This is a genomic window from Trabulsiella odontotermitis (assembly GCF_001188485.1).
In the GTDB taxonomy this organism is placed as follows: domain Bacteria; phylum Pseudomonadota; class Gammaproteobacteria; order Enterobacterales; family Enterobacteriaceae; genus Trabulsiella; species Trabulsiella odontotermitis_A.
The window spans coordinates 1-57,671 of record NZ_JNGH01000095.1 but is presented as its reverse complement, the minus strand read 5'-3'; the positions used below and the strand labels follow the sequence as shown (position 1 = coordinate 57,671).

The window sequence follows — 57,671 nt, the reverse complement described above, 5'->3', positions numbered from 1 at the left end:
TCCAGCGTTTCACTTAGCAGAGTCAGGTCGTCATCAATACGCGATTCATAAGAATGATAAGACATTACTTTTTCTCCCATTTTTTGAGCCTGTCCGCTAACTATAGTCAAAATGGAGCAACCTCGCGCGCCATGCCGATATGCGCAATGCCATCTTCGTCGTACACATCGGTGACCGGTACAAAGCCAAAGTGGCCGTAAAACCCTTGTAAATGGGCCTGGGCGCCGAGATACAACGCCTTCTGCGGCCAGTGCTGGCGGCAGCTTTCCAGCGTTTGTTCCATCAGCTGATAGCCGAGTTTTTCACCGCGCGCCGCGGGGCTGATGATGACGCGGCCAATGACCACCGGCTCCAGCTCATCGTNAGCCGGTCCCCGCCCCAGCCGAGAATATGGCGGTTTTCACCGACCAGATCTTCGCCATCGACATCCTGATACGGGCACGTTTGCTCCACGACAAACACTTCACAGCGCAATTGCAGCAGCGCGTAAAGTTGCGGAACGGAAAGTTGCGAATGATGAAGATCCTGCCACTGAATCATGTTGTGCTCCGTTATACTGTTTACTTTCGTTAATGCGGTAATGGGGAAACGGTTTTGGAATTGATTTTTTTGGGGACATCCGCCGGCGTGCCGACCCGTACCCGTAATATGACGTCGATAATACTGAATTTGCAACAGCCTACGGTGGCAGAAACCTGGCTTTTTGACTGTGGCGAAGGCACTCAGCATCAGTTCCTGAAAACGGATCTTCACCCTGGCAAACTGAATAAAATCTTTATTACTCACCTGCATGGCGACCATCTGTTCGGTTTACCGGGACTGCTGTGCAGCCGCTCGATGCAGGGGAATTCGCTGCCGTTAACGCTGTACGGCCCCAAAGGGCTGAAAGAGTTTGTTGAGGTGGCGCTGCGGCTCAGCGGTTCGTGGACCGATTACCCGCTGACCGTGGAAGAAATTTCCGCAGGGCAGGTATTTAGCGATCAGCACTTTACCGTGACGGCCTGTCCGCTTGAGCATCCGCTGGAGTGCTATGGCTATCGCATTGAGGAGCATGACAAGCCTGGCACGCTGAATGCCGCCGCACTGATGGAAGACGGTGTGCCGCCCGGCCCACTGTTCCAGTTGCTCAAGCAGGGCCAGACGGTGACGCTGGACGATGGCCGCACCATTGACGGTAAACAGTACCTCGGCCCCGCCACGCCGGGGCGGAAACTGGCGATTTTTGGTGATACCGGCCCCTGCCCGGCGGCATTGGATCTGGCGCGTGATGTGGATCTGATGGTGCACGAAGCGACGCTCGAAGCGGCAATGGAAGAAAAAGCTAACAGTCGCGGCCACTCGTCCACCCTTCAGGCCGCCGCGCTGGCGGCAGCGGCAGGGGCAAAACGGCTGGTCATTACCCATATAAGCTCGCGCTACGATGCCGAGGGTTGCCAGCGTTTACTGGCCGAATCCCGCTCGCGCTTCGCTAACACCGTGTTAGCGGAGGACTTTATGACAATTTCGCTTTAAACATTAAAATACGCTGCACTTTTATCCACCGATGCCGATAACTCAGGAGTAGAGCATTTTCCTTTCTTCTGAGGGCACGATGGATAATTTCCAGAAAGATATCGACGACAGGGCGAACCTCACCCTGTCTAACCGCTTTGAGCTGTTGCTGTTTCGTCTTGGTGAAACCGTGCAGGGTGAAAAATCAGAACTGTTTGGCATCAACGTTTTCAAACTACGCGAAATCGTCCCTATGCCCGCCTATACCAAACCCGCCGGTATTAAACATCCCGTGCTGGGCATGGTGAATATCCGCGATCAAATCATTCCGGTTATCGACCTGCCATCGGTGGCGGGCTGCAAGCCTGCTAACGGGCTGAATATTTTGCTGATCACCGAATATGCCCGCAGCGTGCAGGCGTTTGCCGTGGAATCCGTGGAAAACATTATTCGCCTCGACTGGACGCAGATCCACACGGCGGAAAAAGCGGTTAACGGTCAATACATCACCAGTATCGCCTGTCTGGATGACGATAAGGACAGCAACAACCTGGCGATGGTGATCGACGTTGAACAGATCCTGTATGACATCGTCCCTGCCGATCATGACCTCCATGCAACACATCTTGAAGCGCCCAAAATGAAGATCAAACCGGGTGCGACGGCGATTGTTGCCGAAGACTCCAAAGTGGCGCGCGCGATGCTCGAAAAAGGGCTGAAGGCGATGGATATCCCGGCGCAGATGCACGTGACCGGTAAAGAAGCGTGGGAAAAAATCGAGAAGCTGGCAGAAGAAGCGCAGGCGGCTGGCGTGCCGATCTCCGATAAGATCGCGCTGGTGCTCACCGACCTCGAAATGCCGGAAATGGACGGATTTACGTTAACGCGCAAAATCAAAACCGATGAACGGCTGAAGCATATTCCGGTGGTGATCCACTCGTCGCTGTCAGGGAATGCCAACGAAGATCATATCCGCAAAGTGCGTGCCGATGGCTATGTGGCGAAATTTGAGATTAACGAGCTGTCGTCCGTGATTGAAGAAGTGCTGGAGCGCGCCGACCAGAAAACGGGTGGGCCGCTGATCAGTCGTCGGCAAATCGCGTAACCGAATCGCCCATGAAAAAACCCGCCGAAGCGGGTTTTTTGTTTTTACATCATCGGCATTGCTAACTGGACAATGCTAATAAGCGGCTGCGGCCAGACACCGAGGATCAGCACCAGCAGCGCGGAAATCAGCACCACGATACCGCCAGCGCTGTACTGCCAGTTGGTCGGCGCATCGCGATTCAGCTGCTGCGGCGCGCTCAGGTACAGGCTCACCGCCACGCGCAGGTAGTAATAGAGACCGATAGCAGAACCAATCACCACCGCAGCCGTCAGCCACCACAGGTGCGCATTCACACCCACAGCCAGCACGTAGAATTTACCGATAAAGCCGAGCGTCATCGGGATACCCGCCAGCGACAGCATCATCACCGTCATGACCGCCGACAGAATCGGACGGTGCCAGAACAGACCACGGTAGGAGAACAGGGAATCGGCATCCGGGCCACGGTACGGGCTGGACATCAGGCTCACCACGCCGAAAGCGCCGAGGCTGCTGAACAGATAACCGGCCAGGTAAACGCCGACGGTTTCCATCGACATCTCGCCGCTGTGCAGGGCAATCAGCGCCACCAACAGGTAACCGAGGTGAGAGATGGAAGAGTAACCGAGCAGACGCTTGATGTTGGTCTGGCTCAGCGCCATCAGGTTACCGAAGATGATAGACGCGAAGGCGATAATACCCAGCACCACGCGCACTGCTTCGCTGTCGCCAACCGGCATGTACAGGAACAGGCGCATCACCACGCCAAAGATGGCGATCTTGCTGGCGGTCGCCAGGAAGGTGGAGACCGGCGCAGGCGCACCCTGATACACGTCTGGCGTCCACAGATGGAACGGCACCAGCGCCCCGCCAGCAGCAGCGGCTCGTGCAGCATGTTGTCCGCCAGGCTCTTACCGAGCGCGACGAACGACAAGCTGCCGGCGTTCGCATACACCAGCGCCATACCGAACAGCAGGAAAGACGACGCTGCGGCAGAGAGGATGGTGTACTTGATGCTCGCTTCCAGAGACCGTTTCTGACGGAACGCGTAGCCAATCAGGCCGAACAGCGGCAGAGAGATAAGTTCAATACCGAGGAACAGCGACGCCAGATGGTTCGCGTTCGCCAGCAGGATCCCGCCCAACGCGGCAATCAGCACCAGCAGATAGAACTCGTCTTTGTTGTCGGTGTAGCCCTCAAGCCACGGATAGGCAAACGTACAGGTGGCGAGGCTCGCCAGCAGCACCAGCCCGGTGTAGAGCATGGCGTAGCCGTCGACGCGCATCAGCGGCGTGACGTCCATCGCCCCGGCCTGACCCACGTACCAGAGTGATACGAGCGCGACGTTCAGCCCAATGACCGACAGCGTGGCATTGAGAAAATGGTTGCGTCGCCACGCAATGGAGAGCATCACAACCACCACCGTCAAGCCGACGATCAGCAGCGGGAGCAGCGCAATCAGTTGTTGTGGAGTTATTGTCATGGCGATTTACGGCCTTGTAGTAGAAACAGAATTAACAAACCACTGCTGGATATTGCCCATTGCAGAGTGCGACGTATCCAGAATTGGCTGCGGGTAGAAGCCCAACAGCACCAGCAGCACGACCAGCAACAGGATGATAAACAGCTCACGCAGCGACATCCCCGGCAGCTCTTGCACCGCCAGTTCACTCTTCGCTTTACCGAAGTAAGCGCGATGCAGCATCGCCAGCGAGTAAACGGACGCGAAAACCAGGCCGAACGTTGAAATCACGGTAATGACCGGCACCACCTGGTAGCTGCCGAACAGGATCATGAATTCACCCACGAAGTTCCCGGTACCTGGCATACCCAGCGTTGCCACGGCGAAGAACAGCGACATCGCCGGCAGCCATTTAATTTTGCTCCACAGACCGCCCATCATGCGCATGTCGCGGGTGTGCAGACGTTCATACAGCTGACCGCAGATGATGAACAGACCCGCCGCAGACAGACCGTGCGCGATCATCTGAATCACCGCGCCCTGGTACGCCAGCTGGCTGCCGGTGTAGATGGCAATCAGCACGAAGCCCATGTGCGAGACGGAGGTGTAAGCAATCAGACGCTTGATGTCCGTCTGCGCGAAGGCCATCCACGCGCCGTAGAAGATGCCAATCACGCCGAGCCACATGGCAATCGGTGCAAACTCTGCAGAGGCGTTCGGGAACAGCGGCAGCGAGAAGCGCAGCAGACCGTAGGCCGCGGTTTTCAGCAAAATCCCTGCGAGGTCAACGGAACCCGCCGTCGGTGCCTGGGAGTGCGCATCCGGCAACCAGCCGTGCAGCGGCACTACCGGCATTTTCACCGCAAACGCGATGAAAAAGCCCAGCATCAGCAGATATTCCACGCCGTGAGACATCGGCGTTTTCAGCAGATCTTCGTAACTGAAGGTCCAGATGCCGGTCGCGTTGTAGTGGACAAATACCAGCGCCAGGATAGCAATCAGCATCACCAGACCGCTCGCCTGGGTGTAGATGAAGAACTTGGTCGCCGCCGTGATACGCGTTTTACCGTCTGACGCTTTGTGGCCCCACAGCGCGATCAGGAAGTACATCGGCACCAGCATCATTTCCCAGAAGAAGAAGAACAGGAACATGTCGATGGCAAGGAACACGCCGATAACGCCGCCCAGGATCCACATCAGGTTGAGGTGGAAGAAGCCCTGGTATTTCTCGATTTCGCGCCAGGAACAGAGCACCGCCAGCACGCCGAGCAGACCGGTCAGCACCACCATCAGCAGCGACAGACCATCGATAGCCAGGTGGATGTTGATACCGAAGCGCGGGATCCNNACAGAACCCCGCCGATAAACGGGATTAAAATTAACCAAGGTAATAACATAGCTGCGTATGTCCCTTATATTCTAAATTCAGTACTTGAAATCAACGCAATACCATCAACAGCGCCAATACCACCACAGCGCCGATACTCATGGATGCGACATACCAGCGCAGATAACCGTTCTCGCTGAACAGCAGACCTTTGCCTGCAAAGCGGGACAGAATCGCCGGAATGTTCATCAGCGCATTCAGCGGATCGCGCTTCAGCAGCCATGCAATGCCGAGGTACGGCTTCACGAAGACTTTGTCATACAGCCAGTCGAAGCCCCACGCATTGAACCACCAGGCGCCCAGCAGACGGCCCGGACCGCTGTTGGCCACTGCGGTGACCAGCGTGCGTTTACCCAGCCACAGCCAGGCGGCAATCAGAATGCCGGCAATCGCCACCACGCCGGAGGTGATTTCCAGGGTCATGACGCGACCGTGCTCAAGCTCCGTAGTCTGCGGCAGCACGCCCGCCAGCGGCGGCACAATCATTGCGCCAACGAAGGTGGAGAGGATCAGCAGCACAATCAGCGGCAGATGGTGGGTAATCCCCTTCCCTGCGTGGGCGTGGATCTGCTCTTTGCCGTGGAAGACGATGAAGATCATACGGAAGGTATAGAGCGAGGTCATAAACGCCCCGACCAGACCCGCCACCATCAGATTGATGTGACCGTTCGCCATCGCACCGGCAAGGATTTCGTCCTTACTGAAGAAGCCCGCGGTGATCAGCGGCAGCGCAGACAGCGCCGCGCCCCCCACGAGGAAGCAGACATACACCAGCGGAATAGATTTACGCAGGCCACCCATTTTGAAAATGTTCTGTTCGTGATGGCAGGCGAGGATCACCGAGCCTGACGACAGGAACAGCAGCGCTTTGAAGAACGCGTGGGTCATCAGGTGGAAAATCGCCGCGTCCCACGCCTGAACGCCCAGCGCCAGGAACATGTAGCCAATCTGGCTCATGGTGGAGTATGCGAGAACACGTTTGATGTCGGTCTGAACCAGCGCCGCAAACCCTGCCAGCACCAGCGTGACCGCACCGACGATACCGACCAGATGCAGAATTTCCGGGGTCATCAGGAACAGGCCGTGAGTACGGGCAATCAGGTAAACGCCCGCGGTCACCATGGTCGCCGCGTGGATCAGTGCAGAAACCGGGGTAGGACCGGCCATCGCGTCCGCAAGCCACGTCTGCAACGGCAGTTGCGCGGATTTACCAACCGCACCACCGAGCAGCATCAGCGTTGCCCACATCAGCATATTATTGCCGTTAGCAAAGTGCGCCGGTGCCAGTTCGACCATCTCGCGGAAGTTCAGGGTGCCCAGTTCGTTGTAGAGAATGAACAGCGCGAACGCGAGGAAAACGTCACCCACACGGGTCACGACAAACGCTTTAATCGCCGCCGCGCCGTTTTTCGGATCGGTGTAGTAGAAACCGATCAGCAGGTAAGAACACAGGCCCACGCCTTCCCAGCCGAGGTACATCAGCAGCAGGTTGTCGGCGAGCACCAGAACCACCATGCTGGCGATGAACAGGTTGGTATAGGCGAAGAAGCGGGAGTAGCCCTCTTCACCACGCATATACCAGGAGGCGAACATGTGGATGAGGAAGCCCACGCCGGTGACTACGGACAGCATCGTCAGTGACAGGCCGTCCAGCACCAGGTTGAAGCCGATGTTAAAGTCGCCGACCGACATCCAGGTCCACAGCGGGACGCTGAACGCCTGCTGGCCATTGTTGAAGAACTCAACGCCAACAAATGCGGTGACCAGCGCCGCCAGGCCAATCGAGCCGACGCCCACCGTGGCGGAAAGGTTTTCCGACCAGCGGCCGCGGGAGAAGGCCAGCAGCACAAAGCCAATCAATGGCAGAATAATGGTTAAGGCAAGCATGTTCATCCACGCAACTCACTTACTGAATCGATGTTCAGATTCTGGCGGCGACGATGGAGCTGCAGCAGCAGCGCCAGGCCAATACTCGCTTCCGCAGCCGCAAGGCTAATCGCGAGGATATACATCACCTGACCGTCGGTCTGGCCCCAGTAGCTGCCGGCAACCACAAACGCCAGCGCCGCGGCGTTGATCATGATTTCCAGACTAATCAGCATAAACAGCAGATTGCGGCGGATAACCAGACCAGTAAGACCGAGAACGAATAAGATCGCGGCGAGGATCAGTCCATGTGTTAAGGGGATCATGCGTGTTCCTCCGTTTTTCTTTTCGCACGGTCGTCGGTGCGGTTGCTCAGCACTTCACCGGCGCGATCTTCACGCCCGACGTGGAAGGCTACAACCAGACCCGCCAGCAGCAGCATGGACGCCAGTTCAACTGCCAGAACGTACGGCCCGAACAGCGTAATACCCACCTCTTTCGCGCTGATGGCGTTGCCATCAATGCCCTGATCGTTAAGACCAAGAATGGCGTACACGATCACCGCCAGTAGCACCGCTGACAGAATGGCCGGGCCAATCCAGATTTGCGGCTGCAGCCATTTGCGCTCCTGGTCGATTTCCGAACCGCCCAGGTTGAGCATCATCACCACGAAGACGAACAGCACCATGATGGCCCCGGCGTAGACGATGATTTCCAGCGCACCGGCGAAGTAAGCGCCCAGCGAAAAGAACACCCCGGAGATCGCCAGCAGCGAAATGATCAGGTACAGCAACGCATGCACCGGATTGGTGTGGGTAATCACCCTCAGGGTGGCCAGGATGGCGATAAGGCCACAGATATAAAAAGCGAATTCCATTGCCCCTCTCCTTACGGTAACAGGCTCTTGACGTCGATCGGTTTGGCTTCGTTTTCCGCCTCGCCTTTATCTTTGCCGTCGATTGCCATACCCGCCATCCGGTAGAAGTTATATTCCGGGTATTTGCCCGGACCGGAAATCAGCAGATCCTCTTTCTCGTACACCAGATCCTGACGCTTGTACTCGCCCAGCTCGAAGTCCGGGGTCAACTGAATCGCCGTGGTCGGGCACGCTTCTTCACACAGACCGCAGAAAATGCAGCGTGAGAAGTTAATGCGGAAAAACTCCGGATACCAGCGGCCGTCTACCGTCTCTGCTTTTTGCAGAGAAATACAGCCTACCGGGCACGCTACCGCACACAGGTTACAGGCGACGCAGCGCTCAGAACCGTCGGGGTCACGCGTTAAGACAATGCGTCCGCGATAGCGCGGTGCCAGATACACCGGCTCCTCGGGATACATGCGCGTTTCGCGTTTGGCGAACGCATGCAGGCCGATCATCCAGATACTGCGAACCTGGGTGCCGAAGCCTACCAATAATTCTTTTAAGGTCATGGTCTTTTCACCCCTTATTGNAAAAAAACCCCCCCCGCCGTTACCAACAAGTTGATCAGCGTCAGCGGCAGGCACACTTTCCAGCCGAAGGACATTACCTGGTCATAACGCGGACGCGGCAATGAAGCACGGATCAAAATGAACATCATCATGAAGAATGCGGTTTTAATCGCAAACCAGATGAACGGAGGTAAGAACGGACCATTCCAGCCGCCGAAGAACAGCGTGACGATCAGCGCTGACACGGTGACGATACCGATATATTCACCCACGAAGAACAGACCGAACTTCATGCCGGAATATTCAATGTGGTAGCCGTCCGCCAGTTCCTGCTCGGCTTCCGGTTGGTCGAACGGGTGACGGTGACACACCGCCACGCCCGCGATCGCAAACGTCACAAAGCCGAAGAACTGCGGGATGATGTTCCACAGATGCGCCTGGTTGTTGACGATGTCAGTCATATTGAATGACCCCGCCTGCGCCACTACGCCCATCAGCGACAGACCGAGGAACACCTCGTAACTCAGCGTCTGCGCGGAAGCACGCATCGCACCGAGCAGCGAGTATTTGTTGTTACTCGACCAGCCGGCAAACAGCACGGCGTACACCGCCAGGCCTGCCATCATCAGGAAGAACAGGATGCCGATGTTGAGATCGGCCACCACCCAGCTCGGGCTGACCGGTACAATCGCAAAGGCCAGCAGCAGCGAGGTGAACGCAATCATCGGTGCCAGCGTGAAGATCACGCGGTCCGAGAAGCGCGGCGTCCAGTCCTCTTTGAAGAACATCTTGATCATGTCCGCGACCAGCTGGAGTGAACCACCCCAGCCCACACGGTTCGGTCCATAACGGTTCTGGAACAGCCCGAGCAGACGACGCTCGCCGAAGCTCATGAACGCGCCGCAGGTGACCACCACCAGCAGAATGACAACCGCTTTCAGGACGCCTAACAGAATGTCGATAACATCCGGTGTTAACCAACTCATGCTTTGGCCTCCTGCAGATTATCAATTCGCGCCCCGGTCAGTACCGGCGCAATGCCCGGCATGCCCATCGGTAACCCGACCTGCCCTGCCGTCAGCCCTTCGGAAAGGACAACCGGCAGACGGATCGTCTGACCTTCGTAGCTAAACGCCACTGTCGCGCCCGTATTTACGCCAAGCTTCGCGGCATCGGCCGGGTTGAGCTTGATGTACGGCTGCGGCATGCGGCTCTGGAAGACCGGTGAACGCTGCGACATTTCGTCGCTGCCGAACAGATGGTAGTACGGCGCGATACGCCATTTCCCCTCTTCCGCCTGGAAGCCCGCCGGAACGGCAGTGAAATAATCCAGACCGGTGTCGGAAGCTTCAATCAGACGTACGCCCGGATCACCATGACGCAGTTTGCCGCCCACTTCGTCCTGGAATTTGTTCCAGGCCTGCGGGGAGTTCCAGCCCGGCGCCCAGGCAAACGGAATTTGCGAACGCGGGGCAGATGGCTGGTTGTTCCCTTCCATCGAGAAGGCAAACATGGTGTCTTTGTCCTGCGGCTGACGCGGCTCGTGCACGCTGATGTTCGCGCGCATGGCCGTACGACCGCTGTAGCGATGCGGTTCACGCGCCAGTTTCTGACCACGAATGCGGAAGGACGCGTCCGGCGCGGCATCTTTGATCCCGGCGAACTGCGGCAGTTTTTCAATAACCGCGTCGATCACGTGATCCAGCTGCGTCCAGTCAACCTCACGGTTTTCCACGGTACTGTGCAGCGAATGCAGCCAACGCCAGCTTTCCAGCATGATGTTGCTGTTGTCGTAGTACGCCGGGTCATATACCTGGAAGAAGCGCTGTGCGCGGCCTTCGTTGTTGATGACCGTGCCGTCGCTTTCAGCAAAGCTTGCAGCGGACAGCACCAGATGGGCTTTTTCCATGATCGCGGTGCGTTGATGGTCAACCACCATCACCAGCGGCGCTTTAGCCAGCGCAGCATCAACGCGCGCGGCGGAAGCGTGGCGGTGGAGATCGTTTTCCAGCACGATGACCGCATCGGCCGCGCCGCTTTCCAGTTCATCGAGCGCCGCTTCCAGCGAGCCACCATCCATCATGCCAAGGCCAACGCTGTTCACCGCACGGGCAACCATCGTCACGCCAACGTCGGCACCGCGGCTTTTCAGCGCTTTGGCGACGTTCGCCGCGGCCTGCAGCATTTCCGCGCTACCGGCGTTGGTGCCGGAGATAATCAGCGGTTTCTTCGCACCCGCCAGTGCCTGCACGATAACGTCAACTTTGCCTTTCAGATCGTTGCTCAGGCCGTCGACTGCCGGGGCGTTGTTGTCCAGTGCGTGGGCGATGGCGAAACCTAAACGCGCCTGGTCTTCTACCGGTGCGCGGTAGGTCCACGCGGCGATGTCGTCCAGACGGGTGTTATCGACGTTGGTGACGAACAGCGGATGTTTCGCGCGCTGACCGATGTTGAGGATCGCCGCAATCTGCCAGTCAGCCACTTTCTGGGCCGCGGCCATTTCGCGTGCTTTGCCTTTCACCGCCTGACGCACCGCCAGCGCAACGCGTGCACCGGTCTGAGTGATGTCTTCGCCGAGTACTAGCACCGCATCATAAGACTCGATGTCACGCAGCGACGGCGTATGCACGCCCGATTCGCGCAGCACTTTCAGCATCAGTTGCAGACGCGCCTGCTCGCCTTTGGCGATACCGGTATAGAAGTTTTCCGCACCCACCAGTTCGCGCAGCGCGAAGTTACTTTCGATGCTGGCGCGCGGGGAGCCGATACCGATCACTTTCTTCGACTGGCGCAGGATATCTGCCGCGCCCTGCATCGCCTGTTCGGCGTTGAGGGTGATCAGATCGTCGCCACGACGCTGAACCGGCTGACGCGGACGGTCTTTCAGGTTCACATAGCCGTAACCAAAACGACCGCGATCGCAGAGGAAATAGTGGTTAACGGTACCGTTGTAACGGTTTTCGATACGACGCAGTTCACCATAACGCTCGCCCGGGCTGGTGTTACAGCCAATGGAACACTGCTGGCAGATGCTCGGCGCAAACTGCATGTCCCATTTACGGTTGTAACGCTCGGAGTGCGTTTTGTCGGTGAAGACGCCGGTCGGGCAGATTTCGACCAGGTTGCCGGAGAATTCGCTTTCCAGCGTACCGTCTTCCGGGCGACCAAAGTAGACGTTGTCATGAGCGCCATACACGCCCAGATCTTCGCCATCCGCGTAATCTTTGTAGTAACGCACACAGCGGTAGCAGGCGATGCAGCGGTTCATTTCGTGAGAGATGAACGGCCCCAGATCCTGATTGCGGTGGGTACGTTTGGTGAAACGGTAGCGACGGAAGCTGTGACCGGTCATCACGGTCATATCCTGCAGGTGGCAGTTGCCGCCTTCTTCACAGACCGGGCAGTCGTGCGGGTGGTTGGTCATCAGCCACTCGACCACGCTCTCGCGGAACTGTTTCGCTTCGTCGTCATCAATCGAGATAAAGGTGCCGTCAGATGCTGGTGTCATACAGGACATCACCAGGCGGCCACGCGTGTCTTCCGCGTTTTGATATTGCTTCACCGCACACTGGCGGCAAGCCCCAACGCTTCCCAGCGCCGGATGCCAGCAAAAGTACGGAATATCAAGGCCAAGCGAGAGACAAGCCTGCAGCAGGTTGTCCGCCCCGTTCACCTCGTATTCTTTGCCGTCTACATGGATCGTAGCCATTAGCATGCTTCCAAAATTAAAAAATTCTTTGATTACCAGCGCGTCTTCAGCAGGTTCGGCTGGATCCCATCAATCAGATGAGTATTGCTGAACTGCTGCTTGATGCCTGCTTCGAATTCGTCACGGAAATATTTGATCGCACTCTGCAGTGGCTCAACCGCACCTGGCGCATGCGCACAGAAGGTTTTGCCCGGGCCGAGGAAGCGGCACAGCTGCTCAAGCGTTTCGATATCACCCGGCTGGCCTTCGCCACGTTCGATAGCGCGCAGGATCTTCACGCTCCACGGCAGGCCATCACGGCACGGCGTACACCAGCCACAGGACTCGCGTGCGAAGAACTCTTCCAGGTTACGCACCAGCGACACCATGTTGATCTCATGGTCAACGGCCATCGCCAGCGCCGTACCCAGACGGCTGCCCGCTTTACCAATGCTTTCAAATTCCATCGGCAGATCAAGGTGTGCGTCGGTCAGGAAATCGGTGCCCGCACCGCCTGGCTGCCAGGCTTTAAATTTCAGGCCATCACGCATGCCGCCCGCGTAGTCTTCGAGGATTTCACGCGCGGTGGTGCCAAACGGCAGTTCCCAGACGCCCGGGTTCTTCACGCGACCGGAGAAGCCCATCAGCTTGGTACCCGCATCTTTGCTCTTCGAGATGTTCTGATACCATTCGACACCATTTTCCAGAATCGCCGGGACGTTACACAGGGTTTCAACGTTGTTGACGCAGGTCGGTTTGCCCCATACGCCGGAGCTTGCCGGGAACGGCGGCTTCGAACGCGGGTTCGCGCGGCGACCTTCGAGGGAGTTAATCAGCGCGGTCTCTTCACCGCAGATATAACGACCTGCCCCGGTGTGTACGAACAGTTCGAAGTCGAACCCGGTACCAAGAATATTTTTGCCAAGCAGGCCCGCTTCGGTGGCTTCGGCAATCGCACGGCGCAGGTTTACCGCCGCTTCGATGTATTCGCCACGCAGGAAGATGTAGCCACGGTACGCTTTCAGCGCAAACGCGGAAATCAGCATGCCTTCCACCAGCAGGTGCGGCAGCTGTTCCATCAGCAGACGGTCTTTATAGGTGCCCGGCTCCATTTCATCGGCGTTACACAGCAGGTAACGGATGTTCATGGATTCGTCTTTCGGCATCAGGCTCCACTTCAAACCGGTGGAGAAGCCCGCGCCGCCACGCCCTTTCAGGCCAGCGTCTTTTACCGCGTTGACGATCTCGTCCGGTGCCATGCCAGAGAGNTCTGATACTCATCCAGCCATACCGGCTGTTTGTCATCGCGTAGACGCCAGGTCAGCGGATGTGTTTCCGGCGTCAGAATAATGTTTTTCATTATTTGTACCGCTCCAGCAGGTCCGGGATGGCGTCCGGCGTCAGATGACTGTGCGTGTCGTCGTCAATCATCATGGTCGGCCCTTTGTCGCAGTTACCCAGGCAGCAGGTCGGCAGCAGGGTAAAGCGGCCATCAAAGGTGGTCTGGCCCGGCTTGATATCGAGTTTTTTCTCGATAGCGGCCTGAATGCCCTGGTAGCCGGTGATATGACACACCACGCTGTCGCAATAGCGGATCACGTGGCGGCCAACCGGCTGGCGGAAGATCTGGCTGTAGAACGTTGCCACGCCTTCTACGTCGCTGGCCGGTATATCCAGCACCTCAGCAATGGCATAGATTGCGCCGTCCGGCACCCAACCACGCTGTTTCTGAACGATTTTCAGCGCTTCAATGGACGCCGCACGCGGGTCTTCGTAGTGGTGCTTCTCGTGCTCAATCGCCTCACGCTCTGCCGCACTCAGCTCAAAAGCCTCGGTTTGTGGTTGTTGATTCTCGTGCATAATTAGCGGTCCACATCTGACATAACAAAATCGATACTACCCAGATAGACAATCAGGTCAGAAACCAGACTGCCGCGGATCGCCGCCGGAATTTGCTGCAGGTGCGCAAAACTTGGCGTACGGATACGGGTGCGGTAGCTCATGGTGCTGCCGTCGCTGGTCAGGTAGTAACTGTTGATACCCTTGGTTGCCTCAACCATCTGGAAGGATTCGTTGGCCGGCATTACCGGACCCCAGGAAACCTGCAGGAAGTGCGTAATCAGGGTTTCGATATGTTGCAGCGTGCGCTCTTTCGGCGGCGGCGTGGTCAGCGGGTGATCCGCTTTGAACGGGCCTTCCGGCATGTTATCGAGGCACTGCTGAAGAATGCGCAGACTCTGGCGCAGCTCTTCTACTTTCAGCATCACGCGGGTGTAACAGTCGGAAACACCGCCGCCCACCGGGACTTCAAAGTCAAAGTTCTCGTAACCCGAGTACGGACGCCATTTACGCACGTCGAAACCGATACCGGTCGCACGCAGGCCAGCGCCCGTGGTACCCCACTCCAGCGCTTCTTTCGCGTTATACGCGGCGACGCCCTGAGAACGTCCCTTCAGAATGGTGTTGCGCAGCGCGGCTTTCTCGTAGGAATCCAGACGCTTTGGCATCCACTCGAGGAACTCACGCAGCAGGCGATCCCAGCCGCGCGGCAAATCGTGCGCGACGCCGCCGATGCGGAACCACGCCGGGTGCATACGGAAACCGGTGATCGCTTCAACCAGATCGTAGATTTTCTGACGATCGGTAAAGGCGAAGAAGACTGGCGTCATCGCCCCGACGTCCTGAATAAACGTGGAGATATACAGCAGGTGGCTGTTGATGCGGAACAGCTCAGAGAGCATCACGCGGATGACGTTAACGCGATCCGGTACGGTGATCCCCGCCAGTTTTTCTACCGCCAGCACGTAGGGCATTTCGTTCACGCAGCCGCCGAGGTACTCGATACGGTCAGTGTACGGAATGTAGCTGTGCCAGGACTGGCGTTCGCCCATTTTCTCGGCGCCACGGTGGTGATAACCGATGTCCGGGACGCAGTCGACAATCTCTTCGCCATCAAGCTGCAGAATGATACGGAACGCACCGTGCGCGGACGGGTGGTTCGGACCGAGGTTGAGGAACATGAAGTCCTCGTTTTCGGTGCCACGCTTCATGCCCCACTCTTCCGGTTTGAAAGTCAGCGCTTCCATTTCGAGATCCTGTTTGGCTTTGGTCAGCTCAAACGGATCGAATTCGGTGGCGCGCGCCGGGTAGTCTTTACGCAGCGGATGCCCTTCCCAGGTCGGCGGCATCATGATGCGGCGCAGATTCGGGTGACCGTCAAAGGTAATGCCGAACATCTCCCAGGTTTCCCGCTCATACCAGTTGGCGTTCGGGAACAGTTTGGTGAACGTGGGCAGATGGAGATCGTTTTCAGACAGCGCCACCTTGAGCATGATGTCGCGGTTGCGGTCTACTGAAATCAGGTGATAGAAAACGGAGAAATCCGCGGCAGGTAACCCTTCGCGGTTGGTACGCAGACGTTCGTCCATGCCGTGTAAGTCAAACAGCATGACGTAAGGTTTCGGCAGTTTCTTAAGGAAATCGCCCACTTCCAGCAGCTGTTCGCGTTTCACCCAAACAACGGGTACCCCGGTGCGGGTTGGCTGAACAGTAAAGGCATCCGGCCCAAAACGGTTGCGCAGTTCGCCAATAACAGGATCGTCGAGATGATCCCGGGTTTGCCATGTGGCGGCGTCATGCGCGGTTAAATCGGTCATATTGTTCACCATTGCAAAAGGTCCGTGGTGACTGTCGGGTGTGGCTTCGCGTTATTTATTGTGATCTGCGAAGGGGAAATCCACGACCCGCAGGCGCAAGTTAAATCTCGTCGGGAGTGCGCAGGTTCGTTACCGCAATACGTTCGCCGCGTTTACGCTCGCGTTCGGACTGCATGTTAGCGCGATAAACTCCCTGGTCTCCCACTACCCAGGAGAGCGGACGACGCTCTTTGCCGATGGATTCCTGCAGCAGCATCAGCGCTTGCATGTAGGCCTCCGGGCGTGGCGGACAGCCAGGGATGTACACATCAACCGGGATAAACTTGTCAACGCCCTGCACAACAGAATAAATGTCGTACATACCGCCAGAGTTTGCACAGGCGCCCATGGAAATCACCCATTTCGGCTCCAGCATCTGGTCGTAAAGGCGTTGAATAACCGGGGCCATTTTGGTGAAGCAGGTTCCGGCGACCACCATCAGGTCAGCCTGACGCGGGGACGCACGCAGTACCTCGGCACCAAAACGCGCGACGTCATGCACCGCAGTGAATGACGTCACCATTTCAACGTAGCAGCAGGACAGGCCAAAGTTGTAAGGCCAGATTGAGTTCTTGCGGCCCCAGTTGACCATGTCGTGCAGCGCGTGTTCGAGTTTCCCCATATACACGCTCTTATTGACTTCTTGCTCCAGGGGGTCGGTTACGATCTCCTGTTTTTGCAGGGGGTAACGGTCGTTCTCACCGTTAGGATCTATGCGGGTGAGCGTATAATCCATCTTATTGCCTCGCTTTTACTGCGTATGACGGTTAGTGGCGCTTTCTGCTTCCGGATTTACCAGCGTGCGACGTGAACGTGCAGGCGTCCAGTCCAGCGCGCNNCCCCCCCAGCCGCTTTCGCGGATGGAGGTTGACCATGCGTACAGATACAAGGCTTCGACGTCGAAGATGACGAAGAACATGGCAACGAGGTAGAACTTTGCGGAGAGGCGTAAGCGGGCAGAACCTACAGAGTCGATACCCGATTCAAAGGGGGTGTTTTTACTACGCGCGCGTGCGCGACCACCAAGATACCAACCACCGATCAGCATGAAGCAACAAAGGCCAATGGCGATGATGAGAAATATAGCGAATGCCCAGTGATGAGCGATGACTTCAGTGGATGTTGACATACGCATTGCTTAACCAAAGTGGTGACGTCAAAAACGCTGCTCTTGCTGGCAGATGAACGCCACATCGATTCATGGGGAGGAACAAAAAACCCAACTAATGTGCCTGAAGTAGTGCGCAGGCGGCTAAATGCTGGAGTTTTTTACTCCTTTCTATAACCTTTTGTCAACTTTAACAAAAGTATCCTCACATTAATTTACACGAGACCCATTTCATTAACAATTAATGCGATTTTCTGTAAAACAGCACAATCGCGTTAGGAATTTCTTGTTGTTGAATCGTGTCCGTCCCAAGTGTAAACGAGAATTACCGTCCTATTTTGACAGGATTTCTCCGGGATTCCTCCCCCTAATGAGGAGTATTTTCTTGATCTGTGACACGGTTTTGTTAATTGCCTAATAAAAACAGCAACAATCCCACCGTTTTTTTAACATTAGCAGTTCTGACGGAGAGGGTGAAATAAAGAAGCGTAAAGAGTGCAGGCCGGGGGTTAACACGCTGAAATGCTTTGACAAAGCGACATAGCGCAGACGCTACGCCAGAACGATATGCAAAAAGTTGGCCACAGTGCAAAAAATGCAAAACTGTGGCGCATTTCTGGAATTACAATTTGTTACCAGAATTAAGCTAAACGGTTATTCAAAACCCGGTTCCAGCTCACGGGTGTCATCTCCTCCTTCGGGAGTATACGACCCGTACCGATACCACGGATTATGCTGCTGGCTTAGCGACTGGAAGATGATATCCACCAGTTCATTTGTGCTGTGCAGATTGCGGCTCAGTAAATATTCCGTATCCGGTAAGACGGGCAGCCCGTCGGTTTTCCCTAACACGCGCAGTTCCGGACTCATCATCTCTACCGGACGCGCGGTTACCCCCAGGCCGGCTTTCACCGCCGCACGCACCGCCGCAAGCGTAGAGGCGACATAGGCCAGACGCCACGGAATGTGCGCCGCATCCAGTGCCTCAAGGATGACGTCACGGAATGGGCTCGGATCGTCAAGCAAAACCAGCGGCACGGGCTCACCGGTTTGCATGACATATTCAGCAGCGCAATACCACAACGTCGGCGACGTGCGCAGAATATGGCTGTCGAACGGCACCAAGCGGTGCGACGTTAGCGCCAGATCCACATCGTGGTTGTGCAGCATATCCGCCATTTCCGCATGACGCTTTACACGAACATCCAGTGCCAGCTTGGGATATACCGAGCTGATTCGATTGAGTAAAAACGGCAGGATCGTATCGGCTGACTCATCAGATGCGCCAATCGTCAACGTGCCTTGCAAGTTGCTAAACATTAACGATGTGCATGCTTCATCGTTAAAACGAAGGATCTTCCTCGCGTATCCCAAAAGCTGAATGCCATGTTCCGTCAACAGTTTATTGCGCCCGTGTCGGGCGAAAAGCTCCTTCCCGACAAGTTGTTCCAGGCGCTGCTGACTGACGGCGGACTGGGTACGACCCACTGCAGACGCTGCCGCAGCAAAAGTATTCAGATCAGCGACCGCAACAAACGTTCTCAGCAGATCGAGGTCGAGATTCAGTATCGGACGATTTGCAGTTATCATGATTCTTCACTTACAGGTTGCTCGTGCTGACCTGCCCGGTTAATGCTGTGCTCAAAACTTCAGGCAATTCCATTTGAATCGTGTCTCTGGCAGTGAGAACCCACCAGAAAACCGCCTGAAAGAGCGTTATTGCATTGAATACGCTTGCCTGCTCTGACGTGAACAGACCCCTTAGCTATATTTTTGTTTATCATTGATTTTTTGTAGTTATTCAGTTCCCTCTTTTATTGCAGTAACCTTTAGTAAACTCTCAGGTCTCGCAAAAATTCCAGGTAGCTTGCCATAAAAAGAATAGAACTAAACCGTAGCAACAATTAAACAAAATATCAGCAATAACAAATAGTTATCCATGTTAACATTCGGCTTTCGCACGGCGGGAAACCGCCAAACTGAATAATTAACATCCGTATCCTAACCTAAAACCATTATATTTATAAGTGTTAATGAGAAGAAACTCACACAAATTTTCTTATAGTTTTCAAAGTACTTTAATCGTAAATAAGAAAGCCTGTGAACTATTTTGCATTTAATAAAGGATGATTAATTGTTTAATTATTTAATCATTAACATCACTTAACATTGCTTTTACAGAGAATGTTTCATTTAAAAAAGAGAAAACGACAATAATGCCGCTATTTTCTCTTTCCTGTTGCGGCTTCGCTTCCTCATCCTGGCACAGAGTCTGATAGAGGTCATATTTTTTATTTAGCATATGATCCACTAAAATCCGTCTTTCTCAGCATGTCTTACCATCAATACGATAAAAACATGCAACATATCGCCATTTCCGCTTGCCGTAACAGCAAAACAGAGCAGCATAATTGACCATCACTGGCAAAATCTTCGTCTGCTGACCCTTCTAAAACCCCCCTGTGGGGAGTACATTATTCCGTGCTGACTTCCACGGCAGGGAGTCACAATAATAGCTAAAAGGTCAACGATTCATGTCCCCCATCGAAAAATCCAGCAAACTTGATAATGTCTGTTACGACATCCGCGGCCCGGTTCTGAAAGAAGCAAAACGTCTTGAAGAAGAAGGCAATAAAGTTCTCAAACTGAATATCGGCAACCCGGCGCCCTTCGGTTTCGACGCCCCTGATGAGATTCTGGTTGATGTGATTCGTAACCTGCCGACGGCGCAGGGATATTGCGACTCCAAAGGTCTCTATTCTGCCCGTAAAGCCATCATGCAGCACTATCAGGCGCGCGGTATGCGTGACGTGACCGTTGAAGATATCTATATCGGTAACGGCGTCTCCGAGCTTATCGTGCAGGCGATGCAGGCGCTGCTGAACAGCGGCGACGAAATGCTGGTACCGGCACCGGATTACCCCCTGTGGACCGCCGCCGTGTCGCTTTCCAGCGGCAAAGCGGTGCACTATCTGTGTGATGAGTCCTCTGACTGGTTCCCGGATCTCGACGACATTCGTGCCAAAATCACCCCGCGCACCCGTGGGATTGTGATCATCAATCCGAACAACCCGACCGGCGCCGTCTATTCCAAAGAATTGCTGATGGAGATCGTCGAAATCGCCCGTCAGCATAATCTGATTATTTTCGCCGACGAGATTTACGACAAGATTCTTTACGATGATGCCGAGCATCATTCTATTGCCGCAATGGCGCCGGACCTGCTCACTATTACCTTTAACGGTCTGTCGAAAACCTACCGCGTTGCCGGTTTCCGTCAGGGCTGGATGGTACTTAACGGGCCGAAAAAACACGCCAAAGGGTATATCGAAGGGCTGGAGATGCTGGCCTCGATGCGCCTGTGCGCCAACGTTCCGGCACAGCACGCCATTCAGACGGCGCTGGGCGGCTATCAGAGCATCAGCGAGTTCATCATGCCGGGCGGTCGTCTGTACGAGCAGCGTAACCGCGCGTGGGAGCTGATTAACGAGATCCCGGGCGTTTCCTGCATGAAACCGAAAGGCGCGCTGTATATGTTCCCGAAAATTGATGCCAAACGCTTCAATATTCATGACGACCAGAAAATGGTCCTCGATTTCCTGTTACAGGAAAAAGTGCTGCTGGTTCAGGGTACGGCGTTTAACTGGCCGTGGCCGGACCACGTTCGCATCGTCACCCTGCCCCGCCTCGACGAGCTGGAGATGTCTATCACCCGCTTCGGTCGCTTCCTCTCCGGGTATCATCAGCTGTAATCTTCCTGACCGCCGGGGTTTGCATCCGGCGGTCATCTCTGCGCACAATATTCCGAACGCTGTTATTGATTAAGGATCGCTATGAGCCAGAGTCACTTCTTTGCCCATCTTTCACGCCTGAAGTTAATCAATCGTTGGCCGCTGATGCGTAACGTCCGTACAGAGAACGTCTCCGAGCACAGCCTGCAGGTCGCTATGGTGGCGCATGCGCTGGCGGCAATCAAAAACCGTAAGTTTGGCGGTCAGGTGAATGCCGATCGCATCGCGCTGCTGGCGATGTACCACGACGCCTCCGAAGTGCTGACCGGGGATTTACCGACGCCGGTAAAGTACTTCAATTCGCAGATCGCCCAGGAATACAAAGCCATCGAAAAGATCGCCCAGCAGAAGCTGGTGGATATGGTGCCGGAGGAGCTACGCGATATCTTTGAACCGCTGATTGATGACCGTCAGTACAGCGAAGAAGAGAAGTCGATCGTCAAGCAGGCAGACGCGCTCTGCGCCTACCTGAAATGCCTGGAAGAGCTGTCCGCAGGCAACAACGAGTTTCTGCTGGCCAAAGCGCGTCTGGAGAAAACGCTGGAATCGCGCCGCAGCAAGGAGATGGATTATTTCATGCAGGTGTTTGTGCCGAGCTTTCATCTGTCGCTGGACGAAATCAGCCAGGATTCGCCGCTTTAACGGTTGCCGGGCGCCCTGCCCGGCATTCTCCTCAGAACGGGAACAGCACCGGGATCAGCAGAACACAAACCACCATCACCAGCACGGTGAACGGGATCCCCAGTTTCATAAAATCACTGAATGTATAATTCCCCGGCCCCAGCACCAGCGTGTTGACCGGTGACGATACTGGCGTCATAAAGGCCGCCGAAGCCGCCATCGCCACCACCATCGCAAACGGATACGGCGAAACGCCCATGGTTTTGGCCGCCGCCAGCGCGATAGGCGCCATCAGCACTGCCGTGGCGGTGTTAGAAATGAAGAGGCCAATCACCGCGCACATCACGAACAGACAGCCCAGCATCAGATACGGCCCCTGCTGCCCGCCGATGTCCATCAATCCGCGGACGATCAAATCCACGCCGCCGGTCTTTTGCAGCGCATGGGCGAAGGGCATCATGCCGACGATCAGGATAATGCTCGGCCAGTGAATCGCTTTGTAGGCGCTCTCGGCGTCGATGCAGCGAAAGCGGCCCATCAGCAGGCAGGCAACAATCGCCGCGATGGGATTGGGAATTTCGTCGGTGAGCATCAGCGCCACCATCAACACCAGGCAAAAAATCGCGTGCGGCGCCTGGCTGTGTGCCGGGGACGCCTCGCTCTCTTCGATGGGCACATTGAGCACGACGAAATCGCGCCCGTTCTGCGCCAGCAGGCTGATCTGTTTCCAGTTTCCCACCACCAGCACCACGTCGCCATGCTGCAACGGCTCATCCACCACCGCGCCGTCCATTGCCTGTCCGCCGCGCTTCAGGCCGACAATATTCAGGCCGTAGCGGGTACGAAAGGAGATTTCACGAACGGTTTTGCCGAGCAGTTCAGAATCCGGGATCAGCGACACTTCCGCCATCCCCACATCCAGCGACTGATCGGAGAAATACTCACCACGCAGCACCATCGGCTCCAGCAGTTGTTCGCTGCAAAACTGACGCAAATCGACATCCGCGGCAGACATATCAATAAGCAACACATCGCGGGCACGGAACTCGGAAACACCGTTCACGTTCACAATTACCCGCCGGAAGCGCCGCCAGCGCTCCACACCGATGACGTTGGCGCCGTAACGTTCACGCAGGCGCAGATCGTCCAGCCGCTGGCCGATCATCGGTGAGCCGGGGCGGATAGCCAGCCGCCGGGCGCGACCCGTCAGGCGATATTCGCGGATAAGATCGCGAAACGACGGGCGTTTCCAGCCATCGCCGGGGGTGTCCTGCTTTTCACTTTTCAACATAAAGCGCGTCAGCAGCATGTAGACGATCCCCATCAGCAGCACCACCAGGCCAATCGGCGTGACGCTGAAGAAGCTGAATCCGTCGAACCCTTCGCGGATCAGTTCGCTGTGGATGACCAGGTTTGGCGGCGTCGCGACTAACGTCATCATGCCGCTGATAAGCCCGGCAAAGCTTAATGGCATCATCAGCCGGGAGGGGGAGATTTCCATGCGCATCGAGACGCTTAACACGACGGGGATAAAAATAGCCACCACGCCGGTGGAGCTCATAAACGCGCCCAGTCCGGCCACGGTCAGCATCAGGCAGACCAGCATTTTGGTTTCGCTGTTACCGGCCACTTTGACCAGCCAGGCGCCCATATTGGTTGCGACGCCGGTGCGCACAAGACCGTCGCCGATGATAAACAGCGCCGCAATAAGAATAATGTTCGGATCGCTGAAGCCAGAGAAAGCTTCGCTCAGGGTTAGCGTGTCGCTCAGTACAAACGCGACAATCACCAACAGTGCCACCGCATCCATGCGCACTTTACCGGTGGCGAATAACACCACGGCAACCGCCAGCAGGCACAGCACCCAAATCAGTTCACCGTTCACAACGTGTCCTTGTCTGAAGTCGGAATGAAAATAGTGAAGAAAATAGTGCCATAAAAACGCCCCGCCAATCCGGGGCTATATCATAGGTTTATGCTTTTATTGCAACCTTTACCGTGCCGTCAGCGTTTTTGGTGATAACCAGTTGCTCGAGCGAGGTCAGGATCAAATCAGCTTCCTGCAGGCGTGGCGCATCGGCGGGCACGTTCACGGCAATGACGTGGCACCCGGCCGCCAGACCTGACAACACGCCCGCCCCCGCATCTTCCACCACCGCACACGACTGCGGCGACAGGCCGAGCAACTCGGCGCCCAGCAGGTAAGCATCCGGCTCAGGTTTACCGCGTTTCACGCGTTCTGCGGTGACGAACACTTCCGGCGTCGGTAATCCGGCCGCCTCATGACGCGCATGCGCCACCGGGCGTGTACCGGACGTGACAATCGCCCACGGAATTCCTGCTTCATTAAGCTGATTCAACAATGCCATGGCGCCGGGCAGCGCGGTGATCCCGTCGGTATCGGTCGCTTCGATATTTTCAAGGTACGCAAATTCGGACTGAATCTCGGCGTCGCTTTTGCCGGGCAAGAAGTGGCGTAATGAGGTGACGGCCTGTTTACCATGGATAACACTGAGGACCTCGTCATGGGCAAGACCGTGGCGGTCCGCCCAGTGACACCATGACCGCTCAACAATCGGCAGAGAATCTACCAGCGTGCCATCCAGATCAAACAGAAAGCCTTTACAGTGCACACGCGCCTCCATCAGGAATTAATAATCTGGTCGATTTCGTTGCCGCTCAGATGATACTGACGCGGGCAGGCATGCCAGGCGCTCAGCATGCGCTGATATTTTTCCCACATTGAAGTCTGGGAGTTAAAGCCGTGGGTACCGGCGTCGAAGTGGGTATAGCGGCCTTCGATGTTCACCATAAAGCGCACGTAGCTGAGATATCGCGCTTCTGTTGCTGCGTCGAAACCAAGGAACGTCACGCGGCGCTCATCAATAATGCTGGGATCTTTCAGATTGGCCCAGGAGACGTGCAGCGCGTGGTACATCTCCATGATGTCGATAATCGTGCGGCAGGTATCTTCTGTCAGCTGGCCGAATTCGCGATCCAGCTCCCGCATCTGCAACCCATAGCCGCGCTCAATGATAGTCTGCAAACGACGATACTTTTCAGCATTGTCTGGATCGAGCATCGTCATCATCTTGTACTGATTCGACAAGATAAGGCGTTGAGCGTTGGTCATTTCCATTTTTTGACTCCTGTTGGGCGTAGGGCATAAAAAAAGACACAGTTTCTGTGTCTTCTTTATATGCGTTTTTGCGCATCAATTACAAATCATCAAGGAAAGTTTTATCCAGTTGTTTGAAGGCGCGCTTAAGCGTGTCAGCCAGCGCCTGGTAATCTGGCTTTCCTTCCACCGGCGCGAGCGCCTGCCCGGCTTCCTGCAGTTTGCCGCGCACTTCATAAAACCAGTGCAAAATAGTAGGCGGCAACGGCGTGACCGAGCGTTTCCCTAACCACCATAATCCCTGCATCGGCAGGCTCAGCGCAAACAACGCGGTGGCGACTGCCGGACCGAGCTGACCACCGAGGGCGATTTGCCAGCAAAGCGTAAAGACCGCGATGGGCGGCATGAGGCGAACGGCGTACGTCGTAGCCCGAATGGCGCGGTTTTCCACAAAGACAGGCGCGAGGCGTTTTTCCATTGGCCACGTCTTCGCATAGTGTTGTCCCCGACGGAACAAACTGAAAAAGTTAACCGGGCGATTGTCTGGTGTCGACATGGCGTTTACCTCAACTTCACGAACAAATATTAAAAAAATGTGCAAACTCACAACTGTGTATGACAACGTTCAAAAGATTTTGTCATTGTCCCCTGCGATCGGGTATCCTGTGCCAGCCTGAGATGGGCGTAGACCCACGCATCAGGTTTGTCAAATTATCGCACATTCTGCCGCTGGCTGAAAATTGTGCAAAATGACGTAGAATCAATAAGTATTACTTCCTTCATGCCTTAAAACACCCGAGGCATGATGTTAATCATAAATGTCGATGTCATCCTGCGCTACGCTTTGTGACTCTCTGACGTTTTTTTAGCCACGTATCAAAAGGTACTTCCATGTCGAGTAAGTTAGTACTGGTTCTGAACTGCGGTAGTTCTTCACTGAAATTCGCTATCATCGATGCGCTTAACGGTGACGAATACCTCTCTGGTTTGGCCGAATGTTTCCACCTTCCTGAAGCACGCATTAAATGGAAGATGGACGGCAGCAAACAAGAAGCGGCTTTAGGCGCAGGCGCCGCTCACAGTGAAGCGCTGAACTTTATCGTTAACACTATTCTGGCACAAAAACCAGAACTGTCCGCACAGCTGACGGCAATTGGTCACCGTATTGTTCACGGCGGCGAAAAATACACCAGCTCAGTGGTTATCGACGATTCCGTGGTTCAGGGTATCAAAGATGCAGCCTCTTTCGCACCTCTGCATAACCCGGCGCACCTGATCGGTATCGCTGAAGCCTTTAAATCTTTCCCGCAGCTGAGAAGCAAGAACGTTGCCGTGTTTGACACCGCGTTCCATCAGACCATGCCGGAAGAGTCTTACCTGTATGCCCTGCCGTACAGCCTGTACAAAGAGCACGGCATCCGCCGCTACGGCGCACACGGCACCAGCCATTTCTACGTGACTCAGGAAGCGGCGAAAGTGCTGAACAAACCGGTTGATGAACTGAATATCATCACCTGCCACCTCGGCAACGGCGGTTCAGTTACTGCGATTCGCAACGGTAAATGCGTTGACACTTCTATGGGTCTGACCCCGCTGGAAGGACTGGTGATGGGTACCCGTTCCGGTGATATCGATCCGGCTATCGTGTTCCACCTGCACGACACTCTGGGCATGAGCGTGGATCAGATCAACAAGCTGCTGACCAAAGAGTCCGGCCTGCTGGGTCTGACCGAAGTCACCAGCGACTGCCGTTATGTTGAAGACAACTACACCAGCAAAGAAGACGCTAAACGTGCAATGGACGTTTACTGTCACCGTCTGGCGAAATACATCGGCTCCTACACGGCGCTAATGGATGGTCGTCTGGATGCGGTCGTATTCACCGGTGGTATCGGTGAAAACGCGGCGATGGTACGCGAGCTGTCCCTGGGCAAACTGGGCGTGCTTGGCTTCGAGGTTGATCACGAACGTAACCTGGCTGCCCGTTTCGGCAAGTCTGGTTTCATCAACAAAGAAGGCACCCGTCCGGCAGTGGTCATTCCGACCAACGAAGAACTGGTTATCGCGCAAGACGCCAGCCGTCTTACCGCCTGATTCCACACCGCCAGCCAACGCTGGCGGTGCTGTTTTGTAACCCGCCGAAACGTGTCGGCGGTAACGAAAGAGGATAAATCGTGTCCCGTATTATTATGCTCATCCCAACCGGAACCAGCGTCGGCCTGACTAGCGTCAGCCTCGGGGTTATCCGTGCAATGGAACGTAAAGGCGTGCGCCTGAGCGTGTTTAAGCCTATCGCTCAACCACGTGCCGGTGGCGATGCGCCTGACCAGACCACCACCATCGTGAGGGCAAAATCTAATCTGCCAGCCGCTGAACCGCTGAAAATGAGCCACGTTGAGTCTCTGCTCTCCAGCAATCAGAAAGATGTGCTGATGGAAGAGATCATTGCGAACTACCACGCGAACACCAAAGACGCGGAAGTGGTTCTGGTTGAAGGTCTGGTGCCGACCCGCAAACACCAGTTTGCGCAGTCCCTGAACTACGAAATCGCGAAAACGCTGAATGCGGAAATCATCTTCGTCATGTCTCAGGGCACCGACACCCCGGAACAGCTGAAAGAACGTATCGAACTGACTCGCAGCAGCTTTGGCGGTTCAAAGAACACCAACATCACTGGCGTGATTATCAATAAACTGAACGCGCCGGTGGATGAGCAGGGCCGTACCCGCCCTGACCTGTCCGAGATTTTTGACGACTCGTCTAAAGCGAAAGTCGTGAAGATCGATCCGGCACAGTTGCAGGGTTCCAGCCCGCTGCCGATCCTCGGCGTGGTGCCGTGGAGCTTCGATCTGATCGCCACCCGCGCTATCGACATGGCTCGCCACCTGAATGCCACCATCATCAACGAAGGTGACATCGCCACCCGCCGCGTGAAATCCGTGACCTTCTGTGCGCGCAGCATTCCGCACATGCTGGAACATTTCCGTCCGGGCTCGCTGCTGGTGACCTCCGCCGACCGCCCTGATGTACTGNTTCCCGCCTGTCTCGCCGCCATGAACGGCGTTGAGATTGGTGCGCTGCTGCTGACCGGCGGTTACGACATGGACGCGCCGATTGCCAAACTGTGCGAACGCGCATTCGCCACCGGCCTGCCGGTATTTATGGTGAACACCAACACCTGGCAGACCTCGCTGAGCCTGCAGAGCTTCAACCTCGAAGTGCCGGTGGACGACACCGCGCGTATCGAGAAAGTGCAGGAATACGTGGCCGACTATATCAACGCCGAATGGATCGACTCCCTGTCTGCGACTTCCGAGCGCAGCCGTCGCCTGTCTCCGCCAGCGTTCCGCTACCAGTTGACTGAGCTGGCGCGTAAAGCGGGCAAACGCGTTGTGCTGCCGGAAGGCGACGAACCGCGTACCGTAAAAGCGGCGGCGATTTGTGCTGAACGTGGCATCGCGACCTGTGTGCTGCTGGGTAACCCGGAAGCCATTAACCGTGTGGCTGCGGACCAGGGCGTTGAACTGGGTGCGGGCATCGAAATCGTCGATCCGGATGTGGTCCGCGAAAGCTACGTTGCGCGTCTGGTTGAACTGCGTAAGAGCAAGGGTATGACCGAAGCGGTTGCCCGTGAGCAACTGGAAGACAACGTGGTGCTCGGTACGCTGATGCTGGAGCAGGACGAAGTTGACGGTCTGGTTTCCGGTGCGGTTCACACCACCGCGAACACCATCCGTCCGCCGCTGCAGTTGATCAAAACCGCGCCGGGCAGTTCTCTGGTTTCTTCTGTGTTCTTCATGCTGCTGCCGGAACAGGTTTACGTTTACGGCGACTGTGCGATTAACCCGGATCCGACCGCAGAACAGCTGGCCGAAATCGCCATTCAGTCTGCTGACTCGGCGATTGCCTTCGGTATTGAACCACGTGTTGCGATGCTCTCTTACTCCACCGGCACCTCAGGTGCGGGCAGCGACGTAGAGAAAGTGCGTGAAGCAACCCGTCTGGCGCAGGAAAAACGTCCTGACCTGATGATCGACGGTCCGCTGCAGTATGATGCTGCGGTCATGGCTGACGTGGCGAAATCCAAAGCGCCGAACTCACCGGTTGCCGGTCGCGCTACCGTGTTCATCTTCCCGGATCTGAACACCGGTAACACCACCTACAAAGCGGTTCAGCGTTCTGCCGACCTGATCTCCATCGGGCCGATGCTGCAGGGCATGCGCAAACCGGTTAACGACCTGTCCCGTGGCGCGCTGGTAGACGATATCGTCTACACCATCGCACTGACCGCGATTCAGTCGTCTCAGCAGTAATATTTGTCTGATCAAAAAGGCGACCATATGGTCGCCTTTTTATTTACAGCAGCTCTCTCGCCGCCTTCACAATATCATCCGCTGTCAGTCCATATTCATGCTGGAGAAATTCCTGCGTGCCGACCTGGCCGTAGCGCTCCTTCACGCCAACGCGCCGCATCGGTACCGGACAGGTTTCCACCAGCACTTCCGCCACCGCTGAGCCCAGCCCGTTGTGAATGCTGTGGTTTTCGCAGGTGACGATGCGCCCGGTTTTCTCGGCGTAATTCTTCACCAGCATGCGGTCAATGGGTTTGAGGGTGAACATGTCGATGACCGCCGCGCTGATGCCGTCGCGCTCCAGTCGCCGCGCCGCTTCCAGCGCCTCCGCCACCATAATGCCGTTGGCGATGAGCGTGATATCGTCGCCTTCGCGCAGCACGTTGCCTTTGCCAATAGTGAAGCTGGAGCCTTCCTCGTAGATCGTTGGCGCCTGTTTGCGGATGGTACGCACCCAGTAAAAGCCCTCCAGCGCGATCAGCTGATTCAGGATGTCCTTAAACATCACCGCATCCGTCACCTCGATCACCACCGAATGCGCCAGCCCGCGCACGATGCCCATGTCCTCAAACGACATATGCGTGCCGCCGTTATGACAGGCGGTAACGCCGGCATCCGAGGCGATGACTTTGACGTTATTGCGCTGATAATCCAGCGCCATAAACAGCTGGTCAAAGCAGCGACGGCTGGCAAAAGCGGTGAAGGTATGCACAAACGGTTTACGCCCCGTCAGCGACAGCCCGGCGGCCGTGCCAATCACGTTCGCTTCCATGATCCCGCAGTTAATCACATGGTTCGGGAACTGGCGCTGCACGCCGTCCATCGCCATTGAGCTCATCAGATCCGCTTCCAGCGCGATAATACCGCTCTCCGCCTTGATCTGTTCCGCGACAAACCCGGCATACACTTTACGCATTTCGGTTGCGTCTTTCCCCCCGACCGGGGCGACCTTAATCATGCATGGCCTCCAGTTGCTCAATGGTCTCGTTAAGTGCCTTTCGCGATTCCTCGGTGAGGCGCAGATGGTGAGAGTTGCCTAACTGTTCCAGATACGACACACCCTGCCCTTTGATGCTGTCGAGGATCACCAGCCGCGGCCGCGCATCCGCTGCCAGCACCGGTTTTGCAATCGCCTGCAGCGCCGGGATGTCGTCACCCTTCACGGTGTGTACATCAAAGCCAAAAGCGTGGAATTTCCCTTCCAGATCGAACGGATTGATGATCTCATCCAGCTCGCCATCCAGTTGCTGCTTGTTCCAGTCGACAAACACCAGCAGATTATTGAGCCGGTGATGGGCAATAAACTGAAACGCTTCCCAGCATTGCCCTTCATTCAGCTCGCCATCGCCAACGATGCAGAATACGCGGTTAGGCCGCCCGGCCAGCTTGTGCGACAGCGCCATTCCGGCGGCGATGGAGATCCCCTGACCGAGTGACCCGGTGGTTGCGTCAATGCCACGGGTTTTCAGCCTGTCCGGATGGCTTGGCAGCCGCGTACCGTTCTGGTTGAGCGTGCTCAGTTCTTCCACCGGGAAATAGCCTTTGATCGCCAGCGTACTGTACAGCGCCGGGCCAGCATGCCCTTTCGACAGCACAAAGTAGTCGCGTTCTGGCCAGTCCGGGTCNCGCGGATATCCCGGGCCAGTTGAATGAGTTCATCAGACATTACGATTTCGCTCCTGTGTCTTGTCGGGCGCCATTGCCCGCAGATTTACCTTTAACCACGTTGTAAATCACCAGAATGACGAACAGCGCGACCACCAACCCGGTAATCGCCAGTGGCGAGAGATAGCGCGCCAGATTACCGAGCAGAATGCCAATGGCACCGAAATCCGCATCCGAGAAAGTGGTATTGGCAAAGCCCAGTGCGCCAAGCACCGGCAACAGCAGAACCGGCAGGAAGGTAATCAGCAGACCGTTGGCAAACGCGCCCAGCATCGCACCGCGGCGACCGCCGGTGGCGTTACCAAACACACCTGCCGTCGCACCGGTAAAGAAGTGCGGCACAACGCCCGGCAGGATCAGCACCAGCTTCATCTGCCCCAACAGGAAAAGCCCCACCAGACCGCCGAGGAAACTGAACAAAAAGCCGATCAGCACCGCGTTAGGCGCATACGGATACACCACCGGGCAGTCCAGCGCCGGCCGCGCGTTCGGCACCAGTTTTTCGGAGAAACCGGTAAACGCCGGAACGATTTCCGCAAGGATCAACCGTACGCCCTGCAGGATGATAAACACGCCTGCGGCAAAGGTGATCGCCATGATGATGGCGTAAACCAGGTAGTTCTGACCGGCGCTGAGCTGGCTTTCGACATATTCACGCCCCGCGCTCACCGCCATGATCAGATAGATAATCATCATGGTGAGTGAAATGGAGATTGAGCTGTCACGCAGGAAGCTTAAGTTTTTCGGCAGGTTCATCTCTTCGGTCGAGCGGGAACCTTTGCCGCACAGGCTGCCAATCCAGCCAGCAAGCACGTAACCGAGGGTGCCGAAGTGACCAAAGGCGATGTCGTCATTGCCGGTAATACGCTTCATATAGCGCTGCGCCAGCGCCGGGAAAAACGCCATCACCAGGCCGAGGATCAGCGACCCGGTAAACACCAGACCAACACCTTCAAAGCCTGCGACCGTCAGGATCACGCCAATCATACAGGCCATGTAAAAGGTGTGATGTCCGGTGAGGAAGATGTATTTCAGGCGCGTAAAACGGGCGACGATGATATTTGCTACCATCCCGAAGGCCATAATCAGCGCCGTCGACGCACCGTATTTTTCCAGCGCAATAGACACGATCGCTTCATTATTCGGGATGATGCCCTGAATATTAAACGCGTGTTCAAACATGCCGCCTAACGGATTTAACGAGCCCACTAATACGGAGGCGCCGCCCCCCAGAACAATAAACCCCAGAATGGTTTTAATGGTACCTTTGACCACATCAGAAAATGATTTCTTTTGCGCCACCAGACCAATTAAGGCAATTAGCCCCACCAGCACCGAGGGTACTTTTAATATATCAACAACAAAATTCAGCGTTTCAAGGATAAACATATCCGCCTCGCTTATTCACGTTATTGTTGGTTAAAATAATCGCTCAGTTTTGCTTCGAGCTCGTTGATATCAATAATATTGTTGATCACCACCAGCTGATGGTCCGGCACGCTGGCGCTGGCGGCGATATCCTTCGCCATCACAAACAGATCAGCCGCGCCAGGGGTCGCTGAAGAGAGATCAGAGTGTTCCACCTCAGCCTCAATATTTAATTTCTTCAGCACCTTTTTAATATTCATTTCGACCATGAAACTGCTGCCCAGGCCGGAGCCGCATATCGCCATGATTTTCATTGTTATCACCTTTTTTGGGTAGAGTACGAGCGCACGACGCAATAATGCGTCATGAAATCATTGTCGGGTACGGGTCTGTATCAGAAGCGTGAAATAATGGTTTTTATTTCCTCCTGGCTTTTTGCCTGATGTAATTGCAGTAAATCTTCATCACTTGAGAATAACGCGGCAAGCGCAGAGATCATTTCGATATGGCTGTGGCTGTCAGGTGCCGCCAGCATCACAATCACGTCAACGGGATCAAATTCATCCGCATCGAAAGACACGCCTTGTTCCAGTTTTAACAGCGACAATCCCATCCCGGTCGCGCCCTCTTCTGGACGCGCATGCGGCATCGCCAGTCCCGGTGCCAGCACGTAGTACGGCCCGAGTTTGTGATGCTGCGCGACAATCGCGGTCACGTAGTCGGGCGTGATGACGCCCTGCGCCAGCAGCGGTTGCGCACAGACTTCCAGCGCCTGCGGCCAACTGTCGACCCGGTCTCTCAGCATAATGGTTGCGTCATTCAGCCATCGGTTTAGCACCTGGTTCCCCTTTGTCCGTTCTGCGATGGACAAACTTTATTCAACGCAAATCTTATTAACTGTGATAAAACTCACAAAGATAGCGCTACCAAAGCGTATCATTCGAAATTGTGATAGCGCTATCAGTTCGAGTGCGCACCATTTCACAGCAAAGCACCGGATTTCGGGCGTATACTGCTGGCACAGGAAGCAGAAATGAATATAAGCGTCTGAGATCAGAGCGTTTACGCAGGAACTTTTATGTCGATAACCCGAAAACGACGCAGCACAGGAAAGGTCACGCTGGCCGATGTTGCACAGATGGCAGGTGTCGGAACGATGACCGTTTCCCGCGCGTTGCGCACGCCCGAGCAGGTCTCCGATAAATTACGTGAAAAAATAGACGCGGCGGTTCAGGCGCTGGGCTATATGCCGAATCTAGCCGCCAGTGCCCTTGCCTCTGCCTCGTCATGGACCATTGCGATGGTGGTACCGAATCTTGGCGAGTCAGGCTGCTCGGAAATGTTCGCCGGGCTACAGGAAGTGCTCCAGCCTGCCGGATATCAGATCATGCTGGCGGAGTCCCGCCACCGAGTCGAACAGGAAGAAAAGCTGCTGGAGACACTGCTGGCCTNTGGGCGCGACGCGTGCTGACCCCATCGATATGAACATCGGTATCGACAACGTCGCCGCCATGTTTGAACTGACGCAAACCGTGATTCAGCGTGGCTATCAGAACATCGGCCTGCTGTGCGCCAATCAGGAACAATGGATTTTTCAGCAGCATCTGCAGGGCTGGTACAAGGCCATGATGCGCCACCATATGTCACCGAACCGGGTGATCAACGCCGCAGAGCCGCCGACCTTCTCCACCGGCGCGGCACAGCTACCGGAGTTTATTCTGGCGTGGCCGGAGCTGGATGCGCTGGTCTGCGTATCGGATGAACTGGCGTGTGGGGCGCTTTATGAATGCCAGCGTCGGCGCATTAAAGTGCCGGACGACCTGGCGATTGTAGGATTTGGCGACAGCGACGTCAGCCGGGGCCCGCCGCCGCTGACCACCATGGCAGTGCCGCACCGGAAAATTGGCATCGAAGCCGGGCGCGCCCTGCTGGCGCGCCTGAATGACGGGAACTGGACGGCACATGCACCTATCGCGTCAAAACTTTGTCTGCGCGATAGCTGCTAACGGTTTACTCCGTTTCCTCGGCCTTCGCCGTTTCACTGCTGGCGTTGCGGCTCATCCATAGCGCCAGCGCTTTCAGTGAGTCCGGGGTAAATTCGTCGCAGCGAGCGGTAATCTCTTCCGGCGTCAGCCAGCAGACTTCACTGACCTCTTCTTCCTGCAGCGCAAAAGGGCCGTGGGAGACGCAGCTGAAAAGGCTGCCCCATACGCGGCAGTGTTGGTCTTCGAAATAGAACTGACCGTGATCGGCGAACGGCACCCCGGCGATGCCGAGCTCTTCTTCCGCTTCACGACGCGCGGACTCCAGCAGTTGTTCATCGGCCTGCACCACGCCGCCGGCGGTGGCATCCAGCATGCCAGGCATGAAATCCTTAATTTCGGTGCGGCGCTGCACCAGAATTTTCCCCATGCCGTCATGAACCACAATGTAGGTGGCGCGATGGCGTAAACACTGCGCGCGCATCTGTTCGCGGCTGGCTTGCGCGATCACCTCATTGTCTTCACTCACGATATCCACCCATTCTGTGCTTGCCAAAGAACTCTGATCCACCATCGGGAAACCTTCTGTCAAAGCGCTCTCACGGCGCGTTTTACGGTTGCGGGTAAGTTACGGGTTAATCGCTACCTGTGCAATAACCTGTTGGTCATTGAGTGCTAAAACCTGCAAATAATCACCTTCCAGCATCCCGTAACTGGCGACAAAACCGCCTTTCGGAATACTGACCGAACCGGGATTGAAGTGAACGATCCCGTCGCGTTTCTCGGCGACCGGAATATGAGTATGACCGGAAACCAGCACATCGCCAGCGGCGAGCGCAGGCGGATTGTCCGGGCCAAAAAGATGACCGTGGGTTAAAAAGAGGCGCTGACGGCCCGTCAGCACCTGTTGCCAGGGGGCGGTAATGGGGAATGTCAGCAGCATCTGATCCACTTCGCTGTCACAGTTGCCGCGTACGGCAATGATACGTGATGCCTGTGTGTTCAGTTTCTCTGCGACTTCTGCGGGCGCGTAGCCTTCCGGCAGGGCATTGCGCGGCCCGTGATAGAGCAGATCACCAAGCAATATCAGCCACTGCGCGCCGCTTTGCGCAAAGTGTCCCAGGACGCGCTCGGTTGCGGGCAGCGAACCGTGAATATCCGAGGCAAACATCAGTTTCATACGCCTTTCCTCCACCAAAAAAACCGCACCAGTTTAACGGATTTTCGGCAGCCGATCAGCCCGCGCGTTTGGCGGAAAGCGCCACCCAGCGCTGCACCGAGGCACGCTGCCACTGGAAGGTGGCGTAATCCACCAGCCGTTCCGGCACCTCGTCGCCGTTGAGCACCAGACGATTAATCATCAGCGCCAGATCGGCATCGGCGATACACCATTCACCGAACAGATTAGGATTGCCATGCGCCAGCAGATCACCCGCGGTAGCGAATAATTTCTCTGCGGTTTCCCGCCCTGCCGCGCTCAGAGACGGTTTCTTCACGCCGCCGAAAATAACATCGGTGGGACGCTCTTCGCGAATGGGCATCAGGTCACTGCGCAGCCACGCCTGAATCTGCCGCGCGCGGGCGCGTTTTTCCAGATCGTGAGGATAGAGGCGCTCCCACTGCGGCGGCGCAAAGCGCTCATCCAGATATTCGGCAATAGCCGACGATTCGCTCAGTTCAAAAGTATCCACCTCCAGCAACGGCACACGGCGGGTCACGGAAAAGCCTTTCCATTCAGCCTGTAGATGTTCGCCGCGGGCGAGATCGACTGTTTTAAGGGTGAACGGTAAGCCCTTCTCCTGCAATGCAACGTAGACAGACATGACATACGGGGAATAAAAACTGGCATCGGACCACAGCGTTATGACGGGTTTGCTCATAGTATCCTCAACGTTATATAGGGTTTTCTTTCACCATATCGCCTCTTTTGCGCGCTGTCACTTGATCAAAACTCACACTCGCGAATGAGCTTCTATACTCCTTGTTTCACCACGTCGGCTTATTCACGGGAGTGATGATGATTGACTTGTATTACGCGCCAACCCCTAACGGACAAAAAATTGCCCTGTTCCTCGAAGAGGCCGAGCTGGCCTACCGTCTGATTCGGGTGGATATCAGCAAAGGCGAGCAGTTCCGCCCGGAATTTCTTGAGGTGTCGCCCAATAATAAGATCCCGGCGATTGTCGATCATGTGCCGCTGGATGGCGGCGCGCCGCTGAGCCTGTTTGAGTCGGGCGCGATTCTGGTCTATCTGGCGGAAAAAACCGGCAAACTGCTCAGCCAGGAGCCCCGCGCGCGGTTCACCACGCTGCAATGGCTCTTCTGGCAGGTGGGCGGTCTCGGGCCGATGCTCGGGCAGAATCACCATTTTAACCATTTTGCGCCGCAGCCGGTGCCCTACGCCATCGAGCGTTTTCAGGTCGAGACGCTGCGCCTCTACAACGTGCTCAACAAGCGACTCGAAACCTGCCCGTGGATGGGCGGCGACGAGTACAGCATTGCCGATATCGCCTGCTGGCCGTGGGTCAACGCTCATGAGCGTCAGCGCATTGATCTGGAAAACTTTCCGGCAGTTAAAAACTGGTTTGAACGCATCCGAACCCGACCGGCAACCGTACAGGCGTTGCAAAAGGCGCAAGCGGGATAAGATGATGTATCATGGCGGCAACCATGTTACAGAGGAAGCCTGCAATGTCTCAGCCAGACGCCATGATTCGAATTAAAAACCTGCGCCTGCGTACTTTTATCGGCATCAAGGAAGAGGAGATCGCCAATCGTCAGGATGTGATTGTGAATGTCGAAATCCACTACCCTGCTGATAAAGCGCGTAACAGCGAAGACATTAACGACGCGCTGAACTACCGCACCATCACTAAAAACATCATCCGGCATATCGAAGATAACCGCTTCTCGCTGCTGGAAAAATTAACTCAGGATGTGCTCGACATCGCACGCGAACATCACTGGGTCACTTATGCTGAAGTGGAGATCGACAAACTTCATGCGCTGCGGTACGCCGACTCGGTTTCCATGACCATGAGCTGGCGACGTTAAGCGCAACCGGGAGGTTGCATGAAAATTCTGATAACCGGCGGTACAGGACTCATTGGTCGCCACCTGATTCCCCGGCTATTCGAGCTGGGACATGATGTTGCCGTCGTCACGCGCAACCCGGAAAAGGCGCGCAAAGCGCTGGGAGAGCGCGTTGAGCTATGGAAAGGGCTCGGCGATCGGCAGAACCTCAACGGCATCGACGCGGTAGTCAATCTCGCAGGTGAACCCATTGCCGATAAGCGCTGGACTGACGAACAAAAACAGCGGCTCTGCAACAGCCGCTGGAACATCACCCAGAAACTGGTCGATCTGTTTCATGCCAGCGAAACGCCGCCTGCGGTGCTGATCAGCGGTTCCGCGGCGGGGTATTACGGCGATCTCGGTGAAGTGGTGGTGACGGAAGAGGAACCGCCGCACAACGAATTTACCCACAAGCTCTGCGCCCGTTGGGAGCAAATCGCCTGCGGCGCGCAAAGCGATCGCACCCGCGTCTGCCTGCTGCGTACCGGCGTGGTACTGGCCCCCAAAGGCGGGATCCTCGCCAAAATGCTGCCGCTTTTCCGCCTCGGCCTCGGCGGCCCGATGGGCAACGGCAGGCAGTACCTGGCATGGATCCACATTGATGATATGGTCAACGGCATTCTCTGGCTGCTGGATAACGACCTGCGCGGCCCGTTCAACATGGTGTCGCCTTACCCGGTGCGTAACGAGCAGTTCGCCCATACGCTCGGCCATGTGCTGCACCGTGCCGCCGTACTGCGCGCCCCGGCGACCGCGATACGCCTGATGATGNNAACCCGCCGTACTGGTGCTCGGCGGTCAGCGCGCGCTGCCAAAGCGCCTGGAAGAGGCAGGTTTCGCCTTCCGCTGGTACGACTTAGAAGAGGCCCTGTCAGATGTGGTAGGTTGATTGCGCGAGTCAGACGCATGATACAGTGAAAGGCCAACTCATCAGAATGGCAACGTTATGGCGACAATCACTACCCCACGGCTTATTCTTTCTCCCTTCCGGCCTGCGGACTGGAACTTCTTCCGCACTTTGAGTGAAGATGCGACGGTGATGCGCTACATCGGCAGCCTCGCCGCTGAAAAAGACAACCGCCTGCTGTTCGCCACCCGCCTGAACGCTCCGCATACCTTTGTGGTGCGCACCCACGACGATCCCACCGCACTGGGCGATATCGGCCTGAGAATCAGCCCGCAGCATCGTGATGAAGCGGATATTGGCTATATGTTTATCCCCCAGGCGCACGGCAAAGGCATTGCCAGCGAGGCGGTACGCGCGCTTTGCGAATACGCCTTTACCCAGGCGGGTGTTAACGCGCTGAACGCCTGGGTACTGGCGGAGAACACAGGCTCGGTGCGCGTGCTGGAGAAGTGTGGATTTGTGCGCACGCAGATGCTGGAAAAAGCGTACGAGATTGACGGCGTGCACTACGACGACTGGGCATATCGGCTGGAAAGCACCGCGTGTTAATCCCTTCCTGACTGTCACCGTATTCCCGCGATAATGCGTGGAATACGGTACGCAAAATACAAACTTGTTCCCTCTGTTTTCTGTTCGAATGTGAAGTCGTTTCCGGAACGCTAAAAATCTTTAGCGATAAATGTTTCTCGCGAGATTAATTGCATCAACAGTGTTGACATCAGTCAACACTCCTTTCACACTACGCAGGAAACAAAATGATGAAGGAACATCCAGACAAACACATTCGGGCGGCAATTTACTATGCGATCCTTCGCGGCTGGGTTTTCCACCCCGGCGGAAAAAGCGCCCATTGCTTTGGACGTTTACGCTGCGGCATACCGCAGCATAAGGAACATATGATGAGTGTCTGGTCCACACCGGGGAATGGCGTCAACCACGCCAGGCAAATCATACGCATGGTGGATCGTTGCACACCGGCGTACTCCGGTCGTCAGGCTTATCAATTCTAAAGGAGTTATTTGCTATGCCATTATTTAACTTCACCCTGACCCTGTCCGGCGTTACCGTCAGCACGCTAGGGCTGGAAGACGCGCTTTTCGCTAATGGTTGCGACGATGCGCTGGTGTGCTTTTACGGTACTTCGGTTTATCTGGAGTTCGACCGTGAAAGCGAATCATTAAGCAGCGCCATTCTGACTGCGGTTCATGATATCGAATCTGCTGGCATTGCTGCCCGTGTAGAGTCGGTTGACGCTACGTTGGTCGGGCTCAGCGACATCGCTGAACTGACCGGGCTGTCCCGCCAGGCTGTCGCCTTACTGAAAGATGGCGCGCGTGGCCGGGGCCGGTTTCCCGCCCCGGTACAGCGCGTAAAGGGCAATTCGCCGCTCTGGAGCTGGCGTAAAGTGGTGGAATGGCTGGTGAGTGAAAACCGTATTTCGGGTGATTCGCCGCTGGTTGAGAATGCGCGCGTGCTGGACAGTCTTAACCTGGCGCTACAACTGCGTTCATCAATGGAGGCGCAGAGCATTCTGCATTACGTTCAGCAACTCGAACGAAACCGCTCCCGCAGCCAGAAGGAATAGCCCGACCCGCGGGCTATATCATGTTATTTCAACGAGCCCTTCAGGAATTGCTGCAGGCGTGGGCTTTGCGGGTTGCCGAACAGATCGTCCGGGTGCCCTTCTTCTTCAATTTTCCCCTGATGCAGGAAAATGACGTGTGAAGAAACGTGGCGGGCAAAGCCCATTTCATGGGTCACCACCACCATGGTTTTCCCCTCTTCGGCCAGCTTCTGCATGATGCGCAGCACTTCGCCCACCAACTCGGGGTCAAGCGCGGATGTCGGTTCGTCAAACAGCAGCACGTCCGGCTCCATCGCCAGCGCACGGGCAATGGAAACGCGCTGCTGCTGGCCGCCAGAGAGATGCACCGGATATTTGCCCTGCTGGCGCTCGTCAATGCCGACTTTCGCCAGATACTTTTCCGCCCGCTCGCGGGCTTCCTGTTTGCTGAGCCCGAGAACCTGTACCGGCGCTTCCATCACGTTCTCCAGCACCGTCATGTGGCTCCACAGGTTGAAGTGCTGAAAAACCATCGTCAGGCGCGTGCGCAGCAGACGCAGCTGGTTTTTATCGGCGACCTTTAACTGACCGTCTTTGTCGCGCACCAGGCCGATATTCTGGCCGTTCACCACAATCGTTCCTTCACTCGGCTTTTCGAGGAAGTTAATGCAGCGCAGGAAGGTACTCTTCCCGGAGCCCGATGAACCGATGATCGAGATAACATCCCCGGCATTCGCCCGCAGCGTGACGCCTTTCAATACTTCATGCTCGCCGTAGCGTTTATGCAAATCGATGACGTTTAGTTTGTTCTCAGCCATGATGCTCTCAATGCGTTGAAGAAGGTGATACATGCTGCAGCCAGCGCTTTTCCGCTTTGCGGAACAGGCTGATCAACACATACGAAATGATCAGATACAGTACGGCGGCGATCCCGAATGCGGTAAAGGGCTGATAGGTCGCCGAGTTGATATCACGGGCAACTTTCAGCAGATCCGGCACTGTCGCGGTAAAGGCCAGCGCGGTCGAGTGCAGCATCAGGATCACTTCGTTACTGTAGGCCGGTAAAGCGATGCGTAACGCCGACGGCAAAATAATGCAACGATACATTTTAACGCTGGAGAAGCCGTACGCGCGCGCCGCCTCAATTTCACCATGCGGCACGGAGCGGATCGCCCCGGCGAAAATCTCCGTGGTGTACGCACAGGTGTTCAGGGTCAGCGCCAGCACCGTACAGTTTAGCCCGCTGCGGAAAAAGGCGTTCAGCAGTTCCGTGCCCTTCACCACTTCCAGCGTATACATCCCCGAGTAAAACACCAGCAGTTGAACGTAAAGCGGCGTTCCGCGAAAAATATAGGTAAAAAACCAAATCGGCATGCTGATCAATTTATTGCTGGAGACGCGCCCTACCGCCAGCAGCACCGCCAGCAGCCCCCCCATCACCACGGATAAAATCAGCAGCCACAGCGTAATGGCCACGCCGGTGAAGCGGTAGCCATCGGTCCAGAGCAGGGCTTTCCAGTATTCCTGAATAATTTCGATCACAGGTCTGCCCTCTTCACACCCACGGTATAGCGGCGTTCAAGCAACAGCAGTACGCCATTGGACACCGTGGTAAACACCAGATAAATCACGCCGCAGACCACGGCAAAGTAGAACGGCTCCCAGGTGCTTTTCCCGGCGAGTTGCGTCGCTTTGACCACGTCTTCCAGCCCCAGCAGCGAAACCAGCGCGGTGGCTTTGAGGATCACCTGCCAGTTGTTGCCGATACCTGGCAGCGCGAAGCGCATCATGGCCGGAAACATAATGCGGCGGAAGGTTTGACGGCGGGTAAAGCCAAACGCCGTTGCCGCTTCCAGATGCCCCTTCGGCACCGCCAGATAGGCGCCGCGAAAGGTTTCGGTAAAATAGGCACCGTAGATGTAACCCAGCGTGATGATCCCCGCGACCATGGGATCAATATCAAACTGCGCCAGCCCTAAGGCATCCGTGATGGCGTTAAGCGCTATCTGTAAACCGTAGAAAATCAACAGCATCAGCACCAGATCCGGTACGCCGCGAATCAGCGTGGTGTACGCTTCGAACAGCAACGCCAGCGGGCGATTGTTCGACAGCTTTGCGCCAGCCCCGGCCAGCCCGATCACCACGGCTAACAGCACGGAACTGATGGCCAGCTCCAGCGTCACGATAGCGCCATGGAAAATGACTTGTGAAAACCCGTACAACATTCAGCCTGTCCCGTCTGTGTTGCACCTTCGCGCCAGTTGGCGCGAAGGCTCATTTGTGCTGGTTAGTCACCATACACATTAAAATCGAAGTATTTCTTCGCTAATTTTTCGTAGGTACCATCGGCACGCATGTCAGCAAACGCTTTGTTCAGCGCTTCACGCAGTTCGTTATCTTCTTTGCGCAGGCCCATGCCGGTACCGACGCCAAACAGCTTGATGTCTTTAATTGACGGACCGCCAAACTCATAATCGCTGCCAACAGGCTGCTTGAGGAAACCTTCACTTGCGGCGACTTCGTCCTGGAACGCGGCGTCGATGCGCCCTGCCGTCAGGTCAGCGTAGATGTTGTCCTGCCCCTGATAGGAGACGATTTCAACACCTTTCGCGGCCCAGTGTTCGTTGCCATAGGTTTCCTGCGTGGTGCCCTGCAGCACGCCGACGCGTTTGCCTTTCAGCGTGGCGAGATCAGGGGTGATATTGCTCCCCTTTTTCACCACCAGACGGGAATCCGCTGCATAGAGTTTGTCGGTGAAGGCAATCTCCTGCTGACGTTTTTCGGTGATCGACAGCGACGACATAATCGCATCGATTTTCTTCGCTTTCAGAGAGGGGATCAGCGCATCCAGCGGGCTTTCAACGAAGGTACATTGCGCTTTTAAACGCTGGCAGAGATCTTTCGCCAGATCGATGTCAAAACCCACCAGTTCACCCTGCGCATTTTTCGATTCGAACGGCGCGTAAGTGGGATCGGTGCCGATACGAATTTTTTGCGGGATTGCTGCATAAACGGTGGATATGCTGGAAAGCGCCAGCATTAAAGAGAGAGACAACGCCAGTTTTTTCATATCTATCCTCAACAGACTGTCATTCTAACGGGGTTCAGCAAAAATACGGTACAGGTTATCGTGCCATTTTTTGACGTAAGTCGACACGTTTTTTTGCATCGTTAATGCTTAACTATGCACTAATAAACCGCAAATCAGCATATACGTCGCGGTTTCCATGCATTAATCAGGGTAATGCACCAAAACGAGTCATCATTTTGATGCATTACTCTCCGTCAGTAAGTGGTCTGCGGTATGCGACTTATTCGCCGTAGACGTTAAAGTTAAAATACTTCTTCGCCATCGTGTCGTACGTACCGTCTTTACGCAGTTCACCCAGCGCTTTATCAAAGGCAGCTTTCAGCTCGGCATCGTCTTTACGCAGACCCACGCCGGTGCCGTCACCGAAGTATTTTTTGTCTTTTACGGAAGGCCCAGCAAAGTCGAAATCTTTACCGGCAGGCTGTTTGAGGAAACCTTCGCTGGCGGCAACTTCGTCCTGGAATGCAGCATCCAGACGACCGGCGGCGAGGTCAGAGTAGATCAAATCCTGATTCTGATAGGCAACGACGTCCACGCCTTTGGTGCGCCAGGTTTCATTGGCATAGGCCTCCTGCGTAGAGCCCTGAAGTACGCCAACATGTTTGCCTTTCAGCGCATCGAGATCCGGTTTCACCGATGACCCTTTTGCGGCGATCAAACGAGAATCCGCAGCGTAGAGTTTGTCAGAGAAGGCAATCTCCTGCTGACGCTTCTCGGTGATGGAGAGCGAAGAAATAATCGCGTCGATTTTCTTCGCCTTCAGCGAGGGGATCAGAGAGTCAAAATCGCTGCCCACCCAGGTACATTTCACCTGCATGCGTTTGCACATCTCATTGCCCAAATCGATATCAAAGCCGACAAAATCCCCTTTCGCGTCTTTCGATGAGAAAGGCGCATAGGTCGCGTCAGTGCCGATACGAACTGTCTGCGGCAGCGCGGCAAAAACGCTGGAAGCGCTGCAGATACCTGATAACAACGTGAGAGCCAGAACCGTCTTCTTCATACATTACCCTTAAAATGTCGTGATGTAGTAAGTGTCTTGTTATGTCGTTTGCGTGTTGTGTGTTGTGTGTTGTTGTTGCAGACAATTCTTGCAGCTTTTATGCCATATTCACGAAGTACCGCAAAATCGACGTTAAATATGTTAATAAAAGGTTGCGATGTTGTCGCTAAAAGGAAAGATAACAGCATTGGCAGATAAACCGCAGCGGCGATGCGCAAAAAAACAAATTAAATGTTGAGGATTTGATCGTGGTTGCAAAATCGCCCCAGGACAGGGCGAAGCGAGAGAATATGCACTACTTTGGTGCGTCGTTATGCACCTTGCCAGCGGGTAAACAAATCTTCAGGTAAATCAATATCAAATTGATCCAGCACCCGGTTCACCGTCTGGTTGATCACGTCATCCAGCGTCTCAGGACGATGATAAAACGCCGGCACGGGTGGCATGATCACCGCCCCTATTTCCGCCGCCTGAGTCATCAGGCGCAAATGCCCGAGATGCAGCGGCGTTTCGCGTACGCACAACACCAGCGGACGCCGCTCCTTGAGGATCACATCCGCCGCGCGGGTCAGCAGCCCGTCGGTATAGCTGTGAACAATCCCTGAGAGCGTTTTGATGGAGCAGGGCAATATCACCATGCCGGTGGTTTTAAACGAGCCTGAAGAGATACAAGCAGCGATATCGCGGGCATCGTGTACCACATCGGCCAGCGCCTGCACATCGCGTAGAGAGATGTCGGTTTCGAGCGACAGCGTCTGGCGCGCCGCCTGACTCATGATCAGATGGGTTTCCACCCCGGCGACATCACGCAGCACCTGTAACAGGCGCACGCCATAAATTGCGCCACTGGCGCCTGAGATGCCTACAATCAGCCGTTTCATAAATGGATTCCTCCCGACAATTTCAGGCTGACAATGCCGCAAACGGGCGGGAGTTGCAAGAAAAGCGCGTCCTGTCGGGCAACAGAACGCGCCGAGGGAGGCTTAACCTTCGTTGTGCATCTCTAAGTTTTCCATTTCGTTCTGACGCAGCAGTGCTTTAGCGTCGTCATTACGCAGGGAATCGAGATAGTCGAGATACTGCTGGTTAACGTCTTTGGTCACGTAAACACCGTTAAAGACCGAACATTCAAACTGCTGAATATCCGGGTTCTCGGCGCGTACCGCGTCGATGAGATCGTTGAGATCCTGGAAAATCAGACCGTCCGCGCCGATGATCTGGCGGATTTCATCCACTTCACGACCGTGGGCAATCAGTTCGTTGGCGGTCGGCATGTCGATGCCGTACACGTTCGGGAAACGAATTTCCGGCGCAGCGGAAGCCAGATAAACCTTTTTCGCCCCTGCTTCACGCGCCATCTCGATGATCTGCTCAGAGGTCGTGCCGCGCACGATAGAGTCGTCCACCAGCAGTACGTTCTTATCGCGGAATTCGGCACGGTTGGCGTTCAACTTGCGGCGCACGGATTTACGGCGCAGCTGCTGCCCCGGCATGATGAAAGTGCGGCCGACATAGCGGTTTTTCACAAAGCCCTGGCGGTACGGTTTATCAAGGATACGGGCAATTTCCAGCGCGATATCGCAGGAGGTCTCCGGAATCGGGATAACGACGTCGATATCCAGATCTTCCCACTCGCGGGCGATTTTCTCGCCAAGCTTAGTGCCCATATTGACGCGGGCGCTGTAGACGGAAATCTTGTCGATGAACGAATCCGGACGCGCGAAATAAACGTATTCAAACAGGCACGGGTTGCTGACCGGGTTGTCCGCGCACTGGCGGGTGAACAGCTGCCCTTTTTCGGTGATGTAGATGGCTTCGCCAGGCGCGACGTCACGCAGGAACTCAAAGCCCAGCGTATCGAGCGCGACGCTCTCGGAGGCGACCATATATTCCGTGCGGCCATCGCCAATATCGCGCTTGCCGAGCACCAGCGGGCGAATGCCGTTCGGATCGCGAAAGGCGATCATCCCGTGGCCGATAATCATCGCCACACAGGCGTAGGCACCGCGAATCTGCCGGTTGGTGGCAGCAATCGCGGCGAAAATGTTGTCTGCTTCCAGCGGATAATGGCGGAAGTTATCCAGTTCGCTGGCAAAGATATTGAGCAGGATTTCAGAATCTGACGTGGTGTTAATGTGACGACGCTTCTCTTCAAACAGCTTTCTGCGCAGTTCGTGGGCGTTGGTCAGATTACCATTGTGCGCCAGGGTGATGCCGAAAGGAGAGTTGACGTAGAAAGGCTGCGCCTCGGATGCGCTGGAACTACCGGCTGTGGGGTAACGCACATGGCCGATTCCCATGTTGCCCTGCATACGCTGCATATGGCGAGCTTCAAACACATCACTCACCAGGCCGTTGGCCTTACGCAACCGGAAACAGTTGTTCGCATCAATGGTGATGATGCCTGCGGCATCCTGCCCACGGTGCTGAAGCACCGTTAACGCGTCATAAATCGACTGGTTGACCGGCATAACACCGGCGATACCGACAATACCGCACATACGTCATTTTCCTCGTTAAGAACTGCCCAAAGCTTATACCCTGGGCAAGAAACTCGACGAGCTTTGCAGATAGTCAAAGAACCACCTGATGATGAAACTGAATTGCGGGATCAACTGCGACTTCTGCCAGTCTTCGCTTTTAGACAGACCGGTAAAGGTATCAAGGAAGAACAGAATGGCGGCGACGATCAGTACGCCACGTAACGCACCGAAACAGATCCCCAGCACCCTGTCGGTCCCGGACAGGCCAGTTTTTTCCACCAGCGCTCCGATGACATAGTTCACGATAGCGCCGACAATCAGCGTCGCGACAAACAGCACCGCGATCGCAATCCCATTACGAACCAGTTCGTCTTCAAAGCCCGTAAACCAGACTGACAGGTAAGTGTAGTAATGGCTGGCAACAAAGAAAGCACAACCCCAGGTTACCAGCGATAACGCTTCACGAACAAAGCCGCGGATCAGGCTCACCAGACAGGAAAAACCAATCACCGCGATAATGGCGTAATCAATCCAGACCATATGTGTCCCACGATTTTACGCCCTGTCATCCAGTTCGGGGCGCATTCTAACAGAAAAAGAAAACGTTTGCGTAGGGATTTCCTTCCCGTGCTCAAATAAAAATGGCGCTGAAAAAATGTTCAACGCCATTCGGTTCGTCACCGGGGAGCGGGGTTAATTCGGCGAGTAACCCATCACCACTCCACTCAGCCCCGACAGCTGTTTCAGCTCGCCAAGCGAACCTTTCAGCTTATCTTTCGAGGCATCCGGACCAACCAGAATTCGGGTGATTTTACCCTGTACCGGTGTTGAAGGCGACGTGTAAACACGATAACCCGCACCGCGCAGTTTCCCCACGATCTCGTTGACCTTATCGGCGTTCTTCAGCGCACCCAGTTGCACCACGTAGGCTTTGCCCGTCGGCGCAGGTTTCTCTTCCGGCGCCGGCTTCTCAACGGGCGCTGGCGGCGGCGTCTCGGCCGGCACTGCGGCAGGTTTGGCCGGTGTCGGTTTCGGCTGCGGTTTTTCCACCGGCTTCGGCTTCGGCGGCGTCACCGACGCGGGTACGTCGTCGATGTCGTTATTGCCATTGGCTGTCATCCGTGAAGGATCCAGCGACGGCGCTGCCGCATCGCCCGCCCTCACCTCTTCAGCGGCCCCTTCCGGCGGCTGAGCAGGCAACGCCTGCGTGGCGGCAGGCAGCATATCCGGCTCATCCCGATCGCCCGGTTTTGGTACCAGCGGGATCGCCGCAAATTCATCCTGATAATGTTTTTTCTGACCATCGAGCAGCCCTGGCAGCACGATCACGCCCAGCGCTACCAGCACTATTGTCCCGACCAGACGGTTCTGAAACTTACTCGCCACCGGTTCTCCCCGCGTCCATCTCTTCCATTACATGCGCTACCGTGTGGAACGAACCACACACCAGCACCGTATCTTCTGGTTTTGCCTCAGCCATTGCGGCGTGCCAGGCATCTGCCACACTGGCATAGACTGCGCCGCGTGGCAAATGTTCCAGCAGCTGTTCCGCTGTCGCCCCGCGCGGTCCTTCCAGGGGGGCACAATACCAGTTATCGACCATCCCGGTAAGATTCTCCAGCGTACCGGCGATATCCTTGTCATGAAGCATACCAATGACCGCCAGCAGACGACCGGCTCCGGGTAACATTTTCAGACGTCCGGCAAGATACGCTGACGCATGAGGATTATGCGCCACATCGAGGATCAGGCGCGGCGATTCGCTGACAATCTGGAAACGCCCCGGCAGAATGGCTTGTGCGATACCGGTACGGATCGCCTGTTCGCTGACGTTAAGTCCGCTGGCGCGCAGCGCGGCAAGCGCCGTGGNNGTCGCGCAATTCGCCCTGCGCGTCGCTAAAGTTCCAGCCGTTATCGCTGACCTCATAGCGCCACTCGGCACCACGGCGCAGCAGCTGTGCGCCTTTTTCCTGCGCGACATCAGCAATGGTCGACGGCATGTCCGGCTCACCAACAATGGCCGGTTTGCCGTGGCGGAAAATCCCCGCTTTTTCACGGCCGATGCTTTCGCGATCCGGCCCCAGCCAGTCGGTGTGATCAAGGGCGATACTGGTGACCACGGCAACATCCGCATCCACCAGATTGGTGGCGTCAAGACGCCCGCCCAGTCCGACTTCCAGAATCACCACGTCCAGTTGCGCCTGCTTGAACAGCCACAGCGCCGACAGGGTGCCAAATTCAAAATAGGAAAGGGAAATATCACCGCGCGTGGCTTCGATTTCCGCAAACGATGCGGTATGCGCCGCTTCCGGCAGCTCTTCGCCCTGCACACGAACGCGCTCGGTATAGCGTACGAGATGCGGCGAGCTATAAACACCCACCTTGTAACCTGCTGCCATCAGCACCGATTCCAGCGTGCGGCAGGTGGTGCCTTTGCCGTTCGTACCGGCAACGGTAAAGACAAACGGTGCCGGTTTCTGCACGTTCATCCGCGCGGCAACCTCGCTGACGCGCTCAAGGCCAAGATCGATAGTTTTGGAATGCAGATTTTCCAGATAAGAAAGCCACGCAGCCAGCGGCGACGTGGCCTGAGGAGTACGTTGTTTTTCCATGATGCCCGCGATAGTTAACGAAACAAAAAGGGCAGCGCCGTCTGGCCCTGCCCTTTGCATTATCAGGCCCCAGGTTCCTGATCCGGTACCGGTGGTACCACCACGCTTTCGCGCGGTTCATCAGGATCCGGCGACGGGAGATTCATCAGCTTAGCCAGAACGCTGGCCAGCTTCAGGCGCATTTCCGGACGACGGACAATCATGTCGATCGCCCCTTTTTCAATCAGGAATTCACTGCGCTGGAATCCCGGCGGCAGTTTTTCACGCACCGTCTGCTCGATAACGCGGGGACCGGCGAAGCCGATCAGCGCTTTCGGCTCAGCGACGTTCAGATCGCCGAGCATCGCGAAGCTTGCGGAAACGCCACCCATGGTCGGGTCGGTCAGTACGGAGATGTATGGCAGACCGCGTTCCTGCATTTTCGCCAGCGCGGCGGAGGTTTTCGCCATCTGCATCAGCGACATCAGCGCTTCCTGCATTCGTGCGCCACCGGAAGCGGAGAAGCAGATCAGCGGGCAGTTGTCTTCCAGCGCCTGTTCAACGGCACGGACGAAACGCGCACCGACAACTGAGCCCATGGAGCCGCCCATAAAGGCGAATTCAAATGCCGCCGCGACGACCGGCATGCCGTGCAGCGTGCCTTTCATGACCACCAGCGCGTCTTTTTCGCCCGTTTCTTTCTGAGCAGTCGCCAGACGGTCTTTGTATTTTTTCGAGTCACGGAACTTCAGCACGTCTTTCGGCTCAAGTTCGCTCCCCAGTTCAACCAGAGATCCTTCATCCAGCAGGCTATGCAGGCGGTTTCTCGCCGTCATACGCATGTGATGATCGCACTTAGGGCAAACCTCCAGGTTACGCTCCAGCTCGGCACGGTAAAGTACCTGACCGCAGCTGTCACACTTGGTCCAGATCCCTTCAGGGATACTGGCCTTGCGGGTGGGGGTTATATTGCTTTTAATTCGTTCAATCCAGCTCATTGATAACCTTTCTGCCTGAACCTGGTCGATGCCAGTTTTGCCGTAAGAGGCGAATAATGCCATTTTTGCCGCTTACAGACCATGAAATGTTGCACATTAAAACATAAGCGCTCGAAACATGGGATAAAAAAGTGGTCGAACCCCTTACTTCATCGGTTTCGTCTGTTTAGCTGCCGCCCGCTTGTGGCGGATGATCTCCACTACGCCAGGCAGGATGGACAGCACGATGATCGCCACAATCAGCAGCTTCAGATTCTCCTGCACCACCGGCAGGTCACCAAACAGATAGCCTGCGTAGGTAAACAGCAGCACCCACAGCAACGCGCCGACGACGTTATACGCCGCAAAATGACGATAAGACATATGCCCCATTCCCGCCACAAATGGCGCGAAAGTTCTGACGATGGGCACGAATCGCGCCAGAATAATGGTCTTACCGCCATGTTTCTCGTAGAACGCATGGGTCTTATCGAGGTAGCTGCGACGGAAGATTTTCGAGTCCGGATTGCTGAACAGCTTTTCACCGAACAGGCGGCCAATCGTATAGTTCAGCGCATCGCCGACAATCGCCGCGATGACCATCAGCAGCACCATCAGGTGAACATTAAGATCATTGGTCGGCAATGCCGACAGCGCCCCCGCCACAAACAGCAGCGAATCTCCCGGCAGGAATGGCGTCACCACCAGACCCGTTTCGCAAAACAGAATCAGAAACAGAATGGCATATACCCAGACGCCGTACTGCGCGACCAGCTCCGCCAGATGCACATCAATATGCAGAATGAAATCAATCAGAAAGCGAATCAGATCCATAGTTGCTTAGCCTTTAGTTACTGCAATTTCGCATTTAGTCCGCCAGAAACAGCGGGCCCATCGGCGTCTTCGGCAGGCCGAAATGATCGGGATAGTCTACCGCCACCAGATACAACCCTTCCGCTTTCGCCGTCGCTGCCGCCAGCGTTCTGTCCTTCGCTGCCAGTAGCTCTGCAATCCAGTTCTCTGACTGGTTTCCGGCACCTACTTCCATCAGGCTGCCAACGATATTCCTGACCATGTGATGCACAAAGGCATTGGCTTTGATATCCACCACCACATAAGCCCCGTGACGCTGAACGTCAATGTGCATCACGTTTCGCCACGGCGTGCGCGACTGGCACTGAACGGCACGAAACGAGGTAAAATCATTTTCGCCAATCAGACACTGCGCTGCGCGATGCATCCGTTCGGCGTCCAGCGGCTGGTGAAAATGGGTCACACCCTGGCTTAACACCGCCGGACGCAAGCGATGATTGTAGATGACGTAGCGATAACGGCGTGCCGTTGCGCTGAAACGGGCATGAAAATCATCGGCAACATGTTTCACCCAACGCACCGCGATGTCACCAGGCAAATTCGCATTTACACCCAGCGTCCACGCTGCGTCTTTACGCAGCGCGTGGGTATCGAAATTTCTCGGCGATTTTGCCCGCCATCAGCGCGCCGCCGAAGCGAACGTTGTCGGCGACCGACCAGAACTGGATTTGCTCCGGCATACCGTAATCGTTACGCACGCAGCCCACCGACAGTTGCGCATTGCCGGAGGCGTCGCCCACCTGCGTCGGGAACGCGTTCTGTTCCGACAGCACGATATCTTCACCGCGGGCAAAAGCGTCGCGCGCCTCTTCCGCCGCCAGCGGACGCAGCGCTTCAAAGCTCACCATCTGCGCATGGCCGTAGAATACCGGCGACTGCACGCAGTTCGCGGAGATCATCAGGCCGTCGTCCTGCAGGATTTTGCGTACCTGATCGACAATGCGGCGCTCTTNGCCTCCGCGATCCGGCAGCAGCGGCAGCAGGTTAAACGCCAGCTGGCGGCCAAAGAAATCATCTTCATCGATCGGAATACCGTTCAGCAGTTTGGCGCTCTGCCCTGCCAGCGCATCGACCGCTTTTTTACCGTGTGCAGACGCCGACAGCAGGCTGGTCACCGCAATGCGCGACAGACCGCCTTCGTCGATCAGCGGTTTCAGCGCCGCCAGCAACTGGCTGGTGAGGCTGTCCGGCACGGCGATGATATTACGGTTGCGGTAGTCGGCCAGCACAAACGGGTTCACTTCCGGCACCACCAGCGGCACGTCCGGCTCCAGCGCGAACAGCCCGCTGGCGTCAATCACCAGACACCCGGCGTTAGTGGCTTCGTCAATATACTGTGCGCTCGCTTCAGCCCCGGCGACGAAAAACGCCAGTTGCGCCTGCGTCCAGTCAAATTCAGCGGCATCCTGCACCCGCACCGTTTTGCCCTCGTAACGCAGCGATTCACCCGCGCTTTCGCTGCGCGCCAGCGCATGCAATTCACCCACCGGGAACTGACGCTCGGCAAGGGTTTCGAGCAGGGCTTCACCCACGGCGCCCGTGGCGCCCAGTACGGCAATATTCCAGCCTTCAGACATGGTGGTTACTCCAGAAAAAATAGCCGCCCCGCCGCAATTGTCGGCGAAGCGTATTAAGAAGACATTAACGTGTTGCGAGATGGACGGCGTTGAAGCCCAGTTTTTTCAGCATTTCAGCCGCCCCGGCATCATCACACTGCACATACAGCGAGGACCATTCACGGCGTTCCTGATAATTCTTGCGCAGCTTGTCAAACTCACCCGCTTTACCCGCCACGTGTCGCAGCGGCGCATCATCGCGGCGCACATCATACACCAAATGCACCAGCCTTTTTAGCGTTGCCTGATCGAGCGGACCGTGCAAGGTGATACGACCGAACTCCGGGGCTGGCAACAGGGTATCCAGCGACACCTGGTGGCGCTGACCGATAAATTCACTATAGGCTTCAAAGACCTGAGTGGTGCCGCGCGCTTTGCCTTCCAGGGTGTAGCCCGCAATATGCGCAGTGCCAATATCCACCCGAGCCAGCAGTTCGGTGTTGAGATCCGGCTCCGGCTCCCAGACGTCGAGCACCACGCTTAACGCTTGCCCTGTTTCCAGACGCGCCAGCAGCGCGCGGTTATCCACCACCGCGCCGCGACAGGCGTTAATCAGAATAGTGCCAGGTTTCAGACGGCGGATCAGCGCCTCGTCTGCCAGATGCAGCGTTTTATACGGGCCGTCTTTAAACAACGGCGTATGGAAGGTCAAAATATCCGCCTGTTCTACCAGCGTGTCCAGCGGCAGAAAATCGCCATCGTCGCCGTTATCAGCGCGCGGCGGATCGCACAACAGCGTTTTGATCCCCAATGCCTCAAGCCGTTTTTGCAGACGACCACCAACGTTACCCACGCCGACAATGCCGACCGTGCGGTCAGCCAGCGCAAAACCATCGCGTTCCGCCAGCATCAGCAGCGCGGAAAAGACATATTCCAATCGCGTTACAGCCAGGTGCGGCGGAAAAACCGATCCCCGCCTGCGCAAGCCACTCCTCATCGACATGATCCGTGCCTGCCGTGGCCGTACCGACAAACTTCACCGGCTTACCCGCCAGCAACGCGGCATTGACCTTCGTGACTGAACGCACCATCAGCGCGTCTGCATCATTCAGCGCTTCCTCAGGAAGCGGACGACCCGCCACTGCCCTGACCTCGCCCAGGCGACTGAACAATTCGCGGGCATAAGGCATATTTTCATCAACGAGGATTTTCACAGTTTGTACCTGTCTGAGAACGAGAGTTAACCGGAGAAGTGTGCCATAATCTCGCCGCCAGGCATACCTGCAACCTGGTGGACTCAGCCACGACGGTAAGGATTTCTCATGACGCAACCCATTTCAGGCATGCCAGTTCGCCCGCCCGGTGAAGGCGTTCCCGCCACGTCCACGCCCGGCGAGCAACCGCTATCAACTCAGCAACGTACGGTGCTGGAGCGGCTGATCACCCGTCTGGTGGCACTGACGTCGCAGCAAAACGCGGAAGTGTGGGCCGGGATCAAGCACGATCTGGGACTGAAAGGGGATGCGCCCCTGCTCTCGCGCCATTTTCCCGCCGCCGAACAGAATTTAAACCAGCGGCTGGCCACGGCGCAGCAGAACCTCAGCACCCGTCAGACGCTGTCGCAGTTAACCGAGTTGCTGAGCCAGGGCAACAACCGTCAGGCGGTGAGTGATTATGTGCGTCAGCAATTCGGGCAAACCGCGCTGAGCCAGCTGACGCCTGAGCAGTTAAAAAGCGTGCTGCAACTGTTGCAGAACGGTCAGCTGTCTATTCCACAACCGCAGCAGCGTCCGGCGACAGATCGCCCGTTGGCCCCTGCCGAGCATAATACGCTGAACCAGCTGGTGACCCGGCTGGCGGCGGCGACCGGCGAATCCAGTAAGCTTATCTGGCAGTCGATGCTCGAACTTTCCGGCGTGAAAACCGGCGAGCTGATCCCGGCCAAACATTTTGCTCAACNCGCTGAGCAGCCAGCCCACGCCGACGCTGCATTCGATTCAGGCAGCGCTCAAACAGCCGCTCGAGCCGCGAGAGATGCAGTCGCTGCAGGATTATGCGCAGCAAACCTGGAACGTCACGCCGCAATCCGCGCTGACCATCGCCCAGGTACAGGATCTGCTAAATCAGATATTCCTCAGACGCGTCGAACGCTCGCAGGACACCTATCCAGCCCATTTACAGCCCGTTCACCCCGTTCATCGACGCCGTTAAAACGATGTCGGCGCGCCCGGGACTGTTGCTGGTTGCGCTGCTTGTGGCGATGGCGCTGGTGTGGATAGTGATTTAACGCTGACGGAAACAGGCGAGCGTGACCACGATGCCGACCACGGCGGAAATGGCGCCCGCCAGGAACACCGACGGATAGCCAAACGAGGTCGCCAGCAGCCCGGCCAGCGGACCCGTCACGCCGTAAGAGATGTCCTGAAACGCGGCATAACCGCCAAGTGCGGTACCGCGCACCTGCNGGTTAACGCCGCACCTGCCAGCGCCATCCACGCGTCCGTCGCCTGCCACAGCAGCACCAGACCGGCCGTTTCAACCAACAGCGAAACAATCGCCATCTTCACGCCGCCATAGCGATCCGGCATCCAGCCAAACAGAATACGCATCAGCACGAAAGCACCGCCAAACGCGGTCAGCGTAAAACCAGCCATTGCCCAGCCTTTGCTGAGGAAATAGAGGGAAACGAAGGTGCCGATCACCGCAAACCCGACGCCCTGCAGCGCGAGACCCATACCCGGTTTCCAGATAAGCCCGACCACGCTCCATAGCGACGGACGCTCACCCGCATGTGCGGGCACCTTACGCACCGTGCCGTTAAAAGCCCAGGCCAGCAACGGCAGTGCCATCGTCGTCCCGGCCAGCGCCGCAAAGCCGAAATGGCTGTGAATCAGCAAACCCAGCGGCGCACCGGCCGCCAGCGCGCCGTAAATCGCCATCCCGTTCCACGACATCACTTTGCCCGAACGCCCGGGGCCAACCAGCCCCATCCCCCAGGTCAGCGTGCCGGTCAGCAACTGGCTTTCGCCAAACCCGAGGATCAGACGCCCGACAATTAACAAGGCGAATTTCCACATGGCTGATACCGGCAACAGCGCCGCCAGCAACCACGCCGCCCCCGCCATCCCGCAGGCCAGCATCCCCTGTAGCGCCGAGCGTTTTGCGCCGTGCTGATCCGCCAGCCGCCCGGCATAGCCACGAGTCAGCACCGTCGCGAGGAACTGGATCCCCACCGCAATCCCGACCATGGTGTTGCCATAGCCCAGCTCGTGATGGACAAAAAGCGGGATCACCGGCAACGGTAGTCCGACCGTCATGTAGGTTAAGAAAACCGCAAAGGCGATACGAAATAGCGAGACATTGGCCTTCGATGTACTTTCTGAATGGGTTACAGCCGTCATGCGTAATGAATAATCAAGAGAATAAAAGCGGAGGTGGAGTTTGCCTTTTGTACAGCGGGGTTGTCAACGCACTAAAAAAGGGAGCTCAAAGGCTCCCTTTTCATGGTTTTACACAACCATTACGCGTTCAGCTTACGCATAACCAGGGTGGCGTTGGTGCCGCCGAAGCCGAAGCTGTTGGACATCACGGTCGTCAGTTTACGCTCAGTCGGCTGAGTGACGATGTTCAGACCTTCCGCCTGCTCGTCCATCTCGTCGATATTAATGCTCGGCGCGATAAAGCCGTGCTCCAGCATCAGCAGAGAGTAAATCGCTTCCTGCACGCCCGCCGCACCCAGAGAGTGGCCGGTCATCGCTTTGGTCGCGGAGATTGCCGGGCTCTTATCGCCGAACACTTCACGGATAGCGCCCAGCTCTTTCACGTCACCCACCGGGGTAGACGTCCCGTGTGAGTTCAGGTAGTCGATTGGGGTATCAACACCGTGCANCCATCCCGCCGCCGCCTGCGATAACGAAACCATCACGGTTCGCATCGTAAGTACGGGAGGCTTTGTCTGGCGTTTCGTTGTATTTGGTGGACAGCGCGCCCATGGCGTCAAACTCGCAGGCCATTTCCCAGCACAGCTCTTCGCCGCCGCCAGCAAAAACGATGTCCTGTTTGCCCAGCTGAATTTGCTCAACCGCGTTACCGATGCAGTGCGCAGAGGTGGCGCAGGCGGAGCTGATAGAGTAGTTTACGCCGTGAATTTTGAACGGCGTGGCGAGGCACGCAGACACGCCGGAAGCCATCGCTTTAGTCACAACATAAGGGCCCACGGCTTTCAGACCGCGCGGGCTGCGCATGGCGTCTGCACCAAAGACCTGGAATTTCGGGGAGCCGCCACCGGAACCGGCAATCAGACCCACACGCGGGTTATTCTGATACACCTCGTCAGCAAGGCCTGCGTCGGCGATTGCCTGTTCCATGGACAGGTAAGCGTAGATAGATGCGTCGCTCATGAAGCGAACAACTTTGCGGTCGATGAGGCCAGTGGTATCCAGTTTGACGTTGCCCCAGACGTGGCTACGCATGCCGGAATCTTTCAGTTCCTGAGAGAAAGTGATCCCTGAACGTCCTTCACGGAGGGATGCCAGGACTTCCTGCTGGTTATTACCGATGCTGGAAACGATGCCCAAGCCAGTAATCACTGCACGTTTCATTCAATACCTCTGTTTGTCGCACTATTTTGAAGTTTCGAGTCGCAAGATAGCGTACACTTGTACGCCGAACAAGTCCGATCAGACAAAATCTGCTTAAATTTGCTCCTGCACCCACACATCGTTAAGATCGTCAGACTTCCCGTGATACGAGTAACTTACGTGAAACAAAACGCCATACAACCTGCCAACCTTGAATTCAACAATGAGGGTACACCTGTTTCCCGAGATTTTGATGACGTCTACTTCTCTAATGATAACGGCCTTGAAGAGACCCGTTATGTTTTTCTCGGCGGAAACCGGATTACAGCGCGTTTTTCAGAACATCCCCGTTCGTTATTTGTTGTGGCGGAAAGCGGTTTCGGCACCGGGCTCAACTTCCTGACGCTGTGGCAGGCGTTTGACGCGTTTCACGCCGCCTCCCCGGACGCTACCTTCGCGGTGGCCCCTGCCGGTCGCCGGATGTCATCGCCTGCTGCTTGACGGCGGTCGCGTCACGCTGGATGTGTGGTTAGGGGATATCAACACGCTGACTGAGACCCTCGACGACACGCTAAATCAGAAGGTCGACGCCTGGTTTCTGGATGGCTTCGCCCCGGCGAAAAACCCGGACATGTGGACGCCTGCGCTTCTGTCCCGACCCGGCGGTACGCTGGCGACCTTTACCTCTGCCGGGTTTGTACGACGCGGCCTGCAGGAGGCGGGGTTCACCATGCAGAAGCGCAAAGGTTTTGGCCGAAAGCGTGAAATGCTGACCGGCGAAATGACGCAAACGCAGAGTGTCGCACCGCGTGCGCCGTGGTTTGCCCGCCCGGGTGCGACCGCGCAGGAGGTGGCGATC

Annotated in this window: 46 protein-coding genes and 16 pseudogenes (1 of these 62 running past the window's edge); 15 read left to right on the top strand and 47 right to left on the bottom strand. The window is 56.1% G+C overall.

Features of this window, described 5'->3' with window-relative positions:
* Both elaB and GM30_RS13650 read right to left on the bottom strand, forming a co-directional pair.
* A protein-coding gene (gene elaB, locus GM30_RS13655) for a stress response protein ElaB (RefSeq protein WP_049849058.1) crosses the window boundary here: on the bottom strand, positions 1 to 65 show its start. 241 nt of this gene lie to the left of the window's left edge; 65 of the gene's 306 nt are visible here — the first part of the coding sequence; its start codon is at positions 63 to 65; its stop codon lies beyond the left edge, outside the window.
* 41 nt (positions 66 to 106) lie between these two features.
* Positions 107 to 540, bottom strand: a pseudogene (locus GM30_RS13650) (GNAT family N-acetyltransferase).
* A 54-nt stretch (positions 541 to 594) separates the two neighbouring features.
* On the opposite strand from GM30_RS13650, the gene rnz reads away from it, so the two are divergent.
* Both rnz and GM30_RS13640 read left to right on the top strand, forming a co-directional pair.
* Positions 595 to 1,512 carry a ribonuclease Z gene (gene rnz, locus GM30_RS13645; protein WP_049849051.1) on the top strand — a complete coding sequence of 306 codons (918 nt, stop codon included), beginning with the start codon at positions 595 to 597 and terminating at the stop codon, positions 1,510 to 1,512.
* A 79-nt stretch (positions 1,513 to 1,591) separates the two neighbouring features.
* On the top strand, positions 1,592 to 2,596 hold the full coding sequence (locus GM30_RS13640; RefSeq protein WP_049849050.1) for a chemotaxis protein: 1,005 nt from the start codon (positions 1,592 to 1,594) through the stop codon (positions 2,594 to 2,596).
* 44 nt (positions 2,597 to 2,640) lie between these two features.
* On the opposite strand, the pseudogene nuoN reads toward GM30_RS13640, so the two are convergent.
* The 16 genes and pseudogenes from nuoN to GM30_RS26190 all read right to left on the bottom strand — a co-directional run bounded on the left by nuoN (position 2,641) and on the right by GM30_RS26190 (position 19,526).
* Positions 2,641 to 4,061 (bottom strand): annotated as a pseudogene (nuoN, locus tag GM30_RS13635) (NADH-quinone oxidoreductase subunit NuoN).
* Between the two features lie 6 nt (positions 4,062 to 4,067).
* Positions 4,068 to 5,384, bottom strand: a pseudogene (gene nuoM / locus GM30_RS13630) (NADH-quinone oxidoreductase subunit M); the annotation flags it as partial.
* A 94-nt stretch (positions 5,385 to 5,478) separates the two neighbouring features.
* Positions 5,479 to 7,320, bottom strand: coding sequence for an NADH-quinone oxidoreductase subunit L (gene nuoL, locus GM30_RS13625; RefSeq protein ID WP_049849048.1), 1,842 nt, complete (start codon positions 7,318 to 7,320; stop codon positions 5,479 to 5,481).
* Positions 7,317 to 7,619, bottom strand: a complete 303-nt coding sequence (gene nuoK / locus GM30_RS13620; RefSeq protein ID WP_038156609.1) for an NADH-quinone oxidoreductase subunit NuoK — start codon at positions 7,617 to 7,619, stop codon at positions 7,317 to 7,319. Before nuoK ends, nuoL begins: the two co-directional genes overlap by 4 nt.
* The gene (gene nuoJ, locus GM30_RS13615; protein ID WP_049849047.1) at positions 7,616 to 8,170 is read right to left on the bottom strand and encodes an NADH-quinone oxidoreductase subunit J; all 555 of its coding nucleotides are present in this window, start codon (positions 8,168 to 8,170) and stop codon (positions 7,616 to 7,618) included. Before nuoJ ends, nuoK begins: the two co-directional genes overlap by 4 nt.
* Positions 8,171 to 8,181: 11 nt before the next feature.
* A complete protein-coding gene (gene nuoI / locus GM30_RS13610; protein WP_049849046.1) occupies positions 8,182 to 8,724 on the bottom strand; it encodes an NADH-quinone oxidoreductase subunit NuoI in 543 nt (180 codons plus the stop codon).
* A gap of 14 nt (positions 8,725 to 8,738) precedes the next feature.
* Complete coding sequence (nuoH, locus tag GM30_RS13605; protein ID WP_049849045.1) at positions 8,739 to 9,710, bottom strand: NADH-quinone oxidoreductase subunit NuoH; 972 nt, start codon at positions 9,708 to 9,710, stop codon at positions 8,739 to 8,741.
* Complete coding sequence (gene nuoG, locus GM30_RS13600) at positions 9,707 to 12,433, bottom strand: NADH-quinone oxidoreductase subunit NuoG (RefSeq protein ID WP_049849044.1); 2,727 nt, start codon at positions 12,431 to 12,433, stop codon at positions 9,707 to 9,709. The genes nuoH and nuoG overlap by 4 nt, the downstream gene beginning before the upstream one ends.
* Positions 12,434 to 12,465: 32 nt before the next feature.
* A pseudogene (nuoF, locus tag GM30_RS13595) lies at positions 12,466 to 13,772 on the bottom strand (NADH-quinone oxidoreductase subunit NuoF).
* On the bottom strand, positions 13,772 to 14,272 hold the full coding sequence (gene nuoE / locus GM30_RS13590; RefSeq protein ID WP_049849043.1) for an NADH-quinone oxidoreductase subunit NuoE: 501 nt from the start codon (positions 14,270 to 14,272) through the stop codon (positions 13,772 to 13,774). The pseudogene nuoF and the gene nuoE overlap by 1 nt, the downstream one beginning before the upstream one ends.
* Positions 14,273 to 14,274: 2 nt before the next feature.
* Complete coding sequence (gene nuoC / locus GM30_RS13585) at positions 14,275 to 16,080, bottom strand: NADH-quinone oxidoreductase subunit C/D (RefSeq protein WP_124965805.1); 1,806 nt, start codon at positions 16,078 to 16,080, stop codon at positions 14,275 to 14,277.
* Positions 16,081 to 16,168: 88 nt separating this feature from the next.
* Positions 16,169 to 16,843 carry an NADH-quinone oxidoreductase subunit NuoB gene (nuoB, locus tag GM30_RS13580; protein ID WP_002913178.1) on the bottom strand — a complete coding sequence of 225 codons (675 nt, stop codon included), beginning with the start codon at positions 16,841 to 16,843 and terminating at the stop codon, positions 16,169 to 16,171.
* Between the two features lie 15 nt (positions 16,844 to 16,858).
* Positions 16,859 to 16,944 (bottom strand): annotated as a pseudogene (locus GM30_RS28220) (NADH-quinone oxidoreductase subunit A); the annotation flags it as partial.
* Positions 16,945 to 16,951: 7 nt separating this feature from the next.
* Positions 16,952 to 17,242 (bottom strand): annotated as a pseudogene (nuoA, locus tag GM30_RS13575) (NADH-quinone oxidoreductase subunit NuoA); the annotation flags it as partial.
* Between the two features lie 627 nt (positions 17,243 to 17,869).
* Positions 17,870 to 18,805 carry a transcriptional regulator LrhA gene (lrhA, locus tag GM30_RS13570; RefSeq protein WP_049849041.1) on the bottom strand — a complete coding sequence of 312 codons (936 nt, stop codon included), beginning with the start codon at positions 18,803 to 18,805 and terminating at the stop codon, positions 17,870 to 17,872.
* Positions 18,806 to 19,361: 556 nt separating this feature from the next.
* Entirely contained in the window at positions 19,362 to 19,526 is a 165-nt protein-coding gene (locus GM30_RS26190) for a hypothetical protein (RefSeq protein ID WP_155483979.1), read from the bottom strand.
* A 223-nt stretch (positions 19,527 to 19,749) separates the two neighbouring features.
* On the opposite strand from GM30_RS26190, the gene alaA reads away from it, so the two are divergent.
* Together alaA and yfbR are read left to right on the top strand one after the other, a co-directional pair.
* Positions 19,750 to 20,967 carry an alanine transaminase AlaA gene (gene alaA / locus GM30_RS13565; protein WP_049849040.1) on the top strand — a complete coding sequence of 406 codons (1,218 nt, stop codon included), beginning with the start codon at positions 19,750 to 19,752 and terminating at the stop codon, positions 20,965 to 20,967.
* 81 nt (positions 20,968 to 21,048) lie between these two features.
* Positions 21,049 to 21,648, top strand: coding sequence for a 5'-deoxynucleotidase (gene yfbR, locus GM30_RS13560; RefSeq protein ID WP_049849039.1), 600 nt, complete (start codon positions 21,049 to 21,051; stop codon positions 21,646 to 21,648).
* Positions 21,649 to 21,679: 31 nt separating this feature from the next.
* Here yfbR and GM30_RS13555 read toward each other — a convergent pair whose 3' ends face one another.
* The 4 genes from GM30_RS13555 to yfbV all read right to left on the bottom strand — a co-directional run bounded on the left by GM30_RS13555 (position 21,680) and on the right by yfbV (position 25,301).
* Positions 21,680 to 23,512, bottom strand: a complete 1,833-nt coding sequence (locus tag GM30_RS13555) for an SLC13 family permease (RefSeq protein WP_049849038.1) — start codon at positions 23,510 to 23,512, stop codon at positions 21,680 to 21,682.
* A gap of 88 nt (positions 23,513 to 23,600) precedes the next feature.
* Positions 23,601 to 24,260 carry a sugar phosphatase gene (locus GM30_RS13550; RefSeq protein WP_049849056.1) on the bottom strand — a complete coding sequence of 220 codons (660 nt, stop codon included), beginning with the start codon at positions 24,258 to 24,260 and terminating at the stop codon, positions 23,601 to 23,603.
* Between the two features lie 11 nt (positions 24,261 to 24,271).
* The gene (locus GM30_RS13545; protein WP_049849037.1) at positions 24,272 to 24,766 is read right to left on the bottom strand and encodes a YfbU family protein; all 495 of its coding nucleotides are present in this window, start codon (positions 24,764 to 24,766) and stop codon (positions 24,272 to 24,274) included.
* Between the two features lie 79 nt (positions 24,767 to 24,845).
* Entirely contained in the window at positions 24,846 to 25,301 is a 456-nt protein-coding gene (gene yfbV, locus GM30_RS13540; protein WP_049849036.1) for a terminus macrodomain insulation protein YfbV, read from the bottom strand.
* A gap of 335 nt (positions 25,302 to 25,636) precedes the next feature.
* On the opposite strand from yfbV, the gene ackA reads away from it, so the two are divergent.
* Both ackA and pta read left to right on the top strand, forming a co-directional pair.
* A complete protein-coding gene (ackA, locus tag GM30_RS13535; protein WP_049849035.1) occupies positions 25,637 to 26,839 on the top strand; it encodes an acetate kinase in 1,203 nt (400 codons plus the stop codon).
* 80 nt (positions 26,840 to 26,919) lie between these two features.
* Positions 26,920 to 29,058: a phosphate acetyltransferase gene (pta, locus tag GM30_RS13530; protein WP_049849034.1), complete on the top strand. Its 2,139-nt coding sequence runs from the start codon at positions 26,920 to 26,922 to the stop codon at positions 29,056 to 29,058.
* 43 nt (positions 29,059 to 29,101) lie between these two features.
* Here pta and GM30_RS13525 read toward each other — a convergent pair whose 3' ends face one another.
* The 5 genes and pseudogenes from GM30_RS13525 to GM30_RS13505 form a co-directional block, all read right to left on the bottom strand.
* On the bottom strand, positions 29,102 to 30,055 hold the full coding sequence (locus tag GM30_RS13525) for a transketolase family protein (RefSeq protein WP_049849033.1): 954 nt from the start codon (positions 30,053 to 30,055) through the stop codon (positions 29,102 to 29,104).
* Positions 30,048 to 30,728: pseudogene (locus tag GM30_RS13520) on the bottom strand (transketolase); the annotation flags it as partial. The gene GM30_RS13525 and the pseudogene GM30_RS13520, both read right to left, overlap by 8 nt.
* A 34-nt stretch (positions 30,729 to 30,762) precedes the next feature.
* On the bottom strand, positions 30,763 to 32,151 hold the full coding sequence (locus GM30_RS13515; RefSeq protein ID WP_049849032.1) for a PTS ascorbate transporter subunit IIC: 1,389 nt from the start codon (positions 32,149 to 32,151) through the stop codon (positions 30,763 to 30,765).
* A gap of 20 nt (positions 32,152 to 32,171) precedes the next feature.
* Positions 32,172 to 32,444: a PTS sugar transporter subunit IIB gene (locus GM30_RS13510; RefSeq protein ID WP_049849031.1), complete on the bottom strand. Its 273-nt coding sequence runs from the start codon at positions 32,442 to 32,444 to the stop codon at positions 32,172 to 32,174.
* Between the two features lie 80 nt (positions 32,445 to 32,524).
* Positions 32,525 to 32,968 (bottom strand): PTS sugar transporter subunit IIA, encoded by a 444-nt coding sequence (locus GM30_RS13505; RefSeq protein ID WP_049849030.1) that lies wholly within the window; start codon positions 32,966 to 32,968, stop codon positions 32,525 to 32,527.
* A 240-nt stretch (positions 32,969 to 33,208) separates the two neighbouring features.
* Between GM30_RS13505 and GM30_RS13500 the strand changes: the two are divergent.
* Positions 33,209 to 34,136 (top strand): annotated as a pseudogene (locus GM30_RS13500) (LacI family DNA-binding transcriptional regulator).
* A 4-nt stretch (positions 34,137 to 34,140) separates the two neighbouring features.
* On the opposite strand, the gene yfcD reads toward GM30_RS13500, so the two are convergent.
* The 3 genes from yfcD to yfcF are packed head-to-tail and all read right to left on the bottom strand — an operon-like array spanning position 34,141 to position 35,992.
* Complete coding sequence (gene yfcD, locus GM30_RS13495; RefSeq protein WP_049849029.1) at positions 34,141 to 34,686, bottom strand: NUDIX hydrolase YfcD; 546 nt, start codon at positions 34,684 to 34,686, stop codon at positions 34,141 to 34,143.
* A 54-nt stretch (positions 34,687 to 34,740) separates the two neighbouring features.
* Entirely contained in the window at positions 34,741 to 35,292 is a 552-nt protein-coding gene (yfcE, locus tag GM30_RS13490; protein ID WP_049849028.1) for a phosphodiesterase, read from the bottom strand.
* Between the two features lie 55 nt (positions 35,293 to 35,347).
* Positions 35,348 to 35,992, bottom strand: a complete 645-nt coding sequence (yfcF, locus tag GM30_RS13485) for a glutathione transferase (protein ID WP_049849027.1) — start codon at positions 35,990 to 35,992, stop codon at positions 35,348 to 35,350.
* Between the two features lie 137 nt (positions 35,993 to 36,129).
* Between yfcF and yfcG the strand changes: the two genes are divergently transcribed.
* The 6 genes and pseudogenes from yfcG (at position 36,130) to GM30_RS13455 (ending at position 39,679) form a co-directional block, all read left to right on the top strand.
* The gene (gene yfcG, locus GM30_RS13480) at positions 36,130 to 36,759 is read left to right on the top strand and encodes a GSH-dependent disulfide bond oxidoreductase (RefSeq protein ID WP_049849026.1); all 630 of its coding nucleotides are present in this window, start codon (positions 36,130 to 36,132) and stop codon (positions 36,757 to 36,759) included.
* A 44-nt stretch (positions 36,760 to 36,803) separates the two neighbouring features.
* The gene (gene folX / locus GM30_RS13475; RefSeq protein WP_049849025.1) at positions 36,804 to 37,166 is read left to right on the top strand and encodes a dihydroneopterin triphosphate 2'-epimerase; all 363 of its coding nucleotides are present in this window, start codon (positions 36,804 to 36,806) and stop codon (positions 37,164 to 37,166) included.
* Between the two features lie 18 nt (positions 37,167 to 37,184).
* Positions 37,185 to 38,076, top strand: a pseudogene (locus GM30_RS13470) (TIGR01777 family oxidoreductase).
* A 57-nt stretch (positions 38,077 to 38,133) separates the two neighbouring features.
* Positions 38,134 to 38,643, top strand: coding sequence for a GNAT family N-acetyltransferase (locus tag GM30_RS13465; protein ID WP_049849024.1), 510 nt, complete (start codon positions 38,134 to 38,136; stop codon positions 38,641 to 38,643).
* A gap of 209 nt (positions 38,644 to 38,852) precedes the next feature.
* Positions 38,853 to 39,104, top strand: coding sequence for a hypothetical protein (locus GM30_RS13460; protein ID WP_049849055.1), 252 nt, complete (start codon positions 38,853 to 38,855; stop codon positions 39,102 to 39,104).
* A gap of 14 nt (positions 39,105 to 39,118) precedes the next feature.
* Positions 39,119 to 39,679: a helix-turn-helix transcriptional regulator gene (locus GM30_RS13455; RefSeq protein ID WP_049849023.1), complete on the top strand. Its 561-nt coding sequence runs from the start codon at positions 39,119 to 39,121 to the stop codon at positions 39,677 to 39,679.
* Between the two features lie 23 nt (positions 39,680 to 39,702).
* Here GM30_RS13455 and hisP read toward each other — a convergent pair whose 3' ends face one another.
* The 15 genes and pseudogenes from hisP to pdxB form a co-directional block, all read right to left on the bottom strand.
* Entirely contained in the window at positions 39,703 to 40,476 is a 774-nt protein-coding gene (gene hisP / locus GM30_RS13450) for a histidine ABC transporter ATP-binding protein HisP (protein WP_049849054.1), read from the bottom strand.
* A 7-nt stretch (positions 40,477 to 40,483) separates the two neighbouring features.
* Entirely contained in the window at positions 40,484 to 41,200 is a 717-nt protein-coding gene (locus GM30_RS13445) for an ABC transporter permease (RefSeq protein ID WP_049849022.1), read from the bottom strand.
* On the bottom strand, positions 41,197 to 41,883 hold the full coding sequence (locus GM30_RS13440) for a histidine ABC transporter permease HisQ (protein ID WP_049849021.1): 687 nt from the start codon (positions 41,881 to 41,883) through the stop codon (positions 41,197 to 41,199). The genes GM30_RS13445 and GM30_RS13440 overlap by 4 nt, the downstream gene beginning before the upstream one ends.
* A 62-nt stretch (positions 41,884 to 41,945) precedes the next feature.
* Positions 41,946 to 42,728 (bottom strand): histidine ABC transporter substrate-binding protein HisJ, encoded by a 783-nt coding sequence (gene hisJ, locus GM30_RS13435; RefSeq protein ID WP_049849020.1) that lies wholly within the window; start codon positions 42,726 to 42,728, stop codon positions 41,946 to 41,948.
* Between the two features lie 241 nt (positions 42,729 to 42,969).
* A complete protein-coding gene (gene argT / locus GM30_RS13430) occupies positions 42,970 to 43,752 on the bottom strand; it encodes a lysine/arginine/ornithine ABC transporter substrate-binding protein ArgT (RefSeq protein ID WP_049849019.1) in 783 nt (260 codons plus the stop codon).
* Between the two features lie 311 nt (positions 43,753 to 44,063).
* A complete protein-coding gene (locus tag GM30_RS13425; RefSeq protein WP_049849018.1) occupies positions 44,064 to 44,633 on the bottom strand; it encodes a UbiX family flavin prenyltransferase in 570 nt (189 codons plus the stop codon).
* A gap of 102 nt (positions 44,634 to 44,735) precedes the next feature.
* Positions 44,736 to 46,253, bottom strand: coding sequence for an amidophosphoribosyltransferase (gene purF / locus GM30_RS13420; protein ID WP_049849017.1), 1,518 nt, complete (start codon positions 46,251 to 46,253; stop codon positions 44,736 to 44,738).
* A 33-nt stretch (positions 46,254 to 46,286) separates the two neighbouring features.
* Positions 46,287 to 46,775, bottom strand: a complete 489-nt coding sequence (gene cvpA, locus GM30_RS13415) for a colicin V production protein (RefSeq protein WP_038156685.1) — start codon at positions 46,773 to 46,775, stop codon at positions 46,287 to 46,289.
* A 153-nt stretch (positions 46,776 to 46,928) separates the two neighbouring features.
* A complete protein-coding gene (dedD, locus tag GM30_RS13410; RefSeq protein WP_049849016.1) occupies positions 46,929 to 47,621 on the bottom strand; it encodes a cell division protein DedD in 693 nt (230 codons plus the stop codon).
* A pseudogene (gene folC, locus GM30_RS13405) lies at positions 47,611 to 48,847 on the bottom strand (bifunctional tetrahydrofolate synthase/dihydrofolate synthase). Before folC ends, dedD begins: the two are co-directional and overlap by 11 nt.
* A 62-nt stretch (positions 48,848 to 48,909) precedes the next feature.
* Positions 48,910 to 49,824 carry an acetyl-CoA carboxylase, carboxyltransferase subunit beta gene (accD, locus tag GM30_RS13400; RefSeq protein ID WP_049849015.1) on the bottom strand — a complete coding sequence of 305 codons (915 nt, stop codon included), beginning with the start codon at positions 49,822 to 49,824 and terminating at the stop codon, positions 48,910 to 48,912.
* A gap of 144 nt (positions 49,825 to 49,968) precedes the next feature.
* Positions 49,969 to 50,637, bottom strand: a complete 669-nt coding sequence (locus tag GM30_RS13395; protein WP_049849014.1) for a DedA family protein — start codon at positions 50,635 to 50,637, stop codon at positions 49,969 to 49,971.
* Positions 50,638 to 50,671: 34 nt separating this feature from the next.
* Positions 50,672 to 51,274: pseudogene (gene truA, locus GM30_RS13390) on the bottom strand (tRNA pseudouridine(38-40) synthase TruA); the annotation flags it as partial.
* Positions 51,249 to 52,253 (bottom strand): aspartate-semialdehyde dehydrogenase, encoded by a 1,005-nt coding sequence (locus GM30_RS13385; RefSeq protein WP_049849013.1) that lies wholly within the window; start codon positions 52,251 to 52,253, stop codon positions 51,249 to 51,251. The gene GM30_RS13385 and the pseudogene truA, both read right to left, overlap by 26 nt.
* A 64-nt stretch (positions 52,254 to 52,317) precedes the next feature.
* Positions 52,318 to 53,446, bottom strand: a pseudogene (gene pdxB / locus GM30_RS13380) (4-phosphoerythronate dehydrogenase PdxB).
* A gap of 108 nt (positions 53,447 to 53,554) precedes the next feature.
* On the opposite strand from pdxB, the pseudogene flk reads away from it, so the two are divergent.
* Positions 53,555 to 54,519, top strand: a pseudogene (gene flk / locus GM30_RS13375) (flagella biosynthesis regulator Flk).
* Here the strand turns inward: flk and GM30_RS13370 are convergent.
* Together GM30_RS13370 and GM30_RS13365 are read right to left on the bottom strand one after the other, a co-directional pair.
* Positions 54,516 to 55,633 (bottom strand): annotated as a pseudogene (locus GM30_RS13370) (arabinose transporter). The pseudogenes flk and GM30_RS13370 overlap by 4 nt on opposite strands.
* A 119-nt stretch (positions 55,634 to 55,752) precedes the next feature.
* A pseudogene (locus GM30_RS13365) lies at positions 55,753 to 56,833 on the bottom strand (beta-ketoacyl synthase N-terminal-like domain-containing protein).
* Positions 56,834 to 56,992: 159 nt separating this feature from the next.
* Here GM30_RS13365 and GM30_RS25590 point away from each other — a divergent pair.
* A pseudogene (locus tag GM30_RS25590) lies at positions 56,993 to 57,671 on the top strand (MnmC family methyltransferase); the annotation flags it as partial.

Bases quoted from the DNA above. Each gene is read 5' to 3' on its own strand.
- GM30_RS13640 (WP_049849050.1), top strand. From the start codon at position 1,592: ATGGATAATTTCCAGAAAGATATCGACGACAGGGCGAACCTCACCCTG.
- nuoL (WP_049849048.1), bottom strand. From the start codon at position 7,320: ATGAACATGCTTGCCTTAACCATTATTCTGCCATTGATTGGCTTTGTG.
- nuoK (WP_038156609.1), bottom strand. From the start codon at position 7,619: ATGATCCCCTTAACACATGGACTGATCCTCGCCGCGATCTTATTCGTT.
- nuoJ (WP_049849047.1), bottom strand. From the start codon at position 8,170: ATGGAATTCGCTTTTTATATCTGTGGCCTTATCGCCATCCTGGCCACC.
- nuoI (WP_049849046.1), bottom strand. From the start codon at position 8,724: ATGACCTTAAAAGAATTATTGGTAGGCTTCGGCACCCAGGTTCGCAGT.
- nuoG (WP_049849044.1), bottom strand. From the start codon at position 12,433: ATGGCTACGATCCATGTAGACGGCAAAGAATACGAGGTGAACGGGGCG.
- nuoE (WP_049849043.1), bottom strand. From the start codon at position 14,272: ATGCACGAGAATCAACAACCACAAACCGAGGCTTTTGAGCTGAGTGCG.
- nuoC (WP_124965805.1), bottom strand. From the start codon at position 16,080: ATGGTGAACAATATGACCGATTTAACCGCGCATGACGCCGCCACATGG.
- nuoB (WP_002913178.1), bottom strand. From the start codon at position 16,843: ATGGATTATACGCTCACCCGCATAGATCCTAACGGTGAGAACGACCGT.
- lrhA (WP_049849041.1), bottom strand. From the start codon at position 18,805: ATGATAACTGCAAATCGTCCGATACTGAATCTCGACCTCGATCTGCTG.
- alaA (WP_049849040.1), top strand. From the start codon at position 19,750: ATGTCCCCCATCGAAAAATCCAGCAAACTTGATAATGTCTGTTACGAC.
- yfbR (WP_049849039.1), top strand. From the start codon at position 21,049: ATGAGCCAGAGTCACTTCTTTGCCCATCTTTCACGCCTGAAGTTAATC.
- GM30_RS13545 (WP_049849037.1), bottom strand. From the start codon at position 24,766: ATGGAAATGACCAACGCTCAACGCCTTATCTTGTCGAATCAGTACAAG.
- yfbV (WP_049849036.1), bottom strand. From the start codon at position 25,301: ATGTCGACACCAGACAATCGCCCGGTTAACTTTTTCAGTTTGTTCCGT.
- ackA (WP_049849035.1), top strand. From the start codon at position 25,637: ATGTCGAGTAAGTTAGTACTGGTTCTGAACTGCGGTAGTTCTTCACTG.
- GM30_RS13525 (WP_049849033.1), bottom strand. From the start codon at position 30,055: ATGATTAAGGTCGCCCCGGTCGGGGGGAAAGACGCAACCGAAATGCGT.
- GM30_RS13515 (WP_049849032.1), bottom strand. From the start codon at position 32,151: ATGTTTATCCTTGAAACGCTGAATTTTGTTGTTGATATATTAAAAGTA.
- GM30_RS13510 (WP_049849031.1), bottom strand. From the start codon at position 32,444: ATGAAAATCATGGCGATATGCGGCTCCGGCCTGGGCAGCAGTTTCATG.
- yfcD (WP_049849029.1), bottom strand. From the start codon at position 34,686: ATGGTGGATCAGAGTTCTTTGGCAAGCACAGAATGGGTGGATATCGTG.
- yfcE (WP_049849028.1), bottom strand. From the start codon at position 35,292: ATGAAACTGATGTTTGCCTCGGATATTCACGGTTCGCTGCCCGCAACC.
- yfcF (WP_049849027.1), bottom strand. From the start codon at position 35,992: ATGAGCAAACCCGTCATAACGCTGTGGTCCGATGCCAGTTTTTATTCC.
- yfcG (WP_049849026.1), top strand. From the start codon at position 36,130: ATGATTGACTTGTATTACGCGCCAACCCCTAACGGACAAAAAATTGCC.
- folX (WP_049849025.1), top strand. From the start codon at position 36,804: ATGTCTCAGCCAGACGCCATGATTCGAATTAAAAACCTGCGCCTGCGT.
- GM30_RS13465 (WP_049849024.1), top strand. From the start codon at position 38,134: ATGGCGACAATCACTACCCCACGGCTTATTCTTTCTCCCTTCCGGCCT.
- GM30_RS13460 (WP_049849055.1), top strand. From the start codon at position 38,853: ATGAAGGAACATCCAGACAAACACATTCGGGCGGCAATTTACTATGCG.
- GM30_RS13455 (WP_049849023.1), top strand. From the start codon at position 39,119: ATGCCATTATTTAACTTCACCCTGACCCTGTCCGGCGTTACCGTCAGC.
- hisP (WP_049849054.1), bottom strand. From the start codon at position 40,476: ATGGCTGAGAACAAACTAAACGTCATCGATTTGCATAAACGCTACGGC.
- GM30_RS13440 (WP_049849021.1), bottom strand. From the start codon at position 41,883: ATGTTGTACGGGTTTTCACAAGTCATTTTCCATGGCGCTATCGTGACG.
- hisJ (WP_049849020.1), bottom strand. From the start codon at position 42,728: ATGAAAAAACTGGCGTTGTCTCTCTCTTTAATGCTGGCGCTTTCCAGC.
- argT (WP_049849019.1), bottom strand. From the start codon at position 43,752: ATGAAGAAGACGGTTCTGGCTCTCACGTTGTTATCAGGTATCTGCAGC.
- GM30_RS13425 (WP_049849018.1), bottom strand. From the start codon at position 44,633: ATGAAACGGCTGATTGTAGGCATCTCAGGCGCCAGTGGCGCAATTTAT.
- purF (WP_049849017.1), bottom strand. From the start codon at position 46,253: ATGTGCGGTATTGTCGGTATCGCCGGTGTTATGCCGGTCAACCAGTCG.
- cvpA (WP_038156685.1), bottom strand. From the start codon at position 46,775: ATGGTCTGGATTGATTACGCCATTATCGCGGTGATTGGTTTTTCCTGT.
- accD (WP_049849015.1), bottom strand. From the start codon at position 49,824: ATGAGCTGGATTGAACGAATTAAAAGCAATATAACCCCCACCCGCAAG.
- GM30_RS13395 (WP_049849014.1), bottom strand. From the start codon at position 50,637: ATGGATCTGATTCGCTTTCTGATTGATTTCATTCTGCATATTGATGTG.